Raw genomic sequence first — 56107 nt, 5'->3', positions numbered from 1 at the left:
GCGCTGCGCAAGCGGTTTTGCCGCACCTTCAACTTCGAACTGCAAGCCGCCGCCAGCGAGGATGCGATCGTGTTGTCGCTGTCCACCAGTCACAGCTTTGAGCTGGATGAGGTGTGGCGCTACCTGAACAGCAATACCGCCGAGCACATCCTGATCCAGGCGGTGCTGGATGCGCCGCTGTTCGGCGTGCGCTGGCGCTGGAATGCCGGGGTGGCCCTGGCGCTGCCGCGTTACACAGGCGGGCGCAAGGTGGCGCCGCAGATCCAGCGCATGAAGAGTGAAGACCTGATCGCCAGCGTGTTCCCGGACCAGATCGCCTGCCTGGAAAACCTCGCCGGCGAGCGGGAAGTGCCTGAGCATCCGCTGGTGGAGCAAACCCTCGATGATTGCCTGCACGAAGCCATGGACAGCGAAGGCTGGCTGGCCCTGCTGCGGCGCATGGAGCGCGGTGAGATCCGCCTGATCAGCCGCGACCTGCCGGCGCCGTCCCCCTTGGCAGCGGAGATTCTCAGCGCCCGCCCCTACACCTTTCTCGATGACGCACCGCTGGAAGAGCGTCGTACCCAGGCCGTGCTCAACCGCCGCTGGAGCGACCCGCAAAGCACCGACGACCTCGGCGCGCTGGACGCCGAGGCCATTGCCGGTGTGTGCGAGGAGGCCTGGCCTGCGCCTAATGGCCTGGATGAAATGCATGAAGCGTTGATGAGTCTGGCGTGCATCGCCGAATCCGAGGTCACGCCGCAGTGGGCCGAATGGCTGCGAACCCTGGCCGACGGCGGGCGCGCCAACCGCTTGCAGACGGGTACCGACCAAGCCGTTTGGGTCGCCTTGGAGCGCTTGAGTTGCTTAAAGGCGATCTATCCAAATGACCTGCCACTACTGCCCGGCTTCGATGAGCCCTGGACCTTCGATGAAGCTTTGGTGGAAGTGCTGCGGGCGCGCCTGAGCGGTTTTGGCCCATTGACGCTGATCGAGATCGCCGCGCCCCTGGCCTTGCCGGTGGCCGACGTGTCACAGGCACTCGCACGGCTGGAAGGCGAAGGCTACGTACTGCGCGGCCGTTTCAGCCCCGGCGCCAGCGACGAACAATGGTGCGAACGCCACCTGCTGGCGCGCATTCACCGCTATACGGTCAAGCGTCTGCGCCGGGAAATCGAGCCAGTGGCGTTGCAGGATTTCATGCGGTTTCTGTTCGACTGGCAGCACCTGTCGGACGGCACCCGGGGCCAGGGCAGCGCCGTGTTGCCGCAGATCGTCGCGCAGTTCGAAGGGTACGCCGCAGCCACATCAGCCTGGGACAGCGATTTGCTCAGCGCCCGAATCAAGGATTACGCGCCCCACTGGCTGGACGATTTGTGCCGCAGCGGCAAGGTGGTGTGGACACGCCTGAGCAACAAGGCTGGCGCGACGGCCTTGCGTAGCACGCCGGTGGTGCTGTTGCCCCGCAGCCAGGTGCCTTTGTGGAGCGGATTGACCGACGCGCCCGACAGCGCCCAGCTGTCGCCCAAGGCACAGAAAGTCCATCAGGCACTGCGGGAAAACGGCGCGCTGTTTTTCGATGAATTGATCCACGAAGCCCATCTGCTGCGCAGCGAACTGGAAACCGCCTTGCAGGAATTGGTGGGCGCGGGGCTGGCGAACGCCGACAGCTTCGCCGGCTTGCGCGCCCTGACCACGCCCGCGAGCAAACGCCAGGCCCGCAGCAGTCGGCGCGGGCGTGGCGCGTTTGTCGGCGGGATGGACGATGCCGGACGTTGGGCCCTGGTACGGCGCGCGCCGGTGGCGGACGGCACACGTCCGGCTGCGCACTCGGCCGAGACACTGGAGCATGTGGCGATGACCTTGCTGCGGCGATACGGCGTGGTGTTCTGGCGCCTGCTGGAGCGCGAGGCGGACTGGCTGCCCAGTTGGCGGGAATTGCTGCGCACCTTCCATCGGCTGGAAGCCCGGGGCGAGATTCGTGGGGGGCGGTTTGTGAGTGGTTTGGCGGGGGAACAGTTTGCGTTGCCGGAAGCGATTCCCTTGCTGCGGGAAGTTCGGCGGCGGCCTCACGATGGCAGCTTGATTGCCGTGTGTGGCGCGGACCCGCTGAACCTGGTGGGCACGATGCTGCCGGGTAGCAAGGTGCCGGCGTTGAGCGGTAATCGGCTGGTGTATCGGGATGGATTGCCGGCGGCGGTGGAGATTGCTGGCAAACAGCAGGTGTTGCTGGAGTTGGATGCGCAGGCGGCAGGGTTGGTGCGGGAGAAGCTAATCAGGCGCTGACTGGTGTAGCGCCCGTCATGACGCCTTCGCGAGCAAGCCCGCTCCCACATTCGATCCGGTTCCACCCTTGGAATGCGGTCGAATGTGGGAGCGGGCTTGCTCGCGAAGAGGCCGGTAGCCCCACCCCAAAACTATTGGGTTCTCGGCTGCTCAGTCAGCACCACTGGCGAAGGCACTTCTTCTCCCGGCTCATCCACCTGCTGCCCAATCCGCTGCGGCACCATCACCTGCTGTGGATAAGTTTGCGCGAAGTGAACAAAGGCGCAGTTATCCACAAGCTTTTTCAACCGCTGGTTAAACGCGCGGCTCACCGCATATTGCCCACCCGACACCGTGCGAAACTGCGCCGTCAGCACCACACCGTTGAGGTCCATCTTGTCGACGCCAAATATCTCCAGCGGCCCTTGCAGGTTGTACTTGAGGAACACGTCGTCGCGGATCGACTGCCCCGCCTCGCGGATCAACTCCACGGCCTTGTCGACGTCGGTGTCGTAGGTGAACTGCACCGAGAAGAACGCGTAGGCGAATTGCCGCGACTGGTTGGTGACGGCCTTGATCTGCCCGAACGGCACCGAATGCACAAACCCCTTGCCGTCCCGCAGGCGCAGGGTGCGGATGGTCAGGCCCTCGACGGTACCGGCGTGGCCGGAGTCGAGCACCACCCAGTCGCCGATCGACAGCGTGTCTTCGATGATGATGAACAACCCGGTGATCACATCCTGAACCAGTTGCTGGGAGCCAAAACCAATGGCCAAACCCACCACCCCGGCACCCGCCAGCAGCGGTGCGACATTGATCCCCAGGTTCGCCATGGTGGTGATCGCGCAGATCACCACCAGGATGATTTTCACCGCGTTGCGCAGCAGCGGCAGGATGGTTTTCACCCGTGTGCTGGGCTGGCGGCTGGAGCGTTTGTTGACCGGTGGTTTCAGCGCTTCCTGGATTGCGGTGTCGAGCACCACCCAGAACAGCCAGGTCACCAGCAGGATCAACCCGATGCTGCTCAGGGAATCACTGATGGCCCGGCCCACGGAATTGCGCTGGGCAAATTCAAACAGCGAAACGCCCCAGATACGCCCGAGGATTTCGATAAAGGCGATGGCCATCACGATGCGCAACAGCGCGTGCAGCAGGCTGAGGAAACGCTCCTTGTAGGCACTGCTGCGCTGGACCGCCACCGTGCTGCGGGACTGGAACAGGTGCTGCAACACCGTGCTGAGGAACACCGTGCCGATCAGCAGGATCGTGGTGAACAGTGCGCAGCGCAGGGCTTTCTGGCTGTCGTCGCCGGCGCCGATCAGGTTGATCGCCGACACCAGCACCATCAACAGAATCGGCCAATACCACAGGCCGGAAAACACTCGCAGGGTTTGCTGCACCGCCGGGTGTTTCAAGCGCTGGGCCAAGGGCCGGTTGCGGATCAAATGCGCCACCGGACGACGCAGGCGAATCACCAGCATGCCGAAAATCACCGAGGCAAACAGCCCGGTGAAAATCGCCACGCTGGCGGTGATATTGCCCCCCAATTGGCGGGCGATCTGCGGGCTGGTCAGCGCATCGCTAAGGGCCGCAAGGAAGCCGATCAGGAACAGCGGCTTGGGGCAGTAGTCACGAATAATCTGCACCGCCGGGCGCTTGTGTCCGACGTTGAACATGACGATCACGCACAGCAAGATCGAGGTGGAAAAAATACCGCTGCTGGTGGCGTAGGCAAAACACAGCGCCAGCGCACGGCCCACGGAAGTGGGCAGGAAGTGGCTGACGTATAGCGTTAACGGCAGGCAGATCAACGCCGGGACCGTATAGGGAATCAGGTATCCCAACAACGCCTGGAGGCGCTGGCGCGGTGCGATATGTCGCTGCAGGCTCAGGCGCTTGACGATAACCCGCCCGAGCAGGGTCAGCACGGCGAAGGCGCCGATCCACACCCCGGACAACAACAGGAAATCCCCGGCCACGCTCCATGAGGAGCGCTCGGACGGCTGGTTGACCAGCTTGTCCACTTCATCCGCCGCCCGATCGGCCCGCAGGCGCCAGGCGTCGACCAGGTTCTGGTTGAGGTCGAGTTTGTCCTGCACATTATCGATGCTGGAGCTGATGGCGCCGAGCAGGCCACCTTCCACCAACAGTTCTGGCGTGGCCGGGGCGGCAGGCGCTGGAGCCGCGGGGGCGGTGGCCGCTTGCAGCGCGCCACTGCCGCAAAACAGCAGCGTGCCGAGCAGTAGCACAGTCTTGAAATTCAACAAAACACCGGGCTCCTTCAGAGGGGTCTGTAAGGAACTGACGGGTTTGGGGCCGGATCGTTCCCCCAGCACGTCGATCCGTGCGTTCCAGGCAAATATCAAATGCCAATACCTGTCTTTTTCCGCACAAGCCAAAACCCGAGACTGCGCTCCTGATTGAAACCCACCGGAGTTGCAGCCATGCCCATTGCCTTGCTCGCGCTGACCCTCAGCGCTTTTGCCATCGGGACGACCGAGTTCGTCATCGTTGGCCTGTTACCCACCATCGGCGCCGACCTTGGCGTCAGCCTGCCGTCCGCCGGCCTGCTGGTCAGCCTCTACGCCCTGGGCGTGGCCATCGGCGCGCCGGTGCTCACCGCCCTGACCGGCAAAGTGCCGCGCAAATTGCTGCTGTTGTCGCTGATGGTGCTGTTCACCCTCGGCAACTTGCTGGCCTGGCAAGCGCCGAGCTATGAATCCCTGGTACTGGCGCGGATCGTCACCGGCCTGGCCCACGGGGTGTTCTTCTCGATTGGCTCGACCATCGCCACCAGCCTGGTGCCCAAGGAAAAAGCCGCCAGTGCGATTGCCATCATGTTTACCGGCCTGACCGTCGCGTTGGTGACCGGTGTACCGCTGGGGACATTTATCGGCCAGCACTTCGGCTGGCGTGAAACCTTCCTCGCCGTCTCGGCCCTGGGTCTGATCGCGTTTATCGGCAGCCTGCTCTACGTGCCGAAAAACATCGCCCACAGCAAACCCGCGTCGCTGTTGCAGCAACTGCAAGTGTTGAAACAACCACGGCTGCTGCTGGTGTACGCCATGACGGCGGTGGGTTACGGCGGCTCGTTCATCGCGTTCACCTACCTGGCGCCGATCCTTCAGGACATCTCCGGCTTCAGCGCCGGTACCGTCAGCCTGGTGCTGCTGGTGTACGGTATCTCGGTGGCCGTCGGTAACATATGGGGCGGCAAACTGGCGGACAAACGCGGCCCGATCAGCGCCCTGAAAATCATCTTTGCCCTGCTCGCTGCTGTGTTGTTTGTATTGACCATGACCGCAAGCAACCCATGGCTGGCCCTGGCCACTGTGCTGGTGTGGGGCGCGGTGGCTTTCGGCAACGTGCCGGGCTTGCAGGTGTATGTGGTGCGCCAGGCGGAACATCACACGCCAAACGCGGTGGACGTGGCTTCCGGGCTGAACATAGCGGCGTTCAACCTGGGGATTGCCGGTGGTGCGTGGGCCGGTGGTTTGATCGTTGCCCACATGGGCTTGATCCACACCGCGTGGATTGGTGGTTCGGTGGTATTGGTGGCTTTGGCGCTGACCGCCGGGAGCGGTCGCCTTGACCGGTTGGGGCCGGTGTATGCCGAGAGTTCGACCCGGGTGGTTGGCGGGCACTGATCCCGCAGCGATAAAGAACCCAATGTGGGAGCGGGCTTGCTCGCGAAAGCGGTGTGTCAGTCAACAGAGATATCGACTGACCCACCGTCTTCGCGAGGGCAAGCCCGCTCCCACATTTTGATAAGTGCCGTCTGTAGGACCGTCGAAACTTTCTCCCGATCATCACAGTCACCCTAAAACGGAGGTCACCACAGTTAACCCACGGGAGTCATCATGGCCGCGATTCATATCGGCATTTCCGGCTGGCGCTACACGCCCTGGCGGGGGGATTTCTACCCCGAGGGCCTGACCCAGAAGCGCGAGCTGCAGTTTGCCTCACGGGCGGTCAACAGCATCGAGATCAACGGCTCGTTCTACGCGCTGCAAACCCCCAAGCGCTATGCCGAGTGGTATGGCGACACGCCTGAAGGCTTCATGTTCAGCGTCAAGGCGCCGCGCTACATCACGCATATCCTGCGGTTGCGGGAGGTACACAAGCCGATGGCGAATTTCTTCGCCTCCGGTGTACTGGAACTCAAGGAAAAACTCGGGCCGATCCTCTGGCAGTTCCCACCCAGTTTCAAATTCGACCCGCCATTGTTTGAAGCCTTCCTCGCCGAATTACCCGCCACTACCCAGCAGGCCGCCGCCCTCGCCCGCGAGCATGAGCCGCGTTTGAACGGCAAGGCTAGCATGCAGGCCCACGGTAAAAAGCCGCTGCGCCATGCAGTGGAGATTCGCCATAAGAGTTTTGCCGTGCCGGAGTTTGTCGAAATGCTCGACAAGTATGGCGTGGCTCTGGTGGTGGCGGACACGGCCGGCAAGTGGCCCTATCTTGAGGACGTCACGGCGAACTTCGTCTACCTGCGCCTGCATGGGGACAAAGAGTTGTATGCCAGCGGCTATACACCCGAAGCGCTCAAGCGCTGGGGAGATCGCATCGAACGCTGGAGCCACGGCAAACAGCCCACCGATGCACAGTTGATCGACCCGAAACACAAAACCCGCGCCCGCAAACAGCGCGAAGTGTTTTGCTATTTCGATAACGACATCAAGGTGCGCGCGCCCTTCGACGCGCGCCAACTGCTCCAGCGTTTTGGCCTGGACCAGGCATTGGCCACCGAACCCGGCACGTTGCCGGACGCGGGAGTGTTGCCATGACCCATCCGGAGCTGATGCCGACCACGCCCACCGAAACCATCACCCGCTTCAGGGTGCTGACGGTCAATACCCACAAGGGCTTCACCGCGCTCAACCGGCGCTTCATCTTGCCCGAGCTGCGGGAGGCGATTCGCAGTGTGGCCGCCGACGTGGTGTTCCTCCAGGAAATCCACGGCACCCACGAGCGCCACCCCCAGCGCTACAGCAACTGGCCGAGCATGCCGCAGTACGAGTTCCTCGCCGACAGCATCTGGCCGCAATATGCCTACGGTCGCAATGCGGTGTATCCCCATGGCGACCACGGCAACGCGTTGCTGTCGAAATTCCAGATCATCCGCTACGACAACCTCGACATTTCCCAGAGCGGCCACGAAAGCCGCGGGCTGCTGCATTGCGTGCTGCGCTTGCCGGGTAACCTGCAGGAGGTGCATGCCATCTGCGTGCACCTTGGGTTGCGGGAAGTGCATCGCCAGCAGCAGCTGCGCCTGATCACGCAGCGGATCGCCGAGATTCCCGCCGACGCACCGGTGATTGTCGCCGGTGACTTCAATGATTGGCGCCAGCGGGCCGACCTTGCCCACTGCGGGCTGCGGGAAGTGTTTATCGAAACCCATGGCAAACCGGCCCGCACGTTCCCCGCGCGCCTACCGATGCTGCCGCTGGACCGCATCTATGTGCGCAACCTCAAGGTGCATCAGCCACAAGTCCTGACCAGCCGCCCGTGGTCGCATTTGTCGGACCATGCGCCGCTGTCGGTGGAGATCGAGTTATGAACAGCGCACCGCTGGAAAAGGTCGCGGTAGAACATATCGCGACCGACCAACCGCCGGACGATGCCGTCGCCCGGGACCTGGATTATGGCTGGCAAAGCGGCAACCAAATTGAATTGCTGGAGAACGGCGAGGCCTACTTTCCCAAGGTGTTCGAAGCGATGCGCCAGGCTCAGCGGGAGATCCTGCTGGAGACCTTTATTCTGTTTGAAGACAAGGTCGGCCACGAGCTGAAAGGCATTTTGATCGAGGCGGCGCAGCGTGGCGTAAAGGTCGTCGCGAGCCTTGATGGCTTCGGTTGCGGTGAGCTGAGCCCGGGGTTCCTCAGTGAACTGAGCCAGGCCGGCGTGACCGTGCAGATGTTCGACCCGGCGAGCAAGACCCTGGGCTTTCGCACCAACTGGTTTCGCCGTCTGCACCGCAAGATTGTGGTGGTGGACGCCAGCGTCGCGTTTATCGGCGGGATCAATTTTTCTGCCGATCACCTGGGGGATTTCGGCCCCGAGGCCAAGCAGGATTATGCGGTGCAGGTGAATGGCCCGGTAGTCGCCGACCTGCATCATTTCGCCCTCGCCCAAAGTGGCCGGCGCGTGCGCAAACGCCGTGGCTGGCGGCGTGAGCAACGGCCATCACCATGGGCCGCGGGTGGCGGCGATGGGTTGGTGCGGTTGATTTACCGGGACAACCTTCAACACCGTTCCGACATCGAAGAAGCCTACCTGCACGCCCTACGCCAGGCCGAACGGCGGGTGGTGATTGCCAACGCTTACTTCTTCCCCGGCTACCGCCTGCTGCGGGAAATCCGTAATGCCGCGCGGCGCGGTGTGCAGGTGCAATTGATCATGCAGGGCCAGCCGGATGTGCTGCTGGCCAAGCTGGCCGCGCGCATGCTCTATGACTATTTGCTCAAGGAAGGCGTGGTGATCCACGAGTACTGCCAGCGCCCGCTGCACGGCAAGGTGGCGTTGGTGGATGAGCAATGGAGCACGGTGGGTTCGAGCAATCTCGACCCGCTGAGCCTGTCGCTGAACCTTGAGGCCAATGTGCTGATTCGTGATCGTGGCTTCAATCAGCAACTGTTCGAGCGCCTGGAATATTTGAGTCAGAACCACTGCAAGACCATGCCGGAAAACCGCGCGCCGCGTGGCTGGTTCTGGCGGGTGACCGTGGGTTTTGTGGTGTTCCATGTACTGCGGCATTTTCCATCGTGGACCGGCTGGCTGCCGGCGCACAAGCCGAGGTTGAAACCCTTCGTCCATGAGGAGCGCCCGGATCATGACGCAAGTTCGCACCGCTGAAGAAAGCGCTCAACCCGGCTTTTTTAAACGCTGGAAAAAACCGCTGACGGTGGTGTTTTTCCTGGTGTTGATCGTGTTATTCACCCTGCTCGCCCGGCGTATCGACTGGAGCGAGGTGTTCGACACCTTGGGGAATTTCGAGCTGCGCACGCTGCTGATCGCAGGTGCGCTGACGGCGTGCAGTTTCCTGGTGTATTCCTGCTTCGATCTGATCGGCCGCACCTACATCCGCCAGCCTTTGCGCTGGAAGCAGATCCTGCCGGTGGGCATCATCAGCTATGCCTTCAACCTCAACCTGAGCGCCTGGGTCGGCGGCATCGCCATGCGCTATCGGTTGTATTCACGGCTGGGGGTGAGCAGCGGGAATATCGCAAAAATTCTCGGCTTGAGCCTGGCCACCAATTGGTTCGGCTACATGGCAATTGCCGGCGCGGTGTTCAGCAGCGGGCTGGTGACATTGCCGCCGGGGTGGAAGCTTAGCAGCGGCGCGCTGCAAGGCGTCGGTGTGTTGCTGGTACTGGTGAGCCTGGGTTATCTGCTGGCCTGTCGCTTGTCGAAAAAGCGCGCATGGTCGGTGCGCGGGATTGAAATCAGCCTGCCGTCGCTGCGCATGGCAGTGCTGCAGCTGGCACTCGGTGCGCTGAACTGGTCGCTGATGGCGGCGGTGATCTTCACGCTGCTGCCCAAGCAACTGGATTACCCGGTGGTGCTTGGGGTGTTGCTGATCAGCAGCATTGCCGGAGTGGTCACACACATCCCGGCGGGGCTTGGTGTGCTGGAGGCTGTCTTCATTGCCTTGCTGCAGCACGAAGCGTCCCGCGGCAGCCTGCTCGCGGGGTTGATCGCCTACCGCGCGATCTACTTCATCCTGCCGCTGCTGGTCGCCTTGGTGATGTACCTGGCGGTGGAAGCCAAGGCCAAGGCGCTGCGGGTGAAGAAGACGCCTACGACTGGATGATGCTCAAGCGTTCGCCCACCACCATCTCGGTGATCCAGTCCACCAGGATCGAGGTGTAGGCCTGCTGGGACACCGGGTCGCTCAGGGAGTGGTCCGCACCGTCGATAATCCGGTGGGTCAGCGAGTGCGTCTGCTGGCAGGCGGCGCGGTAGCTCATGATGGTGGCGTGGGGCACATGGTCATCCGTTTCGGATTCAACGATCAGCACATCACCGGTGAACGCCGCGCAGGCATGCAGCGCGCGATTGGTTTCGGCGTGCACAAAGGTCCCGCGATAATCCATCAAGTCGGCCTTGTCGAGGTCGCGCTTGGGCTTGAGCCATTCCTGGTCGCGGTACAACGCCGGCACCCGCAGCGCCAGCCAGCGCACGGGGCGCAGCGAGGTGAGGATGGCGGCCAGGTAGCCGCCGTAGCTGGTGCCGACCACCGCCACCGCCGAGGTGTCGATGGCCGGGTGTGACAGCAGGCGGTCATAGGCTGCGAGCAGATCCCGCAGGTTGTCTTCACGGGTGACGCGGGATAACGGAATGCCGTTGCCGGCGTGGCCGCGAAGGTCGAATGTGAGGCATACACAACCGAGTCCGGCGATGCCTTTGGCGCGTTCCAGATCACGCTCCTGGCTGCCGCCCCAGCCGTGGACAAACAACACCCCCGGGACTTTCGATTTGGGACTGAGGAAGGTCCCGCTCATCTGTTCGTCGTCGATATCAATGGCAATGGTTTCGCTTCTAGCCGTCATAAGATTTGACCGTTACGTACTTGAGAAGAAAGTCGCTGTTTTCTGCCGGGCCCCGGTACACCTCGATCGCGTCAGCGGGCAGTGGCTGGTCGACGTAGGTTTCTACCGACGAGACGTAAATTGCCCGCAGCCCGGGGTTGTTGACGAAGCTTTGCAGCGCCGCGACTTCCGCGCTGCTGGCCCCGCCCATGCGCCAGGATTGCTCGAGCACGCCACTGCGGCGCTGTCCGTCGCTGTCGAGGCCCTGGGCGATGTCGTAATTGCGCCGCGAGGCATAGAACCCGGGATACGCCTCGTCCGCCGCGTTATCGAAGGCTTGTGCCTGTTCGATAGCCAGGCGCACGTCATCAGGCAGGTCGAGCTTGAGCAGGTCTTCGTAGTAGCCCTGGACCACCAACAGGTTAGAACCACCATAAACCTCTTCGCCCTGCCCGTCCCGGGTCAGGTATTGATCACCGCAGTAGCTGATGACGTGATCGCCGATAAAGCTTTGGCCCACACTGTGGGTGACCACGTCACTCAGGTCCTGCTCCAGCACCACGCCTTCGCTGAACAATTGCGCCGCGTCGGGGCGCGCGAGAATGGCGTCGAATTCATCCAGACTGCGGATCACTTCCTGGCCGCGACCGGCGCAGGCATGAACGGGCTTGAGGCGGATCGGGCCGGTGTAGAGCAAATGGGTCGCTGCCGGTCGTGCATCTTCCAGGGAGTGAACACTCAAGCCATCCAGCACCACATTACGAATGCGCTCGGAGAACAGTGGCGACCAACCTTCAGGGGCAACCGCGTTTTTGTTCAACAAGCCGTGGCTGATGGCCTTGGTGCAGATGAAATCGTGATCGACATAGCCGCCCCACAGATCCTCAGGTCCTTTGACGCCCAATTGCCCCGCCTGCGCCGCGCCGACCAGCGTCTGGGTGGGTAATAGATAGAGGTCGCGCCCACTGTGCAGCTCAGGGTTATAGCTGCCGCCATATTTGAGCCCGAGGACGTGCGCCAGCCAACGGGCCAGGGCGCGGTTGGTTTCCACCTCGTGCAAGGGCGCTTGCGGACGGATTGAATGCGCCACCACGATTTTTTTGCGATTTGTCGGGGTCATGCGTCCCCCTTGGCTGTGCTGCCATGTGTGTAGGGAAACGGTAGCAGGGATCAAGCCAAGGCGGCGTTTGTTTAAACGCCCGGGGAATCAAACGGTTGCGGGAAAAGCGATAGCACTTGGCCTGCTTTATTCTGCACGAAGTGCTCAAGGTGTCGCGGCGTTCTGCACGATTTCAGGCTTGGGTCTTGGTGGGTGTCACGCCAAAACGGTTGCGGTAGTCGCTTGGCGCCAGTCCGGTGATTTTCTTGAAGATGGCGCGGAAGGCACCGGGGTCCTGGTAACCCACGGTCCAGGCAATGTGGTCAATGGTGCCGTTGGTAAATTCGAGCATCTGCCGTGCCTTGCCGACCCGCAAGTGTTGGCAGTATTCGGTGGGTTTCAAGCCGGTAGCGGCGCGAAACCGTCGCAAGAACGTGCGTTCCTCAAGGCCCGCCTCCTGCGCCATAGTGACCAACGAAACATCCACCGCACCGCTGGCCTGCAGCCAATGCTGCACCTTGAGAATCGCGCTGTCGCCATGAGCGAGGATCGGCGCAAAGTTACTCCCGCATTCACTGGCGCTGTCGCTGTGTTCGATCACCAGGAAACGCGCAGTGCTGGCAGCGATGCTCGGGCCGAGCAAACGGTCCACCAGGCGCAGGCCCAGTTCGGACCAGGCCATGAGGCCGGCGGTGGTGATCAGGTCGCCGTCGTCGACGATGGGTTTGTCGGCTTCCAGGCGAATCGCCGGATAACGGGCGGCGAAGGATTTGGCCGACGTCCAGTGCGTGGTGGCGCTGCGCCCGTCCAACAGGCCGCTTTCCGCCATCAGGATCGATCCCACGCACACCCCGCCCAGAATGGTCCCGGTGCGGTGTTGCTGGCGCAGCCAATCCAGCAATTCGGCGGACGCCTGGCCCTCGGAAAAGCCAGCAATGGAGGGTGGAATCAGCAAGGCTGTCAGCGCCTGACCGGAGCCGGGCTGGCTGTCGAATACACGGGTCGGCGCATGGCCTTTTTCGGCCTGCCAATGACTGATGCGCAGAGACGGCAGTTGCTCGGACTGATGCTCGGCCGCAATCCGGTTGGCGACCGCGAACAGGTCGGTCAAGCCATGCACGGCGGCCATTTGCGCACCGCTGTAGATCAGCACGCCGAGCTCGACGATCGCCATTGTCAGTTTTCCCTCTGTTATTGTCGGTGCGGCCAATCCCCAGGCGCCGCGCCAGCCAGGATACTGGACGCATCAACCCTCACAAGGAAACCAACATGGCCAAGCAAGCACTCATCCTAATCGATATCCAGAACGACTACTTCCCCCAGGGCAAGTGGCCGCTTGACGGAGTGGACGCAGCGGCGGACAAGGCACAACAAGTGCTCCAGGCGTTTCGCCAGGCCGGCGATGCGGTGATTCATGTACGTCACGAATTCACCTCCGACGATGCGCCCTTCTTCACCCCGGGTTCGGAAGGTGCGCATCTGCACCCCAAGGTATTGAACCAGGCCGATGAGCCGGTGGTGCTCAAGCATTTCGTCAATGCGTTCCGCGAAACCAACCTGCGGGCGCTGCTGGAACAACGCAGCATCACCGAACTGGTGGTGGTGGGCAGCATGAGCCATATGTGCATCGACGGCGTGGTGCGCGCCGCGTCGGACCTGGGCTACAGCGTGACCGTTATCCACGATGCCTGCGCGACGCGGGACCTGGAATTCAATGGCACCACTGTTCCGGCAGCCCAGGTGCATGCGGCGTTTATGTCGTCGTTAGGGTTTGCTTATGCGAGCGTGGTGTCGGCGGAACAGTTCTTGTCCGCCGATTGATCGCCCCCGCTCTTACCGGGTAGCAATGATGAACAAGCGCGGGAATGGCAGCAACACCGTGCCATCGGCCAACGCTGGATAAGCCTTGGTGATCCGCGCCAGGTATTCATCGAGGAAGGCGCTCTTTTCTGATTCAGTCAGGGGCGCCAGAAATGGGCGCAACGCCGACCCCTTGAACCACTCCACCACCGCAGCAGAACCGGCCAGCGGATGGTGGTAAGTGGTGCGCCATACATCTACCGTGGAGCAGTGTTTGCTCAACAGCTCAAAGTAGTAGCTCGCGGTATGGCGCTCGTTGTGTTTCACCGCGCCGATCTTTTCAGCCCATGGGCCGTCCGCCGCCACTTCCCGCGCCAGCTTGTGGGCCGGTTCATCGAGGTTGTCGGGCGTCTGCACCGCCAGGGTGCCGCCTGGCGTCAACTGGTTTACCAGGTGCGGATACAGCGTGGCATGGTCGGGCAGCCATTGCAGCGATGCATTGGCAAGGATGACGTCGAATGTCTGCGCCGGGTTCCAGGCGCCGATATCAGCCAATTCGAAGTTCAACCCAGGCAGGCGCTTACGGGCGTCGACCAGCATGTCATCGGAGCTGTCCATGCCGGTGACCAATGCCTGTGAAAAACGCTCGGCCAACACCTCAGTGGAATTGCCCGGGCCGCATCCCAGGTCGACGGCGCTGCGCACGTCACCCTCAGGGATGGCCGCTACCAGATCCCGGACGGGACGGGTGCGCTGCTGTTCGAACATCGAGTATTGCTTGGCTGACCAGGTCATTGCGGCGTTCCTTCTTCTGTGAGGAGTGACGACAGCCTAAATCTTGTGATCCATGAGAACAAATGCCAGGATTGAGCATCTCCCATACCTGAAAAGTATTCCTATGCTGGAGCTCAGGCAGCTCAAGGCCTTCGTCGCGATTGCCGAAGAAGGCTATATCACCCGTGCCGCAGAACGACTGGGCATGCAGCAACCGCCGTTGACGCGATTGCTGCAAAGCCTGGAAGCCGAGTTGGGCGTGGTGTTGATGGAGCGGCTGCCACGGGGCGTGCGCCCGACCACTGCGGGTTTGGCCTTGCTGGAAGAGGCGCGACATATCTTGGCCAGTGTCGATGGTGTGGCCGACATCGTGCGCCGCGCTGCCCGTGGTGAACGTGGACGCTTGGCCATTGGCTTCACCAGCTCTGCTGCCTTGCATCCATTTGTTCCCAGCGTGTTGCGCCTGTTTCGGGAAACCTTTGTCGGTGTTTCTGTTGTTTTGGAAGAAGCTGGCACTGGTGAACTGCTGGACGCGCTGCTCCATGAAAAACTCGACGCGGCATTTATCCGCTCGCCGCTAAGCGGGACGCAAGCGTTGCAGGATCAGCCGATTCTGGTGGAGCCGATGTTGCTGGCGCTGCCCACTGATCATCCGCTGGCTATCGATCCGTCGATGCCGCTGCCGTTGGCGGCATTGGCCACCGAGGCGTTTGTGTTGTATCGGCGCCGGGTGGGGCTTGGGCTGTATGACGCGATTCTGGTGGCGTGTCGCGAGGCGGGTTTCAGCCCGCAGGTTGTGCAAGAGGCGCCACGCATGACGGCAACGTTGAGCCTGGTGGCTGCGGGGCTTGGGGTTTCGATTGTGCCCGCGTCCATGCAGCGGTTGCGGGGTGACGGGATTGTTTATCGGGAGCTTTCGGAATGTCGGAGCCTGGTAGCGCCATTGCACCTGGCTACGCGGGTGGGCGATACGTCGTCGGTGCTGGAGCGGTTCCGGGAGTTGGTGGTGAGCGCCGCATCTACCGATGAGTAGCCGGTTGCCAGCCACGAAATGAAAAACCCCCGAGGCAAAGGCCATCGGGGGTTTTCAGGTGTTACGCGACAGTTCGGGTCTCAAGCGACCTTAGAACGGAATATCGTCATCAAAGCTGTCGAAGTCGGCTGCCGGCTGAGGAGCGGCCTGCTGTGGCGCTGGACGCGACTCACGCTGTGGCTGCTGGGTTGGCTGCGGACGCGACTGCTGCTGTGGACGCGGTGCCGAGTTGGACATGCCGCCCTGGCCCTGTTGGTCGCCCTGTGGACGGCCGCCCAGCAGCTGCATGGTGCCTTGCATGTCGACCACGATTTCAGTGGTGTAACGCTTGATACCGTCTTTTTCCCACTCGCGGGTTTGCAGTTTGCCTTCGATGTAGACCTGCGAACCTTTGCGCAGGTATTCACCGGCGATCTCTGCAACCTTGCCGAACATCGACACACGGTGCCATTCGGTTTTCTCGACCTTCTGGCCGGTTTGCTTGTCGGTCCACTGCTCGCTGGTCGCCAGACTCAGGTTGGTCACGGCGTTACCGTTCGGCAAGTAGCGAACTTCGGGATCCTGGCCGCATGTACCGACCAATATGACTTTGTTAACCCCACGGGCCATAACGTTCTCCTAGGCTGGGCGCGCTGTCGGCACTGGGTTGACCAGTTGCTCGAGCGTCGCGCGATCCAATAATTCGGTGTCCAATTTGATGTAAATGGCCGCCTCTTCAGCAACCACGACTGCATCTGTTACCCCAACGACGGCCTTCAGGCGCTCTACCAGACCAGCTTCACGAATCGCTTCGGGCGATAACGGCAGACGCAGGCTTGTGACGTATGGGGGTTCGCGCATGGTAACAGCAAAGGCCAGCCAAAGTGCAGCCAGCCCGGCGCATCCAAGGAACACAACCGACAAACCGCCATGCTGGAACATCCAGCCGCCCATGATCCCGCCCAGTGCAGAACCAAGGAACTGGCTGGTGGAATACACGCCCATCGCTGTGCCTTTGCCGCCGGCCGGTGAAACCTTACTGATCAGCGAAGGCAATGAAGCCTCCAGCAGGTTGAACGCGGTGAAGAACACCACCGTGCCGATCACCAGCGCCCGCAGGCTGTCGCCGAACTGCCAGAAGAATAGCTCAGTGAGCATCAAAGTCGCGACGGCGCCCAGCAGAACTCGTTTCATTTTGCGTTTCTTCTCGCCATAGATGATGAACGGGATCATGGCGAAGAACGAAATCAGCAGCGCGGTGAGGTAGACCCACCAGTGCTGCTCCTTGGGCAGCCCGGCTTTTTGCACCAGGGCCAGGGGCAAGGCGACGAAGCTGCACATCAGCATCGCGTGTAATACGAAGATACCCAAATCCAGGCGCAGCAGGTCCGGGTGCTTGAGGGTGGGCAACAGCGCTTGTTTCGCGACGCCCGACTCACGATGCTGCAGCGGCCCGGTGGAATGCGGCACCATAAAGGCAACGATCACAATGCCGAACAACGCCATGCCACCCGTCGCCAGAAACAGGCCGTGCAAGCCGAACGCGCGGGTCAGCAGCGGGCCGACCACCATCGCCACGGCGAACGAAAGACCAATGGTCATGCCGATCATGGCCATGGCCTTGGTGCGGTGTTGTTCGCGGGTCAGATCGGAGAGCAGCGCCATGACGGCGGCGGAAATCGCGCCCGCGCCCTGCAGGACACGTCCGGCGATCACGCCCCAGATCGAGTCGGCATTGGCCGCGAGCACACTGCCCAGGGCGAATACGATCAAGCCCAGGTAGATCACCGGCCGGCGGCCGATGCGGTCGGAAATGACGCCAAACGGAATCTGAAACAGCGCCTGGGTCAGGCCATAGGCGCCAATCGCCAGGCCGATCAGGGCCGGGGTCGCTCCTGCGAGATCCATTCCATAGGTCGCCAGCACCGGCAACACCATAAACATGCCAAGCATACGGAATGCGAACACCAGGGCCAGACCGCTTGCTGCGCGGGTCTCGCTGCCACTCATGCGTTCGCTGTGGGGATCGTGCATGGATAAACCTCGTGTGAACCGGCGGCGATTCTACCAGTCCCATCGATTGAGAGGGTATATGCGGCGCTTTGCCGCGCAGCTTTCATGTAAGGCTGCACCCGGCACTTTGACAGTGTATATTCATCCAGTCTTTAGCCGTATACTCCTGCATTATTTACGCCCGCCGTGCGAGGCCATCTTGGACAAGATCCTGATTCGTGGGGCTCGAACCCACAACCTGAAGAACATCGACCTGACCCTGCCACGGGACAAACTGATCGTCATCACCGGCTTGTCCGGGTCCGGCAAGTCGTCCCTGGCGTTTGACACGCTGTACGCCGAAGGCCAGCGCCGCTACGTGGAATCCCTGTCGGCCTATGCCCGCCAGTTCCTGTCGATGATGGAAAAGCCCGACGTTGACACCATTGAAGGCCTGTCGCCCGCGATTTCCATCGAACAGAAATCCACGTCCCATAACCCGCGTTCCACCGTGGGCACCATCACCGAAATCTACGACTACCTGCGTCTGCTGTATGCCCGCGTGGGTATTCCCCGTTGCCCGGACCACGACATTCCCCTGGAAGCCCAGACCGTCAGCCAGATGGTCGACTTGGTGCTGGCCCAGCCGGAAGGCGCCAAGTTGATGCTGCTGGCACCGGTGATTCGCGAGCGCAAGGGTGAACATCTTTCCGTCTTCGAAGAGCTGCGTGCGCAAGGTTTTGTCCGCGCCCGGATCAACGGCAAGCTCTATGAGCTGGACGAAGCGCCGAAGCTGGATAAGCAGAAGAAGCACTCGATTGATGTAGTGGTCGACCGCTTCAAGGTGCGTGCCGATTTGCAGCAGCGTCTGGCGGAATCCTTCGAGACCGCACTGAAGCTGGCGGACGGTATCGCCCTGGTAGCGCCAATGGACGACGAGCCAGGGGAAGAAATCATCTTCTCCGCGCGTTTCGCCTGCCCGATCTGCGGTCATGCCATCAGCGAGCTGGAGCCGAAGCTGTTTTCCTTCAACAATCCGGCTGGCGCCTGCCCGACCTGTGATGGCTTGGGGGTTAAGCAATTCTTCGACATCAAGCGCCTGGTCAATGGTGACCTAACACTGGCGGAAGGTGCGATACGCGGCTGGGACAGGCGTAACGTCTATTACTTCCAGATGCTGGGTTCGCTGGCCTCGCACTATAAGTTCAGCCTCGAAGTGCCCTTCAACGAGCTGACGGCCGAACATCAGAAATTCATCCTGCATGGCAGCGGTTCGCAGAACGTCGACTTCAAGTACTTGAACGACCGTGGCGATATCGTCAAACGCTCCCACCCGTTCGAAGGCATCGTGCCGAACCTGGAGCGGCGCTACCGCGAGACCGAATCCGCCAGCGTGCGCGAAGAACTGGCCAAGTTCCTCAGCACCCAGCCGTGCCCGGATTGCCGTGGCACGCGCCTGCGCCGTGAAGCGCGGCACGTATGGGTCGGCGAGAAGACACTGCCGGCGGTGACCAACCTGCCGATTGGCGATGCCTGCGAATACTTCGGCACACTGAAGCTGACGGGCCGCCGCGGGGAGATTGCCGACAAGATCCTCAAGGAGATTCGTGAGCGGCTGCAGTTCCTGGTTAACGTTGGGCTGGACTATCTGTCGCTGGACCGCAGTGCGGATACGCTCTCCGGTGGTGAAGCCCAGCGGATTCGCTTGGCCAGCCAGATTGGCGCCGGTCTGGTGGGTGTGTTGTACATCCTCGATGAGCCATCGATTGGTTTGCATCAACGGGACAACGATCGCCTGCTGGGTACGCTGAAGCACCTGCGGGACATCGGCAACACGGTGATCGTGGTTGAGCACGACGAAGATGCGATTCGCCTGGCCGACTATGTGGTCGACATCGGCCCGGGCGCGGGTGTGCACGGTGGGCATATTGTCGCCGAGGGCACGCCGGCAGAAGTGATGGCGCATCCTGACTCGCTGACCGGCAAATACTTGTCGGGCCGTGTGAAGATCGCCGTGCCGGCCAAGCGTACGCCGCGCAACAAGAAGATGGCACTGCACCTCAAAGGCGCCCGTGGCAACAACTTGCGCAATGTCGATCTGGAAATCCCGCTGGGACTGCTGACCTGCGTGACCGGTGTATCCGGTTCAGGCAAGTCGACACTGATCAACAACACGCTGTTTCCACTGAGCGCCACTGCACTGAACGGCGCGACGACTCTTGAAGCCGCCGCTCATGACAGCATCAAGGGTCTGGAGCACCTGGATAAGGTGGTCGATATCGACCAAAGCCCGATTGGCCGCACACCGCGTTCCAACCCGGCGACCTACACCGGGTTGTTCACACCGATTCGCGAGCTGTTCGCCGGTGTGCCGGAATCCCGCTCCCGCGGTTACGGGCCTGGCCGGTTCTCGTTCAACGTCAAGGGCGGGCGCTGTGAGGCGTGCCAGGGCGATGGCTTGATCAAGGTTGAGATGCACTTCCTGCCGGACATCTACGTGCCGTGCGACGTGTGCAAGAGCAAGCGCTACAACCGCGAAACCCTGGAGATCAAGTACAAGGGCAAGAGCATCCACGAAACCCTCGAGATGACGATCGAGGAAGCCCGGGTGTTCTTTGACGCGGTACCGGCTCTGGCGCGCAAGCTGCAGACGCTGATGGATGTCGGCCTGTCGTACATCAAGCTCGGGCAGTCGGCGACCACGCTGTCGGGTGGTGAAGCGCAGCGGGTCAAGCTGTCCCGCGAGCTGTCCAAGCGTGATACCGGCAAGACCCTGTATATCCTCGATGAGCCGACCACTGGTTTGCACTTCGCGGATATTCAGCAACTGCTGGATGTGCTGCATCGCTTGCGTGACCACGGCAATACGGTGGTGGTGATCGAGCACAACCTGGATGTGATCAAGACCGCCGACTGGCTGGTGGACCTGGGGCCGGAAGGCGGCTCCAAAGGTGGGCAGATCATTGCGGTCGGCACACCGGAGCAAGTGTCGGAGATGAAGCAGTCTCACACCGGCTTCTATCTCAAGCCGCTGCTGGCCCGCGACAAGGACTGATTGTTCAGGCCCACGAAAAAGCCCCTGTCACTTACACAGTGACAGGGGCTTTTTTGTAGCCGGAGAAATCAGAACTGCGATTGCAGATAGTTCTCCAGGCCAATCAACTTGATCAGGCCCAACTGCTTTTCCAGCCAGTAGGTGTGATCTTCTTCGGTGTCGTTCAACTGCACCCGCAGGATTTCCCGCGTGACGTAGTCGTTGTGCTGCTCGCAGAGCTCGATGCCCTTACAGAGCGCGGCACGGACCTTGTACTCAAGGCGCAGGTCGCTGGCGAGCATCTCTGGCACCGTGGTGCCGGTGTCCAGGTCGTCGGGACGCATACGCGGCGTGCCTTCGAGCATCAGGATACGGCGCATCAGCGCGTCGGCGTGCTGCGCCTCTTCTTCCATTTCATGGTTGATACGCTCGTAGAGCTCGGTAAAGCCCCAGTCTTCGTACATCCGCGAGTGAATGAAATATTGGTCACGAGCTGCCAGTTCGCCCGTCAGCAACGTGTTGAGGTAATCGATTACGTCGGGGTGACCTTGCATCGCCCTACATCTCCCTGCTTGAAAGTCTGTAGTTTGAACCATGATGACACGGAGGTCACGGGACCAACGGCAGAAAAGTGAAGATTTCCGGTGAAAAGTAGCTGAAATAACGCAAAAACCGCCCAAATGAGGGCGGTTCTGCTTATCGTTTAGAGTTAGTTAAGCGATACACCCAGTGCAGATGCGATCCCTTCTCCATAAGCCGGATCGGCCTTGAAGAAGTATTGCAACTGGCGCTGCACCACATCGCTGGAAACACCCGCCATGGCGCCGGCGATATTGTTGATCAGCAGGGCTTTCTGCTCATCATTCATCAGGCGGAACAGCGCACCGGCGTGGCTGTAGTAATCGGTGTCTTCGCGGTGATCGTAACGATCAGCCGCGCCGCTTAGGGCCAAAGACGGCTCCGCATATTGAGGGGCCTGCTTCGGTGCATCGGCATAGCTGTTTGGCTCGTAGTTAGGAGCCGCACCGCCATTGGCGCCGAATGCCATCGAACCGTCGCGCTGGTAGCTATTGACCGGGCTACGTGGCGCGTTCACCGGCAGGTGCTGGTGGTTGGTACCTACACGGTAGCGGTGGGCATCAGCGTAAGCGAACACACGGCCTTGCAGCATGCGGTCTGGGGACAAGCCAACACCCGGGACCATGTTGCTTGGACCGAAAGCCGCTTGCTCAACTTCAGCAAAGTAGTTCAGCGGGTTGCGGTTCAACTCCAGCTCGCCGACTTCGATCAGCGGGAACTCTTTCTGCGACCAGGTCTTGGTCACGTCGAACGGGTTCTCGTAGTGAGCGTTCGCCTGGGCTTCCGTCATGATCTGGATGCAGACGCGCCATTTCGGGAAATCACCGCGCTCGATAGCGCCGAACAGATCACGCTGGGCGTAATCAGGGTCGGTACCCGCCAGGCGTGCAGCCTCAGCCGGTGCCAGGTTCTTGATACCTTGCTTGGTCTTGTAGTGCCACTTCACCCAGTGACGCTCGCCATTGGCGTTGATCAGGCTGTAGGTGTGGCTGCCGAAGCCATGCATGTGACGGTAGCCATCAGGGATCCCACGGTCCGAAAACAGGATGGTGACCTGGTGCAGCGCCTCAGGGGAGTGCGACCAGAAGTCCCACATCATCTGCGCACTTTTCAGGTTGCTTTGCGGCAGGCGCTTTTGGGTGTGAATGAAGTCCGGGAATTTCAGCGGATCACGGATGAAGAACACCGGGGTGTTGTTGCCAACGATGTCCCAGTTGCCTTCTTCGGTGTAGAACTTCAAGGCGAAACCACGTGGGTCGCGCTCAGTATCAGCCGAACCGCGCTCGCCACCTACCGTGGAAAAGCGCAGGAAGGTCGGCGTTTGCTTACCCACAGACTCGAACAGCTTGGCGCTGGTGTACTGAGTGATGTCTTGGGTGACGGTGAAGGTACCGTAAGCACCCGAGCCTTTAGCGTGTACGCGACGCTCAGGGATATTTTCACGGTTGAAGTGCGCGAGCTTCTCGATCAGATGAAAATCGTCGAGCAGCAATGGGCCGCGTGGGCCGGCCGAACGGGAATTCTGGTTATCGGCAACGGGGGCGCCGCTGGCCGTAGTAAGGGTTTTATTCTGGCTCATGCTCAATCTTCCTCAGGTCAGTCTTGGAACTGCCGGCTAATCGGCTTGGGGGGAGTATTGACCAGGAAGATGACACCATCAAATTCATTAAATCATGAGCATCGATAGAAATTAACTAACGAACCATCCGAACGGATAGCTAAAACCGGATTCATGAGCCGAATGCGCATTCGCTCGGGGGTAATTCGAGTTTTCTAACGCGCACAAAAAACCGGGCACTAGGCCCGGTTCTTCGTTACAGACTGACGTCTTACTCAGCGGATACAGCTTCACCGCCAACTGGACGATCGATCAGCTCAACGTACGCCATAGGCGCGTTGTCACCAGCGCGGAAACCGCACTTGAGGATGCGCAGGTAGCCACCCTCACGGGTAGCGTAACGCTTGCCCAGGTCGTTGAAGAGCTTACCAACGATAGCTTTCGAACGAGTACGGTCGAAAGCCAAACGGCGGTTAGCCAGGCTGTCTGTCTTGGCCAAAGTAATCAGCGGCTCAGCAACGCGACGCAGTTCTTTAGCTTTCGGCAGTGTAGTTTTGATCAGCTCGTGCTCGAACAGCGACACCGCCATGTTCTGGAACATAGCCTTACGGTGCGAGCTGGTACGGCTCAGGTGACGACCACTTTTACGATGACGCATGGTTCATTCCTTACCAAACTCACGTTCGGTGATTACGACGATCAGGCAGTCGCCTTGTCGTCCTTCTTAAGACTTGCAGGCGGCCAGTTGTCGAGGCGCATGCCGAGGGACAGACCGCGGGAGGCCAGAACGTCCTTGATTTCAGTCAAGGATTTCTTGCCCAGGTTCGGAGTCTTCAACAGTTCTACTTCGGTGCGCTGAATCAGATCGCCGATGTAGTAAATGTTTTCCGCCTTAAGGCAGTTAGCCGAACGTACAGTCAGTTCCAGATCGTCAACCGGGCGAAGCAGGATCGGATCGATCTCGTCTTCCTGCTCGATTACCACTGGTTCGCTGTCACCTTTGAGGTCGACGAACGCAGCCAACTGCTGTTGCAGAATGGTTGCAGCGCGGCGGATAGCCTCTTCAGGATCCAGAGTACCGTTGGTTTCCAGATCAATAACCAGCTTGTCCAGGTTAGTACGCTGCTCGACACGGGCGTTTTCCACCACGTATGCGATACGGCGAACCGGGCTGAACGAAGAGTCGAGCTGCAAGCGACCAATGCTGCGGCTTTCGTCTTCATCGCTCTGACGCGAGTCGGCCGGTTCATAACCACGACCACGAGCTACGGTGAGCTTCATGTTCAGGGCGCCGTTAGACGCCAGGTTAGCGATTACGTGATCGGGATTAACGATCTCGACATCATGATCCAGCTGAATATCGGCAGCGGTAACCACCCCCGAACCCTTCTTCGACAAGGTCAGCGTAACTTCGTCACGGCCGTGCAGCTTGATAGCCAGACCTTTAAGGTTCAACAGGATTTCAATTACGTCTTCCTGTACACCTTCGATGGCGCTGTACTCGTGGAGCACACCGTCAATCTCGGCCTCGACTACTGCACAGCCGGGCATTGAGGACAACAGGATGCGGCGCAGCGCGTTGCCCAGGGTGTGGCCAAAACCACGCTCGAGAGGCTCGAGAGTGATCTTGGCGCGGGTTGGACTGACAACCTGCACATCAATGTGACGGGGTGTCAGGAACTCATTTACCGAAATCTGCATGGATGCACCTATTTTCTAGCCCTTACTTGGAGTAGAGCTCGACAATCAGGCTTTCGTTGATGTCGGCGGACAGATCACTGCGAGCAGGAACGTTCTTGAAAACGCCCGACTTCTTCTCAGTGTCTACTTCTACCCATTCTACGCGGCCACGTTGGGCACACAGATCGAGAGCTTGGACAATGCGAAGTTGATTTTTTGCTTTCTCGCGAATCGCGACCACGTCACCAGCACGAACCTGGTACGACGGGACGTTAACGGTTTGGCCGTTTACGCTGACGGATTTGTGCGATACCAGCTGACGGGATTCGGCACGAGTCGAACCAAAGCCCATACGGTATACAACGTTGTCCAGACGGCATTCGAGCAGTTGCAGCAGGTTTTCACCGGTTGCACCTTTCTTGCCAGCAGCTTCTTTGTAGTAGCCGCTGAACTGACGCTCGAGAACGCCGTAGATACGACGGACCTTCTGCTTTTCACGCAGTTGGGTGCCGTAATCGGACTGGCGACCGCGGCGTTGGCCGTGGATACCAGGTGCTGCTTCAATGTTGCACTTCGATTCGATCGCGCGCACGCCGCTCTTCAGAAAGAGATCGGTGCCTTCACGACGAGCGAGTTTGCATTTTGGACCAATGTAACGAGCCATTCTTTACAATCTCCTGGATTACACGCGGCGCTTCTTCGGCGGACGGCACCCGTTGTGCGGGATTGGCGTCACGTCGGTGATGCTGGCGATCTTATAGCCACAGCCGTTCAATGCACGGACAGCAGACTCACGACCTGGACCTGGACCTTTGACGTTGACGTCGAGGTTTTTCAGGCCATATTCCAGCGCAGCTTGACCAGCACGTTCAGCAGCTACTTGAGCAGCAAACGGGGTGGACTTGCGGGAACCGCGGAAACCCGAACCACCGGAGGTAGCCCAAGAAAGCGCGTTACCTTGACGGTCGGTGATGGTCACGATTGTGTTGTTAAAAGATGCATGGATGTGGGCGATGCCATCAACCACTGTCTTTTTAACTTTTTTACGAGGACGAGCAGCAGGTTTTGCCATGATTAATTTCCTGTCGATTCGCGTGGGCGATTACTTGCGGATCGGCTTACGCGGACCTTTACGGGTACGCGCGTTAGTCTTGGTACGCTGACCGCGTACTGGAAGACCACGACGATGACGCAGACCACGGTAGCAACCGAGGTCCATCAAACGCTTGATTTTCATGTTGATTTCGCGACGCAGGTCACCTTCAGTGGTGAACTTCGCCACTTCGCCACGCAACAGCTCAATCTGCTCGTCGCTCAGATCTTTGATCTTTGCGGCTGGGTTTACCCCAGTGTCTGCGCAAATTTTCTGCGCAGTAGTGCGACCAACACCATAGATGTAGGTCAGCGAGATAACAGTGTGCTTGTTATCTGGAATGTTAACGCCTGCAATACGGGCCATTCAGTGGGACTCCAATTGACAGCTACCTACGCCCCGGAAGCCAAGAAATAGGGCGCGAGATAATATCGCTGTAATAACAAATAATCAACCCGGCAGCGCACTAGCTGCCGGGCTTCAAGCGGATCACACTCAGCCTTGGCGCTGTTTGTGACGCGGTTCCGCGCTGCAAATTACTCGAACAACACCTTCGCGGCGAATAATTTTGCAGTTACGGCACAGCTTTTTCACCGATGCACGAACTTTCATCACCAACTCCTCGAACCTTATGGGTACTCAGCGCAACATGCCGCTGCCGTAACCCTTCAGGTTGGCTTTCTTCATCAGGGATTCGTACTGGTGCGAAACGAGGTGCGATTGTACTTGGGACATGAAGTCCATCACAACCACGACGACGATCAGCAACGAGGTCCCGCCAAGGTAGAACGGAACGTTTGCTGCAACCACCAGGAACTGGGGCAACAAGCACACGGCCGTCATATATAGAGCACCGAACATGGTCAAGCGAGTCAGAACGCCATCAATGTAGCGCGCAGACTGCTCACCTGGACGAATACCCGGAATAAAGGCACCGGACTTCTTCAGGTTTTCCGCTACGTCTTTCGGATTGAACATCAACGCCGTATAGAAGAAGCAGAAGAAAATAATCCCTGCACTAAACAGCAGAATATTCAACGGCTGACCAGGAGCGATCGACTGCGAGATGTCCTGCAACCAGCCCATACCTTCAGACTGACCGAACCAGGCACCCAACGAAGCCGGAAACAGCAAAATGCTGCTCGCGAAAATGGCGGGAATAACCCCGGCCATGTTCACTTTCAGCGGCAAGTGGCTGGTCTGCGCGGCAAAGACCTTGCGGCCCTGCTGACGCTTGGCGTAGTGAACAGCAATACGACGCTGGCCACGCTCAATGAACACCACAAAACCGATAATCGCTACTGCCAACAAACCGATGGCAACCAGGGCGAAGATATTGATATCACCCTGACGTGCAGACTCGAAAGACTGCCCAATCGCTCTCGGAAGACCGGCAACGATACCTGCGAAAATCAACATCGAGATACCGTTACCAACACCACGCTCAGTAATCTGCTCACCCAGCCACATCATGAACATCGCACCAGCCACAAAAGTGGATACCGCGACGAAATGGAAGCCAAAGTCACCAGTGAACGCAACACCCTGCCCGGCCAAGCCAACGGACATGCCGATAGCTTGGACCAGGGCGAGGATGACAGTGCCGTAGCGGGTGTACTGGCTTATCTTGCGACGGCCAGCTTCACCTTCCTTCTTCAACTGCTCCAGCTGCGGGCTAACGGCGGTCATCAGCTGCATGATGATCGATGCCGAGATGTACGGCATGATCCCCAGTGCAAAGATGCTCATCCGTTCCAGCGCGCCGCCGGAAAACATGTTGAACAAGCTAAGAATGGTCCCCTCATTCTGTCGAAACAGGTCTGCGAGTCGGTCCGGGTTGATACCTGGAACCGGGATGTGTGCGCCTATTCGGTAGACGATAATCGCCAGGAACAGAAAACGCAGACGAGCCCAAAGTTCAGACATACCGCCTTTGCCGAGCGCTGAGAGAGCACCTTGCTTAGCCATTTATTCCTCGAACTTGCCGCCAGCTGCTTCGATAGCCGAACGCGCACCTTTGGTGGCGCCGATTCCCTTGCCGATAGTGACAGCGCGAGTCACTTCACCGGACAGCATGATTTTCACACGCTGTACGTTGACGTTGATCACGTTGGCATCTTTCAGGGTCTGCACGGTAACGATGTCGCCTTCCACTTTGGCCAGCTCGGACAAACGCACTTCTGCGCGATCCATGGCTTTCAGGGAAACGAAACCGAACTTCGGCAGGCGACGATGCAGCGGCTGTTGACCGCCTTCAAAGCCTGGAGCGATGGTGCCACCGGAGCGGGAGGACTGACCTTTGTGGCCACGGCCACCGGTCTTGCCCAAACCACTACCGATACCACGGCCCGGACGATGCTTTTCGCGACGGGAACCCGGCGCTGGACTCAGATCATTGAGTTTCATCGAATTAACCCTCGACACGCAGCATGTAGTAAGCCTTGTTGATCATCCCGCGATTCTCGGGAGTATCAAGTACTTCTACAGTGTGACCGATGCGACGCAGACCCAAACCCTTAACGCACAATTTGTGGTTAGGGATGCGGCCGGTCATGCTTTTGATCAGCGTTACTTTAACGGTAGCCATGATCAGAAGATCTCCTTGACGCTTTTGCCACGCTTGGCGGCAATGGATTCAGGAGACTGCATAGCCTTCAAACCTTTGAAAGTGGCGTGAACCACGTTTACCGGGTTAGTCGAGCCGTAGCACTTGGCCAGAACGTTCTGAACGCCAGCAACTTCGAGGACAGCACGCATAGCGCCGCCAGCGATGATACCGGTACCTTCAGAAGCAGGCTGCATGTACACCTTCGAAGCGCCGTGAGCGGACTTCATTGCGTACTGCAGCGTGGTGCCGTTCAGATCAACTTGGATCATGTTGCGACGAGCAGCTTCCATTGCCTTCTGGATCGCAGCAGGCACTTCACGTGACTTGCCACGGCCGAAGCCAACGCGCCCTTTACCATCACCAACCACGGTCAACGCGGTGAAAGTGAAGATACGGCCGCCTTTAACGGTTTTGGCTACGCGGTTAACTTGAACCAGCTTCTCAATGTAGCCTTCGTCGCGCTTTTGGTCGTTATTTGACATAACTTAGAACTCCAGCCCAGCTTCACGAGCAGCATCAGCCAGCGCTTTCACGCGGCCGTGGTACTTGAAGCCAGAGCGGTCGAAAGCCACTTGCGAGACGCCAGCGGCCTTAGCACGCGTAGCGACCAGCTGGCCAACCTTAGTGGCCGCGTCGATGTTGCCAGTGGCACCATCACGCAGTTCTTTATCCAAAGTCGAGGCGCTTGCCAGGACTTTGTTGCCGTCGGCCGAGATGACCTGGGCGTAGATGTGCTGCGACGAGCGGAACACGCAGAGACGCACGACTTCGAGTTCGTGCATTTTCAGGCGTGCTTTGCGAGCGCGACGCAGTCGAGTAACTTTTTTGTCGGTCATTTGCTATGCCCTACTTCTTCTTGGCTTCTTTACGACGGACGACTTCGTCCGCGTAGCGCACACCTTTGCCTTTGTACGGCTCTGGTGGACGGAAGTCGCGGATCTCAGCGGCCACCTGACCTACCAGCTGCTTATCAATACCCTTGATCAGGATATCGGTTTGGCTTGGGGTCTCAGCGGTGATGCCTTCCGGCAGTTCGTAATCCACTGGGTGCGAGAAGCCAAGGGCCAGGTTCAAAACCGTGCCTTTTGCTTGCGCTTTGTAACCAACACCGACCAGCTGGAGCTTACGCTCGAAGCCTTGGCTTACGCCTTGGACCATGTTGTTTACCAACGCACGAGTGGTACCGGCCATTGCGCGAGTTTGTTGATCGCCATTGCGAGCAGCGAAACGCAGCTCACCAGCTTCTTCAACGATCTCAACGGACGAATGGATGTTCAGTTCCAGAGTGCCCTTGGCACCCTTCACCGAAAGCTGTTGGCCTGCGAATTTTACTTCGACACCGGCTGGCAGCTTAACGGGGTTCTTAGCGACGCGTGACATGCTTATCCCCCCTTAGAACACAGTGCAAAGAACTTCGCCGCCGACACCGGCAGCGCGCGCAGCACGATCCGTCATCACACCTTTGTTGGTGGAGACGATAGACACACCGAGACCGCCACGAACTTTTGGCAGATCATCGACGGACTTGTACTGACGCAGGCCTGGACGGCTAACGCGCTTCACTTCTTCGATGACCGGACGGCCTTCGAAGTACTTCAGCTCGATGGACAGCAGTGGTTTGATTTCGCTGCTGATCTGATAACCCGCAATGTAGCCTTCGTCTTTCAGGACTTTGGCAACAGCAACCTTCAACGTGGAAGATGGCATGCTTACGACGGACTTTTCAGCCATCTGGGCATTACGGATACGAGTTAGCATGTCCGCTAACGGGTCCTGCATACTCATGGCTAGACGCTCCTAATACAAAAAAATTAGCCTTGCGGCCATTACGTGTCGCCGAGAATCTCCGAGCACAAAACACACGGGCTCAGGCGAGCCGCGTATTTTAGACACACTCCGGAAATGAAACAAGCCCCAAAAGGGGCTTGTTCCAGATTCTAGGCCACCGGCGGTCAGTATCTTGCGATCCTGACCGCCGAGACTTCGAAAGTACTTACCAGCTGGCTTTAACCAGACCTGGTACGTCACCACGCATTGCCGCTTCACGCAGTTTGTTACGGCCGAGGCCGAACTTGCGGTAAACGCCGTGTGGACGACCGGTCAGGCGGCAGCGGTTACGCATGCGCGAAGCGCTTGCGTCACGTGGCTGCTTCTGCAGAGCAACTGTAGCTTCCCAACGTGCTTCTGGACTTGCGTTCAGATCAACGATGATTGCTTTCAGTGCTGCACGCTTCTTGGCGTACTTGGCAACCGTGAGCTGACGTTTCAGCTCGCGGTTTTTCATGCTCATCTTGGCCATGGTCCTACTCCAATCAGTTGCGGAACGGGAATTTGAACGCACGCAGTAGAGCGCGGCCTTCATCATCGTTCTTGGCAGTGGTGGTCAGGGTGATGTCCAGACCGCGGAGAGCATCGATCTTGTCGTAGTCGATTTCCGGGAAGATGATCTGCTCTTTAACGCCCATGCTGTAGTTACCACGACCATCGAAGGACTTGGCATTCAGGCCGCGGAAGTCGCGGACCCGAGGCAGGGAGATCGACAGCAGACGATCCAGGAATTCGTACATACGCTCACGGCGCAGAGTCACTTTGACGCCGATCGGCCAACCTTCACGGACTTTAAAGCCAGCGATGGATTTCCGAGCGTAAGTCACAACGACTTTTTGACCGGTGATCTTTTCCAGGTCGGCAACAGCATGCTCGATGACTTTTTTGTCACCGACCGCTTCGCCCAGACCCATGTTCAGGGTGATTTTTGTAACGCGTGGAACTTCCATCACGTTCGAAAGCTTAAGTTCTTCCTTAAGCTTCGGTGCGATTTCCTTCCAGTAAATCTCTTTTAGTCGTGCCATGGTCTTCTACCTAGCAGTGTTCAAGCATCAACCGCTTTTTGGGTCGACTTGAAGACACGAATTTTCTTGCCGTCTTCTACTTTGAAACCAACGCGATCAGCCTTGTTGGTTTCGCCGTTGAAAATGGCGACGTTAGAAGCGTCCAGTGGAGCTTCTTTTTCGACGATACCGCCTTGTACGCCCGACATCGGGTTAGGCTTGGTATGACGCTTGACCAGGTTCAGACCACCGATAACCAGACGGTTATTGGCGAGAACCTTAAGCACCTTACCGCGCTTACCTTTGTCTTTGCCGGCGATCACGATGATCTCGTCGTCACGACGAATCTTTTGCATGTCGGATCTCCTTACAGCACTTCTGGGGCGAGCGAGACGATCTTCATGAACTTCTCAGTACGAAGTTCACGGGTCACTGGCCCAAAGATACGGGTGCCGATCGGCTCTTGCTTGTTGTTCAGAAGAACAGCAGCGTTGCCATCAAAGCGGATAATAGAGCCATCAGCACGACGTACGCCGTGACGAGTGCGGACTACAACAGCAGTCATCACTTGGCCTTTTTTCACTTTACCGCGAGGAATTGCTTCCTTCACGGTAACTTTGATGATGTCACCGATACCAGCGTAACGACGATGGGAGCCACCCAGCACCTTGATGCACATAACGCGGCGTGCGCCGCTGTTATCGGCCACATCGAGCATGGATTGAGTCTGAATCATATAATTTCTCCGACCCCTAGTCCTTAGACTTCCACAGCGCGTTCGAGAACATCAACCAGTGCCCAAGACTTAGTCTTGGCCAGCGGACGAGTTTCACGAATAGTGACTTTGTCGCCGATGTGGCACTGATTGGTTTCGTCGTGCGCGTGCAGCTTAGTCGAACGCTTAACGTATTTACCGTAGATCGGGTGCTTTACGCGACGCTCGATCAGAACGGTGATGGTCTTGTCCATTTTGTCGCTGACAACACGGCCAGTCAGCGTACGGACGGTTTTTTCGGCTTCAGCCATGATTACTTACCTGCCTGCTGTTTGAGCACAGTCTTCACGCGAGCGATGTCACGCTTAACTTGCCGGAGCAGGTGAGACTGCCCCAACTGGCCAGTTGCTTTCTGCATACGCAGATTGAACTGGTCGCGCAGCAGGCCGAGCAGTTGCTCGTTAAGCTGCGGCGCGTCTTTTTCACGAAGTTCATTCGCTTTCATCACATCACCGTCCGTTTAACAAAGGCGGTGGCGAGCGGCAGCTTTGCAGCAGCCAGGGCAAAAGCCTCACGCGCCAGCTCTTCAGTTACACCCTCGATTTCATACAGGACTTTACCTGGCTGAATCTGGGCAACCCAGTACTCCACACTACCCTTACCTTTACCCATACGAACTTCGAGGGGCTTTTTGGAAATAGGCTTGTCCGGGAATACACGGATCCAGATCTTGCCGCCACGTTTAACGTGACGGGTCAGTGCACGACGCGCTGACTCGATCTGACGAGCGGTGAGACGACCACGAGCTACAGACTTCAGCGCATATTCGCCGAAGCTGACTTTGCTACCGCGCTGAGCCAGACCACGGTTGTGGCCTGTCATCTGCTTGCGGAACTTCGTACGCTTTGGTTGCAACATTTGGCGTACCCCTTACTTAGCAGCTTTTTTACGAGGCGCTGGTGCTTGTGGTTTCAGTTCTTCTTGGCGACCACCAATTACTTCGCCTTTGAAGATCCAAACCTTTACACCGATCACACCGTAAGTGGTGTGAGCTTCGTAGTTGGCATAGTCGATGTCGGCACGCAGGGTGTGCAGTGGCACACGACCTTCGCGATACCATTCAGTACGTGCGATTTCAGCACCGCCGAGACGACCGCTCACTTGGATTTTGATGCCTTTGGCACCAATGCGCATGGCGTTCTGTACAGCGCGCTTCATAGCGCGACGGAACATTACGCGACGCTCCAGCTGCTGAGCTACGCTCTGCGCAACCAGCATACCGTCGAGCTCCGGCTTGCGGATCTCTTCGATATTGATGTGCACAGGCACACCCATTTGCTTGGTCAGGTCCTGACGCAGTTTCTCAACATCTTCACCTTTCTTCCCGATAACGATACCTGGACGAGCGGTGTGGATGGTGATACGTGCAGTTTGAGCAGGACGATGGATATCGATACGGCTCACGGACGCGCTTTTTAGTTTGTCTTGGAGATACTCACGCACCTTCAGATCAGCGAACAAATAGTCCGCATAAGTCCGACCGTCTGCGTACCAGACGGAGGTGTGCTCCTTGACGATTCCCAGGCGAATGCCAATGGGATGTACTTTCTGACCCATCTCTTCGACTCCGTTACTTGTCAGCAACCTTGACAGTGATATGGCAAGACCGCTTGACGATGCGATCAGCTCGGCCTTTGGCACGAGGCATGATGCGCTTCAGCGAACGCCCTTCGTTGACGAAAACGGTGCTGACCTTAAGGTCATCAACGTCTGCGCCTTCGTTGTGCTCGGCGTTGGCTACGGCCGACTCCAGCACTTTCTTGATGATCTCGGCGGCTTTCTTACTGCTGAAAGCCAACAGGTTGAGCGCTTCGCCCACCTTCTTCCCGCGGATCTGGTCGGCGACCAAGCGGGCTTTCTGGGCGGAGATTCGAGCGCCCGACAACTTAGCGGCTACTTCCATCATTCCTTACCCCTTAACGCTTGGCTTTCTTGTCTGCCACGTGCCCACGATATGTGCGGGTACCGGCAAACTCGCCTAGTTTGTGGCCGACCATGTCTTCGTTCACGAGAACTGGAACATGTAGGCGACCGTTATGCACTGCAATGGTCAAACCGACCATTTGTGGCAGGATCATCGAACGACGCGACCAGGTTTTCACCGGTTTGCGATCGTTCTTTTCCGCCGCCACTTCGATCTTCTTCAGTAGGTGAAGATCAATAAAAGGACCTTTTTTCAGAGAACGTGGCACTGTCGTATCCCTCTATTTACTTGCGACGACGGACGATCATTTTGTCGGTACGCTTATTACCACGAGTCTTCGCGCCCTTAGTCGGGAAGCCCCATGGCGATACCGGATGACGACCACCAGAGGTACGACCTTCACCACCACCGTGTGGGTGGTCAACCGGGTTCATGGCAACACCACGAACGGTTGGGCGAACGCCACGCCAGCGTTTGGCACCAGCTTTACCCAACGAACGCAGGCTGTGCTCGGAGTTCGAGACTTCGCCCAGGGTCGCACGGCACTCAGCCAGTACTTTACGCATTTCACCAGAGCGCAGACGCAGGGTCACGTAGACACCTTCACGAGCGATCAGCTGAGCCGAAGCACCAGCGGAACGAGCGATTTGCGCGCCTTTACCCGGCTTCAATTCGATGCCGTGTACGGTGCTACCAACTGGAATGTTGCGCAGTTGCAGAGCGTTGCCCGGCTTGATCGGCGCCAAAGCACCTGCGATCAGCTGGTCACCAGCACTCACGCCTTTAGGGGCGATGATGTAGCGACGCTCGCCATCTGCGTACAGCAGCAGAGCGATGTGAGCAGTACGGTTTGGATCGTATTCGATACGCTCGACAGTGGCAGTGATGCCATCTTTGTCGTTGCGACGGAAGTCGACCAGACGATAATGCTGCTTATGGCCACCACCGATGTGACGAGTGGTAATGCGACCATTGTTGTTACGACCACCAGTCTTCGATTTCTTCTCGAGCAGCGGTGCGTGAGGAGCGCCTTTATGCAGCTCCTGGTTGACCACCTTGACCACAAAACGGCGGCCAGGGGAAGTCGGTTTGCATTTAACGATTGCCATGATGCACCCCTTCCTTACTCAGCACTGCTGCTGAAATCGAGATCTTGGCCTGGCTGAAGGGAGATAACTGCCTTCTTCCAGTCATTACGCTTGCCCAGACCGCGAGCAGTGCGCTTGCTCTTACCCAGAACATTCAGGGTAGTAACACGCTCTACTTTCACGCTGAACAGGCTTTCGACGGCCTTCTTGATTTCCAGCTTGGTTGCGTCAGTTGCAACCTTGAAAACGAACTGGCCTTTCTTGTCAGCCAGAACCGTAGCCTTTTCGGAAACGTGCGGGCCAAGCAGAACTTTAAATACGCGTTCCTGGTTCATCCCAGCAGCTCCTCGAATTTCTTCACGGCCGACACGGTGATCAACACCTTGTCGTATGCGATCAGACTAACTGGATCGGAACCTTGCACGTCACGTACATCAACGTGTGGCAGGTTGCGAGCAGCCAGGTACAGGTTCTGATCAACAGCTTCAGACACGATCAGGACGTCAGTCAGGCCCATGCCGTTCAGCTTGTTCAGCAGATCTTTGGTTTTCGGCGCTTCAACAGCGAAGTCCTGAACCACGACCAGACGATCAGTACGCACGAGTTCAGCAAGGATGGAGCGCAGTGCTGCGCGATACATCTTCTTGTTGAGCTTCTGGGTGTGATCCTGTGGACGTGCTGCGAAAGTGGTACCGCCGCCACGCCAAATTGGGCTACGGATAGTACCGGCACGAGCGCGGCCAGTACCTTTCTGACGCCAAGGGCGCTTACCGCCACCACGAACGTCGGAACGGGTCTTTTGCTGCTTGCTACCTTGACGGCCGCCGGCCATGTAGGCCACGACTGCTTGGTGAACCAGCGTCTCGTTGAATTCGCCGCCAAATGTCAGTTCGGAAACTTCGATCGCTTGAGCGTCATTTACATTTAATTGCATGTCAGCTTCCCCTTAACCGCGAGCCTTGGCCGCTGGACGTACAACCAGGTTGCCGCCAGTAGCGCCAGGAACAGCACCCTTGACCAACAACAGATTGCGTTCAGCGTCGACGCGCACTACTTCGAGGGACTGCACGGTCACGCGCTCAGCGCCCATATGACCGGACATTTTTTTGCCCTTGAATACACGACCAGGAGTCTGGCACTGGCCAATAGAGCCCGGGACGCGGTGGGAAACGGAGTTACCGTGAGTGTTGTCTTGGCCACGGAAATTCCAACGCTTGATCGTACCCTGGAAGCCTTTACCCTTGGACTGACCGGTTACATCAACCAGTTGACCAGCGGCGAAGATCTCAGCGTTGATCAGATCGCCAGCCTGGTAGTCGCCGTCTTCAAGACGGAACTCCATAACAGTACGACCAGCTGCAACGTTTGCTTTAGCGAAGTGACCTGCTTGAGCAGCAGTCACACGCGAAGCACGACGCTCGCCGACAGTGACTTGCACTGCACGATAGCCATCGGTTTCTTCAGTTTTAAACTGGGTGACGCGATTCGGTTCGATCTCAATGACCGTAACCGGAATGGAGACACCTTCTTCGGTGAAAATACGGGTCATACCGCATTTACGACCGACTACACCAATAGTCATGTTGTAAACCTCATGAGTGTACGGGGCTTTCACCCGCTATGGCCGCCCATTTCAGAGCGTTACACGACTAAGACCCAAGTCTTAGCCGAGGCTGATCTGTACTTCCACACCGGCCGCCAGATCAAGCTTCATAAGTGCATCAACGGTTTTATCCGTTGGCAGGACGATGTCCAGCACGCGCTTATGAGTACGGATCTCGTACTGGTCACGCGCGTCTTTGTTGACGTGCGGGGAGACCAGAACGGTGAACCGCTCTTTACGGGTAGGCAGTGGAATTGGACCACGCACTTGAGCACCAGTACGTTTCGCGGTTTCCACGATTTCCTGGGTGGATTGGTCGATCAGTTTGTGGTCAAAAGCCTTCAACCTGATACGAATTTGCTGATTTGCCATTGGATTTCAGACTCCGGCTGCTATTCCCAGCGAGCGCAACACGCCCGTTAAAAGGAGGCGCAATTCTATAGACGCCCCATATGGGTGTCAACTCAATAAAAAAGCCCCCGCTAAGCGGGGGCTTTTTCAAGTCATCACTTATTAAGCGATGATTTTGGCTACGACGCCAGCGCCGACGGTACGACCGCCTTCACGGATAGCGAAACGCAGACCATCTTCCATTGCGATGGTTTTGATCAGGGTGACAACCATTTTGATGTTGTCGCCTGGCATTACCATTTCAACGCCTTCCGGCAGTTCGCAGTTACCGGTCACGTCTGTGGTCCGGAAGTAGAACTGTGGACGGTAGCCTTTGAAGAACGGAGTGTGACGACCGCCTTCTTCTTTGCTCAACACGTAAACTTCAGCTTCGAAGGTAGTGTGCGGCTTAACCGAGCCTGGCTTAACCAGAACCTGGCCACGCTCAACGTCGTCACGCTTGGTACCACGCAGCAGAACGCCGCAGTTCTCGCCTGCACGACCTTCGTCGAGCAGTTTACGGAACATTTCAACACCGGTGCAGGTGGTGACGGTAGTGTCACGCAGACCAACGATTTCCAGTGGATCTTGAACCTTAACGATACCGCGCTCGATACGACCAGTCACAACAGTACCGCGACCCGAGATCGAGAATACGTCTTCGATTGGCATCAGGAACGGCTTGTCGATAACACGTACTGGGTCTGGGATGTAGCTGTCCAGAGTCTCAACCAGTTTCCGTACGGAAGTGGTGCCCATTTCGTTGTCGTCTTTGCCTTCCAGAGCCATACGAGCAGAACCGATGATGATCGGAGTGTCGTCGCCTGGGAAGTCGTAAGTGCTCAGCAGATCGCGCACTTCCATCTCAACCAGTTCCAGCAGCTCAGCGTCGTCTACCAGGTCAGCCTTGTTCAGGTAAACCACGATGTACGGAACGCCAACCTGACGGGACAGCAGGATGTGCTCACGGGTTTGCGGCATCGGGCCATCAGCGGCCGAACAAACCAGGATCGCGCCGTCCATTTGGGCAGCACCGGTGATCATGTTCTTCACATAGTCAGCGTGACCTGGGCAGTCAACGTGAGCGTAGTGACGGATCAGCGAGTTGTATTCAACGTGAGCAGTGTTGATGGTGATACCACGAGCTTTTTCTTCTGGCGCGCTGTCGATCTTGTCGAAGTCAACGATAGCCGAACCGAAAATTTCGGAGCAAACACGAGTCAGAGCAGCAGTCAGCGTAGTTTTACCGTGGTCAACGTGACCGATGGTGCCAACGTTGACGTGCGGTAGGGAACGATCAAATTTTTCTTTAGCCACGACAATTAACTCCTTGCCTAAAGGACTGAATCAGCCTTGTTTTTTGGATACAGTTTCAGCGATGTGCGCCGGAGCTGTGTTGTATTTTTTGAATTCCATAGAGTAGCTTGCGCGACCCTGAGACATGGAACGAACGTCGGTCGCATAACCGAACATCTCGCCCAACGGAACCTCGGCACGAATCACTTTGCCGGAAACCGTATCTTCCATACCCAAGATCATGCCGCGACGACGGTTAAGGTCGCCCATCACGTCACCCATGTAGTCTTCAGGCGTAACGACTTCTACTGCCATGATTGGCTCAAGCAACTCACCACCGCCCTTCTGGGCCAGTTGCTTGGTAGCCATGGAAGCAGCCACCTTAAACGCCATCTCGTTGGAGTCGACGTCGTGGTAAGAACCGTCAAAAACGGTCGCCTTCAGGCCGATGAGCGGATAGCCGGCAACAACACCGTTCTTCATCTGCTCTTCGATACCCTTCTGGATAGCCGGGATGTATTCCTTAGGAACAACACCGCCCACTACTTCGTTCACGAATTGCAGACCTTCCTGACCTTCATCAGCAGGAGCAAAACGGATCCAGCAATGGCCGAACTGGCCACGACCGCCGGATTGACGAACGAATTTGCCTTCGATTTCACAGTTCTTCGTGATGCGCTCACGATAGGAAACCTGAGGCTTACCGATGTTGGCTTCGACGTTGAACTCACGGCGCATCCGGTCAACCAGGATGTCCAGGTGAAGCTCGCCCATGCCGGAGATGATCGTTTGACCAGTCTCTTCATCAGTCTTGACGCGGAAAGATGGATCCTCCTGAGCGAGCTTGCCCAGAGCGATACCCATTTTTTCCTGGTCATCCTTGGTCTTAGGCTCAACGGCAACCGAAATAACCGGCTCCGGGAAGTCCATGCGAACCAGGATGATTGGCTTGTCAGCGTTGCACAAGGTTTCACCAGTGGTGACGTCCTTCATGCCGATCAAGGCCGCGATGTCACCAGCGCGTACTTCCTTGATCTCTTCGCGGGCGTTTGCGTGCATTTGCACCATACGACCCACGCGCTCTTTCTTGCCTTTAACCGAGTTGATCACGCCGTCGCCGGAGTTCAACACGCCCGAGTAAACGCGGACGAAGGTCAAGGTACCCACGAATGGGTCAGTGGCAATTTTAAATGCCAGAGCGGAGAACGGTTCTGCGTCGTCTGCATGACGCTCCAGCTCGATAGTCTCGTCATCCGGGTCAGTACCCTTGATGGCAGGAATATCCACTGGGGCCGGCAGGTAGTCGATCACAGCATCGAGAACCAGGGGAACGCCCTTGTTCTTGAACGAGGAACCGCAAACAGCCAAGACGATCTCACCAGCGATAGTACGCTGACGCAGAGCGGCCTTGATTTCCGCGTTGGTGAGTTCTTCACCTTCGAGGTACTTGTTCATCAGTTCTTCGTTGGCTTCGGCCGCAGCTTCAACCATGTTGTTGCGCCACTCGTCAGCCAATTCCTGCAGTTCAGCAGGGATAGGCTTGCGAACAGGAACCATACCTTTGTCGGCGTCGTTCCAGTAAACAGCTTCCATGGTCACCAGATCGATCTGGCCCTGGAAGTTGTCTTCGGAACCGATAGCCAACTGGATTGGTACCGGGGTGTGACCCAGACGCTGCTTGATCTGACCGATCACGCGCAGGAAGTTCGCACCAGCACGGTCCATCTTGTTTACGTAAACAAGACGTGGAACGCCGTATTTGTTGGCTTGACGCCATACGGTTTCCGACTGAGGCTCAACACCCGAGGTGCCGCAGAACACAACGACAGCGCCGTCGAGTACGCGCAGGGAACGTTCAACTTCAATGGTGAAGTCTACGTGGCCCGGGGTATCGATTACGTTGAAGCGGTGCTCATCTTTGTACTGCTTCTCGGAACCTTTCCAGAAGGCGGTAATAGCAGCAGAAGTAATGGTAATACCACGCTCCTGCTCCTGAACCATCCAGTCTGTGGTCGCGGCGCCGTCATGCACCTCGCCCATCTTGTGACTTTTGCCGGTGTAAAAAAGGACGCGCTCGGTGGTGGTGGTTTTACCAGCATCCACGTGAGCGACGATACCGATGTTACGGTAGCGACTAATCGGAGTAGTACGAGCCATAAAGCCCTCGCAAAATTAGTGAAGCTAGAATTAGAAGCGGTAGTGCGAGAAAGCTTTGTTGGCTTCAGCCATACGGTGCACGTCTTCACGCTTCTTAACAGCAGCACCTTTACCTTCAGCAGCGTCCAACAGTTCGCCAGCCAAACGCAGGGCCATAGACTTCTCGCCGCGCTTACGGGCGAAGTCTACCAACCAGCGCATTGCCAAAGCGTTACGACGGGACGGGCGAACTTCAACCGGAACCTGGTAAGTAGCACCGCCTACACGGCGCGACTTCACTTCGACCAGCGGAGCGATGGCGTCGAGAGCTTTCTCGAAGATTTCCAGGGGGTCGCTGTTCTTGCGTTCTTTAACCTTTTCCAGCGCGCCATAAACGATACGCTCGGCAACGGCTTTCTTGCCGCTTTCCATCACGTGGTTCATGAACTTGGCCAGAATTTGGCTTCCGTATTTTGGATCGTCAAGCACTTCGCGCTTGGCTGCTACGCGTCTTCTTGGCATGGATAAGCCCTCAAACGGTCTTCAGGTTCGCTCGGAATTAGTGCCCTTTCGGGACGCCTCCGACCTTACTCTTATCGACTCAGAAAATAAGATGATTCAGTTTTACAAAAAGCCGCTACTACTTAGGCTTCTTGGTACCGTACTTCGAACGACCCTGGTTACGACCTTTAACGCCGGAAGTATCCAAGGAGCCGCGTACGGTGTGGTAACGAACACCTGGCAAGTCTTTTACACGACCGCCGCGGATCAGTACCACGCTGTGCTCTTGCAGGTTGTGGCCTTCACCACCGATGTACGAGGAAACCTCGAAACCGTTGGTCAGACGCACACGGCATACTTTACGCAGTGCCGAGTTAGGTTTTTTCGGCGTAGTGGTATACACGCGAGTGCATACGCCACGACGTTGCGGGCAGTTCTGCAGCGCAGGCACGTCGGATTTCTCGACGATACGCTTACGCGGCTGACGTACCAGCTGGTTGATAGTTGCCATCTACTAGCTCCACTGTTGTCTTGCGACGCTATTGTCTTGCAAGAAAAGCAAAATGGCAGGAACGAATTCCCGCCAAATTTAGGGGTACAAGAGTCTAAAGAGGATCTTGCCCCCAGTCAAGGCAAGGCCCCGACCTCCCCCTCCATCGAACCGGGACAATTCTGTCTCGATCCGACGAACGGGGCTGCCAGGGCCCGGTCTTATTTACTGCAGAACTCAGTTACCGCTTGAGTTCAGCGCTTCGGTCAGTGCAGCTTCCACTTCACTGGCGCTTACGCGCAGCGGCTTGTCGAGTTCACGGCGGCGCTTACGCTCGCTGTGGTAGGCCAAGCCGGTACCGGCCGGGATCAGTCGACCCACAACCACGTTTTCTTTCAGGCCGCGCAGGTAGTCGCGCTTGCCGGTTACCGCTGCTTCGGTCAGTACACGAGTGGTCTCCTGGAAGGAGGCCGCCGAGATGAACGACTCAGTGGACAACGACGCCTTGGTGATACCCAGCAACACACGAGTGAACTTGGAAACGAATTTCTCGTCGCCAGCCAGACGCTCGTTCTCTACCAGTACGTGAGTCAGTTCCATCTGGTCGCCCTTGATGAAACTCGAATCGCCGGATTCAGCGATTTCAACTTTACGCAGCATCTGACGCAGGATGGTCTCGATGTGCTTATCGTTGATCTTCACGCCTTGCAGACGATAAACGTCCTGGATCTCGTTAACGATGTACTTGGCCAGCGCACTCACACCCAGCAGACGCAGGATGTCGTGTGGATCGCTCGGGCCGTCGGAGATAACTTCGCCGCGGTTTACCTGTTCGCCTTCGAAGACGTTCAGGTGACGCCACTTCGGAATCAGCTCTTCGTACGGATCGCTACCGTCGTTCGGGGTAATGACCAGACGGCGCTTGCCCTTGGTCTCTTTACCGAACGCGATGGTGCCGCTGACTTCAGCCAGAATCGACGCTTCTTTCGGACGACGAGCTTCGAACAAGTCGGCAACACGCGGCAGACCACCGGTGATGTCACGGGTCTTCGAAGTTTCTTGCGGGATACGAGCGATAACATCACCGATCGCGATCTTCGCACCATCCGCAACACCGACCAAGGCGTTGGCTGGCAGGAAGTACTGAGCGATAACGTCAGTGCCTGGCAGCAACAGATCCTTGCCGTTGTCATCAACCATCTTCACAGCAGGACGGATATCTTTGCCTGCAGCTGGACGGTCTTTGGCGTCGAGTACTTCAATGTTGGTCATACCGGTCAATTCGTCAGTCTGACGCTTGATCGTGATGCCTTCTTCCATGCCCACGTAGGTCACGGTACCTTTCATTTCGGTAACGATTGGGTGAGTGTGCGGATCCCACTTGGCCACGATTGCGCCAGCGTCGACCTTGTCACCTTCTTTAACCGAAATCACAGCACCGTACGGCAGCTTGTAACGCTCGCGCTCACGACCGTAGTCATCAGCGATTGCCAGCTCACCGGAACGGGACACAGCAACCAGGTGGCCATCCACTCGCTCAACGTGCTTCAGGTTGTGCAGACGGACGGTACCGCCATTCTTCACCTGAACGCTATCAGCTGCGGAGGTCCGGCTTGCCGCACCACCGATGTGGAACGTACGCATGGTCAGCTGGGTACCCGGCTCACCGATGGACTGGGCAGCGATAACGCCGACCGCTTCACCGATGTTCACCTGGTGACCACGAGCCAAGTCACGGCCGTAGCACTTGGCGCAAATGCCGTAGCGGGTTTCGCAGCTGATCGGCGAGCGAACAATCACTTCGTCGATGCTGTTGAGTTCGATGAACTCGACCCACTTCTCATCTACCAGAGTGCCGGCAGGAACGATGATTTCCTCGGTACCAGGCTTGAATACGTCACGGGCGATTACTCGACCCAGTACGCGCTCACCCAACGGCTCTACAACGTCGCCGCCTTCGATGTGCGGAGTCATCAGCAGACCGTGTTCGGTACCGCAGTCAACTTCAGTCACAACCAAGTCTTGCGCAACGTCTACCAGACGACGAGTCAGGTAACCGGAGTTAGCGGTTTTCAACGCGGTATCCGCCAGACCTTTACGAGCACCGTGAGTGGAGATGAAGTACTGAAGTACGCTCAAACCTTCACGGAAGTTCGCAGTAATTGGCGTTTCGATGATGGAACCGTCCGGCTTGGCCATCAGGCCACGCATACCGGCGAGCTGACGGATCTGCGCAGCAGAACCCCGTGCGCCCGAGTCGGCCATCATGTACATCGAGTTGAAGGACTCTTGATCGACTTCTACGCCATGACGGTCGATAACGCGCTCTTTCGAGAGGTTCGACATCATCGCCTTCGACACTTCGTCGTTGGCCTTGGACCAAAGGTCGATCACTTTGTTGTACTTCTCGCCCTGGGTTACCAGGCCGGAGGCGTACTGGCTTTCGATCTCTTTCACTTCATCGGTAGCAGCACCGATGATGGCGGCTTTCTCGTCCGGGATAACGAAGTCGTTAACACCGATGGAAACGCCGGAAATGGTCGAATAAGCAAAACCGGTGTACATCAACTGGTCAGCGAAGATAACGGTCTCTTTCAAACCAACCACGCGGTAGCACTGGTTGATCAGCTTGGAGATCGCCTTTTTCTTCATTGGCTGGTTGACCACGTCGTATGACAGGCCAGGTGGAACAACCTGGAACAACAGCGCACGGCCGACAGTGGTGTCGACGATACGGGTGTTCTTGACGCTGCCACCGTCACGATCGTTGATCGTTTCGTGGATGCGGACTTTAACCTTGGCATGCAGTGCGGCTTCGCCGGCACGGAACACACGGTCAACTTCCTGCAGATCCGCGAACACACGACCTTCGCCCTTGGCGTTGATCGCTTCACGAGTCATGTAGTACAGACCCAATACAACGTCCTGCGACGGAACGATGATTGGCTCACCGTTGGCTGGCGACAGAATGTTGTTGGTCGACATCATCAACGCACGCGCTTCCAACTGGGCTTCCAGCGTCAGCGGTACGTGCACGGCCATTTGGTCGCCGTCGAAGTCGGCGTTGTACGCAGCACAGACCAGAGGGTGCAGCTGGATAGCCTTACCTTCGATCAGTACCGGTTCAAACGCCTGGATACCCAGACGGTGAAGGGTCGGTGCACGGTTGAGGAGAACCGGGTGTTCACGGATCACTTCAGCAAGAACGTCCCAAACCTCTGGCAGTTCGCGCTCGACCATTTTCTTGGCGGCTTTGATGGTGGTCGCGAGACCACGCATTTCCAGCTTGCCGAAAATGAACGGTTTGAACAGCTCGAGAGCCATCTTCTTCGGCAGACCGCACTGGTGCAGACGCAGGGTCGGGCCTACGGTAATTACCGAACGACCGGAGTAGTCAACACGCTTACCGAGCAAGTTCTGACGGAAACGACCTTGCTTACCCTTGATCATGTCAGCCAAGGATTTCAGAGGACGCTTGTTCGAACCGGTGATAGCGCGGCCACGACGACCGTTGTCGAGCAAGGCATCGACAGCTTCTTGCAACATACGCTTTTCGTTGCGCACGATGATGTCCGGAGCGGACAGATCGAGCAGACGCTTCAAGCGGTTGTTACGGTTGATCACGCGACGGTACAGATCGTTGAGGTCGGAAGTCGCGAAGCGACCGCCATCCAACGGTACCAGCGGACGCAGGTCTGGCGGCAGAACCGGCAGAACGGTCAGCACCATCCACTCTGGCAAGTTGCCGGAACCCTGGAAGGCTTCCATCAACTTCAGACGCTTGGACAGTTTCTTGATCTTGGTTTCGGAGTTGGTTTGCGGAATCTCTTCACGCAGACGGCCAATCTCGTGTTCCAGGTCGATAGCGTGCAGCAGTTCGCGGACGGCTTCGGCACCCATGCGAGCATCGAAATCGTCGCCGAACTCTTCCAGCGCTTCGAAGTACTGCTCGTCATTCAGCAACTGACCCTTTTCAAGGGTGGTCATGCCTGGATCGATAACGACGTAGCTCTCGAAGTAGAGAACGCGTTCGATATCACGCAGGGTCATGTCCATCAGCAAGCCGATACGGGACGGCAGCGATTTCAGGAACCAGATATGGGCAACCGGCGAAGCCAGTTCGATGTGCGCCATGCGCTCACGACGAACCTTGGCCAGTGCAACTTCAACGCCGCACTTCTCGCAGATCACACCACGGTGCTTCAAGCGCTTGTACTTACCGCACAGGCACTCGTAATCCTTTACCGGGCCAAAGATCTTGGCGCAGAACAGGCCGTCACGTTCTGGTTTGAACGTACGGTAGTTAATGGTTTCCGGCTTTTTAACTTCACCGAACGACCACGAACGGATCATCTCAGGCGATGCCAATCCAATACGGATGGCGTCGAACTCTTCGACTTGACCCTGGTTTTTCAGCAAATTCAGTAGGTCTTTCAAGGCCTTTCCTCCTGGCGGAGCAGAGAGCGGGCTAAGCAGCCCCGCTCTCGATTCGCGTCACGTGTTATTCGGTTTCCAGATCGATATCGATGCCGAGGGAACGAATTTCTTTGATCAACACGTTGAAAGACTCGGGCATGCCCGGCTCCATACGGTGATCGCCGTCCACGATGTTTTTGTACATCTTGGTCCGACCGTTCACATCGTCCGACTTCACTGTGAGCATTTCTTGCAGAGTGTAAGCAGCACCGTATGCTTCCAGTGCCCAGACCTCCATCTCCCCGAAACGCTGACCACCGAACTGAGCCTTACCACCCAGCGGCTGCTGGGTAACCAGGCTGTACGAACCGGTAGAACGAGCGTGCATCTTGTCGTCTACCAAGTGGTTCAGCTTCAGCATGTACATGTAGCCAACAGTAACCGGGCGCTCAAACTTGTTGCCGGTACGGCCGTCGAACAGCTGCATCTGGCCGCTTTCTGGCAGGTCTGCCAGTTTCAGCATGGCCTTGATTTCGCTTTCCTTGGCACCGTCGAACACCGGAGTAGCCATTGGAACGCCACCACGCAGGTTCTTCGCCAGATCCAGGATTTCCTGGTCGGTGAAGGTGTCCAGCTCTTCGTTACGACCGCCGATCTCGTTGTAGATCTCGTGCAGGAACTTACGCAGGTCAGCAACCTTGCGCTGCTCTTCGATCATACGGTTGATCTTCTCGCCCAGACCTTTGGCCGCGAGGCCCAGGTGGGTTTCAAGGATCTGACCAACGTTCATACGCGAAGGTACGCCCAACGGGTTGAGGACGACGTCGACCGGGGTGCCATTGGCATCGTGCGGCATGTCTTCAACCGGCATGATCACAGAGACCACACCTTTGTTACCGTGACGACCGGCCATCTTGTCGCCCGGCTGGATGCGGCGACGGATTGCCAGGTAAACCTTGACGATTTTCAGCACGCCTGGAGCCAGGTCATCGCCCTGCTGCAGTTTGCGCTTCTTGTCTTCGAACTTGTCGTCCAGCAGACGGCGGCGATCAACGATGTAGGCCTGAGCCTTCTCGAGCTGCTCGTTCAGAGCATCTTCAGCCATGCGCAGTTTGAACCACTGGCCGTGCTCAAGACCGTCGAGAACTTCGTCGGTGATGTCCTGACCTTTCTTCAGACCTGCGCCGCCTTCAGCCTTGTGGCCTACCAGGGCGGAACGCAGACGTTCGAAAGTCGCGCCTTCAACGATACGGAACTCTTCGTTCAGGTCCTTGCGGATCTCGTCGAGTTGGGTCTTCTCGATGGACAGTGCACGAGCATCACGCTCAACGCCGTCACGGGTGAAGACCTGTACGTCGATGACAGTGCCCTTGGTACCGGTAGGTACGCGCAGGGAAGTGTCTTTAACGTCGCTGGCTTTTTCACCGAAGATGGCACGCAACAGTTTCTCTTCCGGAGTCAGTTGGGTCTCGCCTTTCGGAGTGACCTTACCTACCAGGATGTCGCCTGCGCCAACTTCAGCACCTACGTAAACGATACCGGCTTCGTCCAGCTTGTTCAGTGCAGCTTCACCCACGTTCGGGATGTCTGCAGTGATTTCCTCTGGCCCAAGCTTGGTGTCACGTGCCACACAGGTCAGTTCCTGAATGTGGATCGTGGTGAAGCGATCTTCCTGAACCACACGCTCGGACAGGCAGATGGAGTCTTCGAAGTTGTAACCGTTCCAGGCCATGAACGCGATGCGCATGTTCTGACCCAGTGCCAGCTCACCCATATCGGTGGACGGACCGTCTGCCATGATGTCGCTGCGCTGAACCCGATCACCCTTGCTTACCAGCGGACGCTGGTTGATGCAGGTGTTCTGGTTGGAGCGGGTGTATTTGGTCAGGTTGTAGATGTCGACACCGGCTTCGCCAGTTTCAACTTCGTCATCGGCAACACGAACCACGATACGGCTGGCATCAACGGAGTCGATCACGCCGCCACGACGAGCCACGACGCAAACTCCGGAGTCACGGGCTACGTTACGCTCCATGCCGGTACCTACCAGCGGCTTGTCAGCACGCAGGGTGGGTACAGCTTGACGCTGCATGTTGGAACCCATCAACGCACGGTTGGCGTCATCGTGTTCCAGGAACGGGATCAGCGACGCTGCAACCGAAACTACCTGCTTCGGCGAAACGTCCATCAAGGTGACGTCTTCCGGCGCCTTGACGGTGAACTCGTTCAAGTGACGAACAGCTACCAGCTCGTCGATCAGCATTTTCTTGTCGTTCATCGTGGCCGAAGCCTGAGCGATCACGTGATCAGCTTCTTCGATGGCGGACAGGAACACGATCTCGTCGGTGACCAGTGCGTCTTTCACCACACGGTACGGGCTCTCAAGGAAGCCGTACTGGTTGGTGCGCGCATAAGCAGCCAGGGAGTTGATCAGGCCGATGTTCGGACCTTCCGGCGTTTCAATCGGGCATACACGACCATAGTGAGTCGGGTGTACGTCACGAACTTCAAAGCCTGCACGCTCACGAGTCAGACCGCCCGGGCCCAGTGCGGAAACACGGCGCTTGTGGGTGATCTCGGAGAGCGGGTTGTTCTGGTCCATGAACTGCGAGAGCTGGCTGGAACCGAAGAACTCTTTCACCGCCGCAGCCACTGGCTTGGCGTTGATCAGGTCTTGCGGCATCAGGCCTTCGCTTTCTGCCATCGACAGACGCTCTTTGACCGCACGCTCAACACGTACCAGGCCAACGCGGAACTGGTTCTCAGCCATTTCGCCTACGCAGCGAACACGACGGTTACCCAGGTGGTCGATGTCATCGACGATGCCTTTACCGTTACGGATGTCGACCAGGGTCTTCAGTACCGCGACGATGTCTTCCTTGCACAACACGCCCGAACCTTCGATCTCGGTACGACCGATACGACGGTTGAACTTCATCCGGCCGACCGCAGACAGGTCATAGCGCTCAGGGCTGAAGAACAGGTTGTTGAACAGGGTCTCGGCAGCGTCTTTGGTTGGTGGCTCGCCAGGACGCATCATGCGATAGATCTCGACCAGCGCTTCCAATTGGTTGCTGGTGGAGTCGATCTTCAGGGTGTCAGAGACGAACGGACCGCAGTCGATGTCGTTGGTGTACAGGGTCTCGATGCGAACAACCTGAGACTTGGCGATCTTGCCCAGGATCTCGGTGTTCAGCTCGGTGTTGCATTCAGCCAGGATTTCGCCGGTGGCCGGGTGCACGATGACCTTGGCGGTGGTGCGACCCAGGACGTAGTCCAGAGGCACTTCCAGCGTCTTGATACCGGCTTTTTCGATCTGGTTGATGTGGCGCGCGGTAATACGGCGGCCAGCTTCAACGATGACCTTGCCTTTTTCGTCCTGGATGTCCAGAACGGCAATCTCACCACGCAGGCGCTGAGGCACCAGTTCCAGGCTGAGGGTTTCACCGCTCACATGGAATACGTTAGTGGTATAGAAGGCATCCAGCACTTGCTCAGTGGTATAGCCGAGCGCGCGCAGCAGTACCGAGGCCGGCAGCTTGCGACGACGGTCGATACGCACGAACACGCAGTCTTTCGGGTCGAACTCGAAGTCCAACCACGAACCACGGTACGGAATGATCCGCGCGGAGTACAGGAGCTTGCCGGAGCTGTGCGTCTTGCCGCGGTCGTGGTCGAAGAACACGCCCGGGGAACGGTGCAGCTGGGAAACGATAACACGCTCGGTACCGTTGATAACGAAGGTACCGTTCTCAGTCATCAGGGGGATTTCACCCATGTAGACTTCTTGCTCTTTGATGTCCTTGATCGCTTTGTTCGACGACTCTTTGTCGAAGATGATCAGACGGACTTTTACCCGCAAAGGTACGGCGTACGTAACACCGCGCAACACGCATTCTTTGACATCAAATGCCGGTTCGCCCAGGCGATAACCGACGTACTCCAGCGCAGCATTGCCGGAGTAGCTGATGATCGGGAAAACGGATTTGAAGGCCGCATGCAGGCCCACGTCGCGGAACTGATCTTTGGTCGCTCCCGCCTGCAAGAATTCACGATACGAATCCAGCTGGATAGCCAGAAGGTACGGGACATCCATGACGTCCGGCAACTTGCTAAAGTCCTTGCGGATACGTTTTTTCTCAGTATATGAGTAAGCCATCAGCGTTCCCCAGCTTGGTCACCTGCTTGTTTGGCCCCTCCCGACGGGAGCAGCCAGAAAATCTTGCAAACCCCATGGTTTGCGCCACCGCATCGGGTGGTTACAGCGCGTTAGAGGCGACGACCGAGTCGATTGCCAATAACGGAAAAAGGCCGGTGGCAAGAGCCACCAGCCATCAGCCTTCAGCTTAACGCTTGGGCTGGAGACGCAAGGTCGATGCTTACTTCAGCTCGACTTTAGCGCCTGCTTCTTCCAGCGCTGCTTTAGCTTTGTCAGCTGCGTCTTTCGACACTGCTTCCAGAACCTGGGCAGGGGCGCCGTCAACTACTGCCTTGGCTTCTTTCAGGCCCAGACCGGTCAGTTCACGTACTGCCTTGATCACGTTTACTTTCTTCTCGCCAGCTTCCAGCAGCATGACGTTGAATTCGGTTTGCTCTTCAGCAACAACTGCAGCAGCAGCTGGGCCAGCGGAAGCAGCGGCAGCGGAAACACCGAATTTTTCTTCGAAAGCTTTGATCAGCTCAACAACCTGCAGAACCGACATTTCAGCTACGGCGTTGAGGATATCGTCTTGGGAGATAGACATTGCTGTAATTCCTGAATTGGGGGACGGCCTACGCGGCCATCGAAATAAACAAAAATACGCGAGAGGAGTTGCTCAGCCTTAGGCTGCGGCAGCTTCTTTTTGCTCGCGAACTGCGGCCAGAGTACGAGCCAACTTGCTGGTAGCGCCTTGAATCACGCTCATCAGCTGAGAAATAGCTTCGTTACGGGTCGGCAGTGTTGCCAGTACGTCGATTTGGTTAGCTGCGAGGAACTTGCCCTCGAACGCAGCTGCCTTGATCTCGAACTTGTCCTGACCCTTGGCGAATTCCTTGAACAAACGGGCAGCAGCGCCTGGATGATCTGTGGAGAACGCAATCAGGGTCGGGCCGGTGAACACGTCGTTGAGGACACTGTATTCAGTGCCAGCAACAGCGCGCTTGAGCAGGGTGTTACGTACAACACGTACGTATACGCCAGCTTCACGAGCCTCTTTACGGAGTCCGGTCATAGCGCTTACTGTCACACCACGGGCATCAGCCACGACAGCGGACAGAGCAGCTTTGGCAGCCTCGTTGACTTCAGCGACGATGGCCTTCTTGTCTTCGAGATTAATTGCCACGGGTTTAACTCCTGCTTGTTACCGTTTCATCTGGCCTAGGCCGGATGTCGTTTTGGTGTCTGATTCGGTAAGGAACCGGGAGCACCATCTGCGTAGGCTTGTGGTTTAAGACTTGCGTCGCCTACGGTCTTGGATAGCCCCCGCCAGGCAGGGACCCCAATCTTTCAATTGGCGCAATTACTTGCGCCAATTTGTGTCTTATACGTCCAGCGAGCCTTGGTCGATGACCAGACCTGGGCCCATAGTGGTGCTCAGGGTAACGCGCTTGACGTAGATACCTTTCGAGGAAGCTGGCTTGATACGCTTCAGATCAGCGATCAGAGCTTCAACGTTTTCCTTCAGCTTGACGGCATCAAAGCCGACTTTGCCAACGGAGGTGTGAATGATGCCGTTTTTGTCGGTGCGATAACGAACCTGACCAGCCTTGGCGTTTTTAACCGCGGTAGCTACGTCTGGAGTTACGGTGCCGACTTTAGGGTTAGGCATCAGACCACGTGGACCGAGGATCTGACCCAACTGACCTACAACGCGCATTGCATCCGGGGAAGCAATTACGACGTCATAGTTCAGGTCGCCGCCTTTCATTTCGGCAGCCAGGTCGTCCATGCCAACGCGATCGGCGCCGGCGGCCAGAGCAGCTTCAGCTGCTGGGCCTTGGGTGAAGACAGCAACACGTACAGTCTTGCCAGTACCGTGTGGCAGCACAGTAGCGCTACGAACGACCTGGTCGGATTTACGTGGGTCAACGCCCAGGTTTACAGCAACGTCAACAGACTCGCTGAACTTGACAGTCGACAGCTCGGTCAGCAGAGCAGCAGCGTCTACAAAGTTGTAGGACTTGCCCGCTTCGATTTTGCCGGCGATAGCCTTTTGGCGCTTGGTCAGCTTAGCCATTACACACCCTCCACGTTAAGGCCCATGCTACGAGCAGAACCGGCGATGGTACGCACGGCTGCATCCATATCAGCTGCAGTCAGATCCGCGTTTTTGGTTTTCGCGATTTCTTCCAGCTGAGCACGGGTCACGGTGCCAACCTTAACGGTGTTAGGACGAGCGGAACCGCTAGTCAGACCAGCAGCCTTCTTCAACAGAACCGAAGCCGGGGTCGACTTGGTTTCGAAGGTGAAGCTACGGTCGCTGTATACAGTGATGATCACTGGAGTCGGCAGACCTGGCTCAATACCCTGAGTACGGGCGTTGAAGGCCTTGCAGAATTCCATGATGTTCACGCCGTGCTGACCCAAAGCTGGACCAACAGGTGGGCTCGGGTTGGCCTGAGCGGCCTTCACTTGCAGCTTGATGTAAGCGGTAATCTTCTTGGCCATGAGGCACTCCAATTACGGGTTCGAACGCCTCGAAAGGCTCCCCGGTTACTTGCGCGTTTATCCCAGTGACGACAAAACCCCACAGCCTAAGGCTGCGGGGTTGGGATGCTTGCTCAGCTAGACTTTTTCGACCTGACTGAACTCTAGCTCTACCGGAGTAGAGCGACCGAAAATGAGCACTGCCACTTGGATCCGGCTCTTTTCGTAGTTAACTTCTTCGACAGTACCGTTAAAATCTGCAAACGGACCATCTGTGACACGAACAACCTCACCCGGCTCGAACAACGTCTTCGGCTTGGGCTTGTCGCTACCATCAGCAACACGACGCAGAATTGCTTCCGCCTCTTTGTCGGTGATCGGAGCAGGCTTATCAGCAGTACCGCCGATGAAACCCATGACGCGAGGAGTGTCCTTGACCAAGTGCCAAGTACCCTCATTCATGTCCATTTGAACCAGCACGTAGCCAGGGAAGAACTTGCGCTCGCTTTTGCGTTTCTGGCCATTACGCATTTCAACCACTTCTTCAGTGGGAACCAGAATTTCGCCGAAGCCATCTTCCATGCCTGCCAGCTTTACGCGCTCTAGCAAAGAGCGCATGACATGCTTCTCGTAACCCGAGTAAGCATGCACAACGTACCAACGCTTAGCCACGGGACACCCTTAGCCAACAATCAAGGAAACAAGCCAGCCGAGCAGGGAATCAAGCCCCCACAACAGCAACGCCATAACCAGAACAACAGCTACCACAATCAACGTGGTCTGCGTGGTTTCTTGGCGAGTCGGCCAAACGACTTTACGGATCTCGGTACGAGCTTCCTTTACCAGGACCGCAAACGACTTGCCTTTTGCAGTCTGCAGGCCAACAAAGGCAGCGACAGCAGCAAGGGCGAGCAATGCGAGTACACGGTACAGGATCGGCGACGCAGAGTAGTACTGGTTGCCAACAACGCCTACCACCACAACAGCGACTACTACAAGCCACTTGAGCAGATCGAAGCGAGAGCCTTGAGCTTCAGCCTTAGGAGTCATCTATGAAGATCCTGTGAAAAGAAAGCCAGACACACCAAGTGAATCTGGCAGGTCAGGAGGGAATCGAACCCCCAACCTACGGTTTTGGAGACCGTCGCTCTGCCAATTGAGCTACTGACCTAAAACAAAATCAGGCCGACAATTATGCCGATCTGAAAAAGACTTTACAACAACAAACCCCTGCGAACCTGGAACCTACCCAAACAAAATCACGAGAGAGCGCAGAATCAATCAGAGGTAGCTGTTAAAACAAAGGCAGATATTTTCATATCTGCCTTGTTATATGGAGCTCTTGAGCGGATTTGAACCGCTGACCTCACCCTTACCAAGGGTGTGCTCTACCAACTGAGCTACAAGAGCGAAACAACTTGCACAACCTGCAAACTTGGAGCGGGTAGCGGGAATCGAACCCGCATCATCAGCTTGGAAGGCTGAGGTTCTACCACTAAACTATACCCGCGGAGCTTGCAGCTCACGCTAAAATGGTGGAGGGGGAAGGATTCGAACCTTCGAAGTCGTAGACGTCAGATTTACAGTCTGATCCCTTTGGCCGCTCGGGAACCCCTCCTAAGCGAGCCGGCATTCTACATCATGCCAGCCTTCTGTCAACCACTTTCTCATTAAAAAATATGAGGTTAGCTGCGTTGACCTTCGCTTCACCTTGTCGACCAAGAGGTCTTCACTGCGAAGCGGGCGCCATTCTATGCAAACTATTCGAAGGTTGCAATGCCTTCGCACGGCATTATTTTATGTTTTAACTCATTGAATTCATTAGCAAGGTTTTCAAAGGGCAGATCATCGGCCAAGCGCCTGCTTTCAGGGGCTACTCGCAGCCAGTACCCCGGAGCATCAGGCAAGTTCAGAGATTGCAGTTTGACCTTGATATCCAGGCTTGTGAGGCGCTGCTCGACGGACTGGACCTCTTTCAGATCGGCCAGGCCGCCGATGTACAGGCATGCAGGCTGCGCGTCAGGCGCTTTTACCCTGTCTCGCCGCACCATCGCATCGGCTGACTCGCTTAACAACCGGATATCTTGCTGAGAGCCGCGATAGAGCGCCAAAGGCGTGACATCTTTAGCCCGTAGAGGCGCTTCCTGCTGATGCCAGATGTAATAGAAGACATTGAGGACCAGCAAAAGCAGAAACAGCCAACGCATAAAAACCTCAGGACAAAGGGCACGCCATCGCCAAGCCAACAAAAACCAGATCAGGAACAAGTCTCCCGTGAGGCACGGCGTCAGCCACCAATTCAGCATCACCCCCGGTAAGGAAGACGGTGAAATCGGCGCCCCAATAGCTTCGAGCCAATTCCAACTGCGTGAGCACAAAACCTCTCAGCATGAGCGTACAGCCGCGCTCTACTGCCTCTACGGTTGTACGCCCAGGGGACAAGGCCTCAAGGGCGCGCTCAGCGGCAATATCGTCGTAGCGTATTTTGCGGGTATGCGTTCGCAACTGGTTACGCATCAGCGGCATACCGGGACAAATAAAGCCTCCGAGATGCTCACCGTCCGCAGCAATGAAGTCAGCTGTTGCCGCGGTGCCAAAATCGAGCACCAGGCACGCGCCCGAGGCCAACTGAAAACCACCCAGCATGGCGAGCCAGCGGTCCAACCCAAGGCGTTCGAAGTCTTCGTATCCGTTCCGGACCCCGCCCATCTGCCTTGCCGAAGCAGCACAGAGGACTTTCACGCCAAACGCCTCCACCAAGGTAGCCACCAACTGATTCGTCTCATCCAGGGCGCGGACACTCACCAGCCGACAATCCCTTAGCGCGAGCCCCGTGAGAGCGAGCAGACTGTCGATCAACGAGGCATCTGAACCAACGACGCCCTCTGCAAAGATCCGAGCCTTATCCGACTCAAGCACACGCCATTTGATAAAGCTATTCCCACAGTCGAGCTCAAGAATCATCACGCAACCTCAGGCTTAGCTCACCGCCGCTATATACTTTTTCGACACCGTCCACGCTCAACCGTAATGCACCTTGCCCGTCGATTCCCAATACCACTCCATCAATCTTATTCACACCCGCGATGAGCGAGACCGGCCGACCCTGCCATAAATGGTTCTGCTCCCACTCACCCTGGATCGCGGAAAAGCCGGACGCCTGATGGCGATCAAGATAAGCCTGCAGTTGCACGCCAAGACGCGCTACCAGGTAGTTACGATCAACAGCACTGCCGGCCTCCAACTGCATGGAGGTCCATTGCTGATCGACCTCATCCGCTTTCTGCATATTCACATTAATGCCGATACCGAGGACGACATGACAAACGTCGGCGGGATCCCCGATCAGCTCCAGGAGAATCCCGGCGATCTTTTTCTGGCCCACCAAAACGTCATTTGGCCACTTCAACCCAGCATTGCGAACACCCGCATCCCGTAGGGCCTGCATAACTGCCAGCCCGACTACCAGGCTTAGGCCCTCCAACTGACGCATGCCGCCATCGATCCGCAACACGAGGCTGTAATACACGTTTTGAGCGAAAGGACTTACCCACTTTCGCCCTCGCCGTCCCCTGCCGGCAGTTTGCTGCTCTGAAAGCACGAGAAACGGCGCAGTGCGCCCAGCCTCGATAAGACGCAACGCTTCGGCATTAGTAGAGTCAATGGAGTCTGATATATGAACAGGCCATGCGGGAACCGGCACATGCCGAGCAATTTCATCAGCACTCAACAAAACCAGGGGCGTCGCCAATTGATATCCCCTACCGCGAACTTTATGGATAGGTAGATTCAATTCCGCCTCGAGATGTTGAAGCTGCTTCCATACAGCGCTGCGACTGACGCCCAAGGCAGCACCAAGCGCTTCCCCGGAGTGGAATCGACCATCTTTTAGAAGTTTCAACAACGTCAGCATGCAAGTCCCGCCTCACAATGAGGCACGCATGATAGCCATGCATAGGCCCATTGCATAGAAATGGCCGGACTTTAGCATTGATGACGCTTGAAGGGCGCTCGTCATACTTTCC

General features: G+C 57.4%; 61 protein-coding genes and 4 tRNA genes (1 of these 65 cut by a window edge). 9 read left to right on the top strand and 56 right to left on the bottom strand.

Translation table 11 applies throughout. The features are described from left to right. Positions 1-2265: the 3' portion of a DEAD/DEAH box helicase gene (locus SNL23_RS17880; RefSeq protein WP_318302984.1), read on the top strand. Its footprint begins 2016 nt before the window's first position; 2265 of the gene's 4281 nt are visible here — the last part of the coding sequence; its start codon lies off the left edge, out of view; it ends in the stop codon at positions 2263-2265. 131 nt (positions 2266-2396) lie between these two features. On the opposite strand, the gene SNL23_RS17875 is transcribed toward SNL23_RS17880, so the two are convergent. Beyond that, positions 2397-4511: a mechanosensitive ion channel family protein gene (locus SNL23_RS17875; protein WP_318302983.1), complete on the bottom strand. Its 2115-nt coding sequence runs from the start codon at positions 4509-4511 to the stop codon at positions 2397-2399. A 177-nt stretch (positions 4512-4688) separates the two neighbouring features. Here SNL23_RS17875 and SNL23_RS17870 point away from each other — a divergent pair, with 177 nt between their 5' ends. The 5 genes from SNL23_RS17870 (at position 4689) to SNL23_RS17850 (ending at position 10057) form a co-directional block, all read left to right on the top strand. Continuing rightward, positions 4689-5891, top strand: coding sequence for an MFS transporter (locus tag SNL23_RS17870; protein WP_318302981.1), 1203 nt, complete (start codon positions 4689-4691; stop codon positions 5889-5891). A 213-nt stretch (positions 5892-6104) separates the two neighbouring features. Further along, entirely contained in the window at positions 6105-7031 is a 927-nt protein-coding gene (locus SNL23_RS17865) for a DUF72 domain-containing protein (protein WP_318302980.1), read from the top strand. Beyond that, complete coding sequence (locus tag SNL23_RS17860; protein ID WP_318302978.1) at positions 7028-7804, top strand: endonuclease/exonuclease/phosphatase family protein; 777 nt, start codon at positions 7028-7030, stop codon at positions 7802-7804. Before SNL23_RS17865 ends, SNL23_RS17860 begins: the two co-directional genes overlap by 4 nt. Then, positions 7801-9099 carry a cardiolipin synthase ClsB gene (gene clsB / locus SNL23_RS17855; RefSeq protein WP_318302976.1) on the top strand — a complete coding sequence of 433 codons (1299 nt, stop codon included), beginning with the start codon at positions 7801-7803 and terminating at the stop codon, positions 9097-9099. The genes SNL23_RS17860 and clsB overlap by 4 nt, the downstream gene beginning before the upstream one ends. Next, positions 9077-10057 (top strand): lysylphosphatidylglycerol synthase domain-containing protein, encoded by a 981-nt coding sequence (locus tag SNL23_RS17850; protein WP_318302975.1) that lies wholly within the window; start codon positions 9077-9079, stop codon positions 10055-10057. Before clsB ends, SNL23_RS17850 begins: the two co-directional genes overlap by 23 nt. Here the strand turns inward: SNL23_RS17850 and SNL23_RS17845 are convergent. From SNL23_RS17845 to SNL23_RS17835, 3 genes are all read right to left on the bottom strand, one after another. Continuing rightward, positions 10044-10796 carry an alpha/beta hydrolase family protein gene (locus tag SNL23_RS17845; protein WP_003210032.1) on the bottom strand — a complete coding sequence of 251 codons (753 nt, stop codon included), beginning with the start codon at positions 10794-10796 and terminating at the stop codon, positions 10044-10046. The genes SNL23_RS17850 and SNL23_RS17845 overlap by 14 nt on opposite strands. Further along, entirely contained in the window at positions 10786-11895 is a 1110-nt protein-coding gene (locus SNL23_RS17840; RefSeq protein WP_318302973.1) for a DUF3182 family protein, read from the bottom strand. Before SNL23_RS17840 ends, SNL23_RS17845 begins: the two co-directional genes overlap by 11 nt. A 172-nt stretch (positions 11896-12067) precedes the next feature. Continuing rightward, positions 12068-13048, bottom strand: a complete 981-nt coding sequence (locus SNL23_RS17835; protein ID WP_318302972.1) for a GlxA family transcriptional regulator — start codon at positions 13046-13048, stop codon at positions 12068-12070. Positions 13049-13143: 95 nt separating this feature from the next. Between SNL23_RS17835 and SNL23_RS17830 the strand changes: the two genes are divergently transcribed. Next, a complete protein-coding gene (locus SNL23_RS17830) occupies positions 13144-13695 on the top strand; it encodes a cysteine hydrolase family protein (protein ID WP_076016462.1) in 552 nt (183 codons plus the stop codon). A gap of 12 nt (positions 13696-13707) precedes the next feature. Here SNL23_RS17830 and tam read toward each other — a convergent pair whose 3' ends face one another. Further along, on the bottom strand, positions 13708-14469 hold the full coding sequence (gene tam, locus SNL23_RS17825) for a trans-aconitate 2-methyltransferase (protein WP_318302971.1): 762 nt from the start codon (positions 14467-14469) through the stop codon (positions 13708-13710). Positions 14470-14572: 103 nt separating this feature from the next. Between tam and SNL23_RS17820 the strand changes: the two genes are divergently transcribed. Then, positions 14573-15481 (top strand): LysR family transcriptional regulator, encoded by a 909-nt coding sequence (locus SNL23_RS17820; protein ID WP_318302969.1) that lies wholly within the window; start codon positions 14573-14575, stop codon positions 15479-15481. 90 nt (positions 15482-15571) lie between these two features. Here SNL23_RS17820 and SNL23_RS17815 read toward each other — a convergent pair whose 3' ends face one another. Beyond that, the gene (locus SNL23_RS17815) at positions 15572-16090 is read right to left on the bottom strand and encodes a single-stranded DNA-binding protein (protein WP_003210042.1); all 519 of its coding nucleotides are present in this window, start codon (positions 16088-16090) and stop codon (positions 15572-15574) included. A gap of 9 nt (positions 16091-16099) precedes the next feature. Further along, a complete protein-coding gene (locus tag SNL23_RS17810) occupies positions 16100-17494 on the bottom strand; it encodes an MFS transporter (RefSeq protein WP_008436436.1) in 1395 nt (464 codons plus the stop codon). Between the two features lie 178 nt (positions 17495-17672). On the opposite strand from SNL23_RS17810, the gene uvrA reads away from it, so the two are divergent. Next, entirely contained in the window at positions 17673-20507 is a 2835-nt protein-coding gene (uvrA, locus tag SNL23_RS17805) for an excinuclease ABC subunit UvrA (RefSeq protein ID WP_010174605.1), read from the top strand. Positions 20508-20575: 68 nt separating this feature from the next. Here uvrA and bfr read toward each other — a convergent pair whose 3' ends face one another. The 49 genes from bfr to birA form a co-directional block, all read right to left on the bottom strand. Next, the gene (gene bfr / locus SNL23_RS17800) at positions 20576-21040 is read right to left on the bottom strand and encodes a bacterioferritin (protein ID WP_003210048.1); all 465 of its coding nucleotides are present in this window, start codon (positions 21038-21040) and stop codon (positions 20576-20578) included. 155 nt (positions 21041-21195) lie between these two features. Beyond that, entirely contained in the window at positions 21196-22644 is a 1449-nt protein-coding gene (locus SNL23_RS17795; protein WP_167665679.1) for a catalase, read from the bottom strand. 250 nt (positions 22645-22894) lie between these two features. Further along, entirely contained in the window at positions 22895-23281 is a 387-nt protein-coding gene (rplQ, locus tag SNL23_RS17790; RefSeq protein WP_003210053.1) for a 50S ribosomal protein L17, read from the bottom strand. Between the two features lie 41 nt (positions 23282-23322). After that, complete coding sequence (locus tag SNL23_RS17785) at positions 23323-24324, bottom strand: DNA-directed RNA polymerase subunit alpha (RefSeq protein WP_003176403.1); 1002 nt, start codon at positions 24322-24324, stop codon at positions 23323-23325. A gap of 22 nt (positions 24325-24346) precedes the next feature. Beyond that, positions 24347-24967, bottom strand: coding sequence for a 30S ribosomal protein S4 (gene rpsD, locus SNL23_RS17780; RefSeq protein WP_003210056.1), 621 nt, complete (start codon positions 24965-24967; stop codon positions 24347-24349). 18 nt (positions 24968-24985) lie between these two features. After that, positions 24986-25375, bottom strand: coding sequence for a 30S ribosomal protein S11 (rpsK, locus tag SNL23_RS17775; protein WP_002555466.1), 390 nt, complete (start codon positions 25373-25375; stop codon positions 24986-24988). Between the two features lie 30 nt (positions 25376-25405). Beyond that, complete coding sequence (gene rpsM, locus SNL23_RS17770; RefSeq protein WP_003210063.1) at positions 25406-25762, bottom strand: 30S ribosomal protein S13; 357 nt, start codon at positions 25760-25762, stop codon at positions 25406-25408. Positions 25763-25891: 129 nt separating this feature from the next. Further along, positions 25892-26008 (bottom strand): 50S ribosomal protein L36, encoded by a 117-nt coding sequence (gene rpmJ, locus SNL23_RS17765; protein ID WP_002555468.1) that lies wholly within the window; start codon positions 26006-26008, stop codon positions 25892-25894. Between the two features lie 27 nt (positions 26009-26035). Then, positions 26036-27364: a preprotein translocase subunit SecY gene (gene secY / locus SNL23_RS17760; protein WP_003210064.1), complete on the bottom strand. Its 1329-nt coding sequence runs from the start codon at positions 27362-27364 to the stop codon at positions 26036-26038. Next, entirely contained in the window at positions 27365-27802 is a 438-nt protein-coding gene (gene rplO / locus SNL23_RS17755) for a 50S ribosomal protein L15 (protein WP_003210066.1), read from the bottom strand. A gap of 4 nt (positions 27803-27806) precedes the next feature. Further along, the gene (rpmD, locus tag SNL23_RS17750; protein WP_003186033.1) at positions 27807-27983 is read right to left on the bottom strand and encodes a 50S ribosomal protein L30; all 177 of its coding nucleotides are present in this window, start codon (positions 27981-27983) and stop codon (positions 27807-27809) included. Between the two features lie 2 nt (positions 27984-27985). Then, positions 27986-28486, bottom strand: coding sequence for a 30S ribosomal protein S5 (gene rpsE, locus SNL23_RS17745; RefSeq protein ID WP_003186035.1), 501 nt, complete (start codon positions 28484-28486; stop codon positions 27986-27988). Between the two features lie 3 nt (positions 28487-28489). Then, the gene (gene rplR, locus SNL23_RS17740) at positions 28490-28840 is read right to left on the bottom strand and encodes a 50S ribosomal protein L18 (protein WP_003186037.1); all 351 of its coding nucleotides are present in this window, start codon (positions 28838-28840) and stop codon (positions 28490-28492) included. A gap of 10 nt (positions 28841-28850) precedes the next feature. Then, positions 28851-29384, bottom strand: coding sequence for a 50S ribosomal protein L6 (gene rplF / locus SNL23_RS17735; protein ID WP_003176412.1), 534 nt, complete (start codon positions 29382-29384; stop codon positions 28851-28853). 12 nt (positions 29385-29396) lie between these two features. Further along, positions 29397-29789 (bottom strand): 30S ribosomal protein S8, encoded by a 393-nt coding sequence (rpsH, locus tag SNL23_RS17730; protein WP_003186040.1) that lies wholly within the window; start codon positions 29787-29789, stop codon positions 29397-29399. 208 nt (positions 29790-29997) lie between these two features. Further along, positions 29998-30303: a 30S ribosomal protein S14 gene (rpsN, locus tag SNL23_RS17725; protein ID WP_003176414.1), complete on the bottom strand. Its 306-nt coding sequence runs from the start codon at positions 30301-30303 to the stop codon at positions 29998-30000. Positions 30304-30316: 13 nt separating this feature from the next. Then, positions 30317-30856 carry a 50S ribosomal protein L5 gene (gene rplE, locus SNL23_RS17720; protein ID WP_003176415.1) on the bottom strand — a complete coding sequence of 180 codons (540 nt, stop codon included), beginning with the start codon at positions 30854-30856 and terminating at the stop codon, positions 30317-30319. A 20-nt stretch (positions 30857-30876) separates the two neighbouring features. Further along, positions 30877-31191 carry a 50S ribosomal protein L24 gene (gene rplX, locus SNL23_RS17715; protein WP_003176416.1) on the bottom strand — a complete coding sequence of 105 codons (315 nt, stop codon included), beginning with the start codon at positions 31189-31191 and terminating at the stop codon, positions 30877-30879. Between the two features lie 11 nt (positions 31192-31202). Next, positions 31203-31571: a 50S ribosomal protein L14 gene (rplN, locus tag SNL23_RS17710; protein ID WP_002555479.1), complete on the bottom strand. Its 369-nt coding sequence runs from the start codon at positions 31569-31571 to the stop codon at positions 31203-31205. A gap of 23 nt (positions 31572-31594) precedes the next feature. After that, positions 31595-31861, bottom strand: coding sequence for a 30S ribosomal protein S17 (gene rpsQ, locus SNL23_RS17705; RefSeq protein WP_003176419.1), 267 nt, complete (start codon positions 31859-31861; stop codon positions 31595-31597). A 2-nt stretch (positions 31862-31863) separates the two neighbouring features. Next, positions 31864-32055 carry a 50S ribosomal protein L29 gene (rpmC, locus tag SNL23_RS17700; RefSeq protein WP_008030901.1) on the bottom strand — a complete coding sequence of 64 codons (192 nt, stop codon included), beginning with the start codon at positions 32053-32055 and terminating at the stop codon, positions 31864-31866. Next, the gene (gene rplP, locus SNL23_RS17695) at positions 32055-32468 is read right to left on the bottom strand and encodes a 50S ribosomal protein L16 (protein ID WP_045057467.1); all 414 of its coding nucleotides are present in this window, start codon (positions 32466-32468) and stop codon (positions 32055-32057) included. The genes rpmC and rplP overlap by 1 nt, the downstream gene beginning before the upstream one ends. Before the next feature lie 12 nt (positions 32469-32480). Beyond that, a complete protein-coding gene (gene rpsC / locus SNL23_RS17690; protein ID WP_003176422.1) occupies positions 32481-33167 on the bottom strand; it encodes a 30S ribosomal protein S3 in 687 nt (228 codons plus the stop codon). 13 nt (positions 33168-33180) lie between these two features. Next, a complete protein-coding gene (gene rplV, locus SNL23_RS17685; RefSeq protein WP_003210077.1) occupies positions 33181-33513 on the bottom strand; it encodes a 50S ribosomal protein L22 in 333 nt (110 codons plus the stop codon). Between the two features lie 13 nt (positions 33514-33526). After that, entirely contained in the window at positions 33527-33802 is a 276-nt protein-coding gene (gene rpsS / locus SNL23_RS17680; protein WP_003232420.1) for a 30S ribosomal protein S19, read from the bottom strand. Positions 33803-33818: 16 nt separating this feature from the next. Then, positions 33819-34643 carry a 50S ribosomal protein L2 gene (gene rplB, locus SNL23_RS17675; protein ID WP_032884535.1) on the bottom strand — a complete coding sequence of 275 codons (825 nt, stop codon included), beginning with the start codon at positions 34641-34643 and terminating at the stop codon, positions 33819-33821. A gap of 14 nt (positions 34644-34657) precedes the next feature. Next, positions 34658-34957: a 50S ribosomal protein L23 gene (gene rplW / locus SNL23_RS17670; RefSeq protein ID WP_002555488.1), complete on the bottom strand. Its 300-nt coding sequence runs from the start codon at positions 34955-34957 to the stop codon at positions 34658-34660. Next, on the bottom strand, positions 34954-35556 hold the full coding sequence (rplD, locus tag SNL23_RS17665; RefSeq protein WP_003210082.1) for a 50S ribosomal protein L4: 603 nt from the start codon (positions 35554-35556) through the stop codon (positions 34954-34956). The genes rplW and rplD overlap by 4 nt, the downstream gene beginning before the upstream one ends. 12 nt (positions 35557-35568) lie before the next feature. Further along, complete coding sequence (gene rplC / locus SNL23_RS17660; protein WP_003194649.1) at positions 35569-36204, bottom strand: 50S ribosomal protein L3; 636 nt, start codon at positions 36202-36204, stop codon at positions 35569-35571. Between the two features lie 81 nt (positions 36205-36285). Further along, the gene (rpsJ, locus tag SNL23_RS17655; RefSeq protein ID WP_003210084.1) at positions 36286-36597 is read right to left on the bottom strand and encodes a 30S ribosomal protein S10; all 312 of its coding nucleotides are present in this window, start codon (positions 36595-36597) and stop codon (positions 36286-36288) included. 141 nt (positions 36598-36738) lie between these two features. Continuing rightward, on the bottom strand, positions 36739-37932 hold the full coding sequence (gene tuf, locus SNL23_RS17650) for an elongation factor Tu (RefSeq protein WP_048724879.1): 1194 nt from the start codon (positions 37930-37932) through the stop codon (positions 36739-36741). A 30-nt stretch (positions 37933-37962) separates the two neighbouring features. Then, positions 37963-40068, bottom strand: coding sequence for an elongation factor G (gene fusA / locus SNL23_RS17645; protein WP_076016466.1), 2106 nt, complete (start codon positions 40066-40068; stop codon positions 37963-37965). 30 nt (positions 40069-40098) lie between these two features. Beyond that, positions 40099-40569 carry a 30S ribosomal protein S7 gene (gene rpsG, locus SNL23_RS17640; RefSeq protein WP_002555493.1) on the bottom strand — a complete coding sequence of 157 codons (471 nt, stop codon included), beginning with the start codon at positions 40567-40569 and terminating at the stop codon, positions 40099-40101. 118 nt (positions 40570-40687) lie between these two features. Further along, positions 40688-41059, bottom strand: coding sequence for a 30S ribosomal protein S12 (gene rpsL, locus SNL23_RS17635; RefSeq protein ID WP_002555494.1), 372 nt, complete (start codon positions 41057-41059; stop codon positions 40688-40690). A gap of 216 nt (positions 41060-41275) precedes the next feature. Beyond that, positions 41276-45475: a DNA-directed RNA polymerase subunit beta' gene (gene rpoC / locus SNL23_RS17630; RefSeq protein WP_076016467.1), complete on the bottom strand. Its 4200-nt coding sequence runs from the start codon at positions 45473-45475 to the stop codon at positions 41276-41278. 64 nt (positions 45476-45539) lie between these two features. Next, entirely contained in the window at positions 45540-49613 is a 4074-nt protein-coding gene (rpoB, locus tag SNL23_RS17625) for a DNA-directed RNA polymerase subunit beta (RefSeq protein WP_076016468.1), read from the bottom strand. Positions 49614-49833: 220 nt separating this feature from the next. Beyond that, complete coding sequence (gene rplL, locus SNL23_RS17620; RefSeq protein WP_318302964.1) at positions 49834-50199, bottom strand: 50S ribosomal protein L7/L12; 366 nt, start codon at positions 50197-50199, stop codon at positions 49834-49836. Positions 50200-50277: 78 nt separating this feature from the next. Next, complete coding sequence (gene rplJ / locus SNL23_RS17615) at positions 50278-50778, bottom strand: 50S ribosomal protein L10 (RefSeq protein ID WP_076016470.1); 501 nt, start codon at positions 50776-50778, stop codon at positions 50278-50280. A 198-nt stretch (positions 50779-50976) separates the two neighbouring features. After that, complete coding sequence (gene rplA, locus SNL23_RS17610; RefSeq protein ID WP_003176434.1) at positions 50977-51672, bottom strand: 50S ribosomal protein L1; 696 nt, start codon at positions 51670-51672, stop codon at positions 50977-50979. Beyond that, positions 51672-52103, bottom strand: coding sequence for a 50S ribosomal protein L11 (gene rplK, locus SNL23_RS17605; RefSeq protein WP_003210097.1), 432 nt, complete (start codon positions 52101-52103; stop codon positions 51672-51674). The genes rplA and rplK overlap by 1 nt, the downstream gene beginning before the upstream one ends. Positions 52104-52220: 117 nt before the next feature. After that, positions 52221-52754, bottom strand: coding sequence for a transcription termination/antitermination protein NusG (gene nusG, locus SNL23_RS17600; RefSeq protein ID WP_003176436.1), 534 nt, complete (start codon positions 52752-52754; stop codon positions 52221-52223). A 9-nt stretch (positions 52755-52763) separates the two neighbouring features. After that, positions 52764-53132, bottom strand: a complete 369-nt coding sequence (gene secE / locus SNL23_RS17595; protein ID WP_076016471.1) for a preprotein translocase subunit SecE — start codon at positions 53130-53132, stop codon at positions 52764-52766. A 45-nt stretch (positions 53133-53177) separates the two neighbouring features. Beyond that, a tRNA-Trp gene (locus tag SNL23_RS17590) sits at positions 53178-53253 on the bottom strand. Positions 53254-53416: 163 nt separating this feature from the next. Further along, a tRNA-Thr gene (locus SNL23_RS17585) sits at positions 53417-53492 on the bottom strand. A gap of 26 nt (positions 53493-53518) precedes the next feature. Continuing rightward, a tRNA-Gly gene (locus SNL23_RS17580) sits at positions 53519-53592 on the bottom strand. A gap of 23 nt (positions 53593-53615) precedes the next feature. Beyond that, positions 53616-53700: transfer RNA gene (locus SNL23_RS17575), tRNA-Tyr, on the bottom strand. A 142-nt stretch (positions 53701-53842) separates the two neighbouring features. Further along, on the bottom strand, positions 53843-54289 hold the full coding sequence (locus SNL23_RS17570; RefSeq protein WP_318302963.1) for a hypothetical protein: 447 nt from the start codon (positions 54287-54289) through the stop codon (positions 53843-53845). Positions 54290-54296: 7 nt separating this feature from the next. Continuing rightward, positions 54297-55046: a pantothenate kinase gene (locus tag SNL23_RS17565; RefSeq protein WP_318302962.1), complete on the bottom strand. Its 750-nt coding sequence runs from the start codon at positions 55044-55046 to the stop codon at positions 54297-54299. Beyond that, the gene (gene birA / locus SNL23_RS17560; RefSeq protein WP_318302960.1) at positions 55036-55995 is read right to left on the bottom strand and encodes a bifunctional biotin--[acetyl-CoA-carboxylase] ligase/biotin operon repressor BirA; all 960 of its coding nucleotides are present in this window, start codon (positions 55993-55995) and stop codon (positions 55036-55038) included. The genes SNL23_RS17565 and birA overlap by 11 nt, the downstream gene beginning before the upstream one ends. Positions 55996-56107 lie beyond the last annotated feature (112 nt).

Origin of the sequence: Pseudomonas sp. SED1, assembly GCF_034044025.1 — a bacterium.
Classification (GTDB): domain Bacteria; phylum Pseudomonadota; class Gammaproteobacteria; order Pseudomonadales; family Pseudomonadaceae; genus Aquipseudomonas.
The sequence above is the reverse complement of the archived record's forward strand: the minus strand, read 5'-3'. Positions and strand labels throughout refer to the sequence as shown.

Bases quoted from the DNA above. Each gene is read 5' to 3' on its own strand.
- SNL23_RS17870 (WP_318302981.1), top strand. From the start codon at position 4,689: ATGCCCATTGCCTTGCTCGCGCTGACCCTCAGCGCTTTTGCCATCGGG.
- SNL23_RS17865 (WP_318302980.1), top strand. From the start codon at position 6,105: ATGGCCGCGATTCATATCGGCATTTCCGGCTGGCGCTACACGCCCTGG.
- SNL23_RS17860 (WP_318302978.1), top strand. From the start codon at position 7,028: ATGACCCATCCGGAGCTGATGCCGACCACGCCCACCGAAACCATCACC.
- clsB (WP_318302976.1), top strand. From the start codon at position 7,801: ATGAACAGCGCACCGCTGGAAAAGGTCGCGGTAGAACATATCGCGACC.
- SNL23_RS17850 (WP_318302975.1), top strand. From the start codon at position 9,077: ATGACGCAAGTTCGCACCGCTGAAGAAAGCGCTCAACCCGGCTTTTTT.
- SNL23_RS17845 (WP_003210032.1), bottom strand. From the start codon at position 10,796: ATGACGGCTAGAAGCGAAACCATTGCCATTGATATCGACGACGAACAG.
- SNL23_RS17840 (WP_318302973.1), bottom strand. From the start codon at position 11,895: ATGACCCCGACAAATCGCAAAAAAATCGTGGTGGCGCATTCAATCCGT.
- SNL23_RS17835 (WP_318302972.1), bottom strand. From the start codon at position 13,048: ATGGCGATCGTCGAGCTCGGCGTGCTGATCTACAGCGGTGCGCAAATG.
- SNL23_RS17830 (WP_076016462.1), top strand. From the start codon at position 13,144: ATGGCCAAGCAAGCACTCATCCTAATCGATATCCAGAACGACTACTTC.
- tam (WP_318302971.1), bottom strand. From the start codon at position 14,469: ATGACCTGGTCAGCCAAGCAATACTCGATGTTCGAACAGCAGCGCACC.
- SNL23_RS17820 (WP_318302969.1), top strand. From the start codon at position 14,573: ATGCTGGAGCTCAGGCAGCTCAAGGCCTTCGTCGCGATTGCCGAAGAA.
- SNL23_RS17815 (WP_003210042.1), bottom strand. From the start codon at position 16,090: ATGGCCCGTGGGGTTAACAAAGTCATATTGGTCGGTACATGCGGCCAG.
- SNL23_RS17810 (WP_008436436.1), bottom strand. From the start codon at position 17,494: ATGCACGATCCCCACAGCGAACGCATGAGTGGCAGCGAGACCCGCGCA.
- bfr (WP_003210048.1), bottom strand. From the start codon at position 21,040: ATGCAAGGTCACCCCGACGTAATCGATTACCTCAACACGTTGCTGACG.
- SNL23_RS17795 (WP_167665679.1), bottom strand. From the start codon at position 22,644: ATGAGCCAGAATAAAACCCTTACTACGGCCAGCGGCGCCCCCGTTGCC.
- rplQ (WP_003210053.1), bottom strand. From the start codon at position 23,281: ATGCGTCATCGTAAAAGTGGTCGTCACCTGAGCCGTACCAGCTCGCAC.
- SNL23_RS17785 (WP_003176403.1), bottom strand. From the start codon at position 24,324: ATGCAGATTTCGGTAAATGAGTTCCTGACACCCCGTCACATTGATGTG.
- rpsD (WP_003210056.1), bottom strand. From the start codon at position 24,967: ATGGCTCGTTACATTGGTCCAAAATGCAAACTCGCTCGTCGTGAAGGC.
- rpsK (WP_002555466.1), bottom strand. From the start codon at position 25,375: ATGGCAAAACCTGCTGCTCGTCCTCGTAAAAAAGTTAAAAAGACAGTG.
- rpsM (WP_003210063.1), bottom strand. From the start codon at position 25,762: ATGGCCCGTATTGCAGGCGTTAACATTCCAGATAACAAGCACACTGTT.
- rpmJ (WP_002555468.1), bottom strand. From the start codon at position 26,008: ATGAAAGTTCGTGCATCGGTGAAAAAGCTGTGCCGTAACTGCAAAATT.
- secY (WP_003210064.1), bottom strand. From the start codon at position 27,364: ATGGCTAAGCAAGGTGCTCTCTCAGCGCTCGGCAAAGGCGGTATGTCT.
- rplO (WP_003210066.1), bottom strand. From the start codon at position 27,802: ATGAAACTCAATGATCTGAGTCCAGCGCCGGGTTCCCGTCGCGAAAAG.
- rpmD (WP_003186033.1), bottom strand. From the start codon at position 27,983: ATGGCTACCGTTAAAGTAACGCTGATCAAAAGCATGACCGGCCGCATC.
- rpsE (WP_003186035.1), bottom strand. From the start codon at position 28,486: ATGTCAAATAACGACCAAAAGCGCGACGAAGGCTACATTGAGAAGCTG.
- rplR (WP_003186037.1), bottom strand. From the start codon at position 28,840: ATGACCGACAAAAAAGTTACTCGACTGCGTCGCGCTCGCAAAGCACGC.
- rplF (WP_003176412.1), bottom strand. From the start codon at position 29,384: ATGTCACGCGTCGCTAAGAACCCCGTTAAGCTGCCAGCCGGTGTCGAA.
- rpsH (WP_003186040.1), bottom strand. From the start codon at position 29,789: ATGAGTATGCAGGACCCGTTAGCGGACATGCTAACTCGTATCCGTAAT.
- rpsN (WP_003176414.1), bottom strand. From the start codon at position 30,303: ATGGCCAAGATGAGCATGAAAAACCGCGAGCTGAAACGTCAGCTCACG.
- rplE (WP_003176415.1), bottom strand. From the start codon at position 30,856: ATGGCACGACTAAAAGAGATTTACTGGAAGGAAATCGCACCGAAGCTT.
- rplX (WP_003176416.1), bottom strand. From the start codon at position 31,191: ATGCAAAAGATTCGTCGTGACGACGAGATCATCGTGATCGCCGGCAAA.
- rplN (WP_002555479.1), bottom strand. From the start codon at position 31,571: ATGATTCAGACTCAATCCATGCTCGATGTGGCCGATAACAGCGGCGCA.
- rpsQ (WP_003176419.1), bottom strand. From the start codon at position 31,861: ATGGCTGAAGCCGAAAAAACCGTCCGTACGCTGACTGGCCGTGTTGTC.
- rpmC (WP_008030901.1), bottom strand. From the start codon at position 32,055: ATGAAAGCGAATGAACTTCGTGAAAAAGACGCGCCGCAGCTTAACGAG.
- rplP (WP_045057467.1), bottom strand. From the start codon at position 32,468: ATGTTGCAACCAAAGCGTACGAAGTTCCGCAAGCAGATGACAGGCCAC.
- rpsC (WP_003176422.1), bottom strand. From the start codon at position 33,167: ATGGGTCAGAAAGTACATCCCATTGGCATTCGCCTGGGAATCGTCAAG.
- rplV (WP_003210077.1), bottom strand. From the start codon at position 33,513: ATGGAAGTAGCCGCTAAGTTGTCGGGCGCTCGAATCTCCGCCCAGAAA.
- rplB (WP_032884535.1), bottom strand. From the start codon at position 34,643: ATGGCAATCGTTAAATGCAAACCGACTTCCCCTGGCCGCCGTTTTGTG.
- rplW (WP_002555488.1), bottom strand. From the start codon at position 34,957: ATGAACCAGGAACGCGTATTTAAAGTTCTGCTTGGCCCGCACGTTTCC.
- rplD (WP_003210082.1), bottom strand. From the start codon at position 35,556: ATGCAATTAAATGTAAATGACGCTCAAGCGATCGAAGTTTCCGAACTG.
- rplC (WP_003194649.1), bottom strand. From the start codon at position 36,204: ATGACTATTGGTGTAGTCGGTCGTAAATGCGGTATGACCCGTATTTTC.
- rpsJ (WP_003210084.1), bottom strand. From the start codon at position 36,597: ATGGCAAATCAGCAAATTCGTATCAGGTTGAAGGCTTTTGACCACAAA.
- fusA (WP_076016466.1), bottom strand. From the start codon at position 40,068: ATGGCTCGTACTACTCCGATTAGTCGCTACCGTAACATCGGTATCGTC.
- rpsG (WP_002555493.1), bottom strand. From the start codon at position 40,569: ATGCCAAGAAGACGCGTAGCAGCCAAGCGCGAAGTGCTTGACGATCCA.
- rpsL (WP_002555494.1), bottom strand. From the start codon at position 41,059: ATGGCAACTATCAACCAGCTGGTACGTCAGCCGCGTAAGCGTATCGTC.
- rpoB (WP_076016468.1), bottom strand. From the start codon at position 49,613: ATGGCTTACTCATATACTGAGAAAAAACGTATCCGCAAGGACTTTAGC.
- rplL (WP_318302964.1), bottom strand. From the start codon at position 50,199: ATGTCTATCTCCCAAGACGATATCCTCAACGCCGTAGCTGAAATGTCG.
- rplA (WP_003176434.1), bottom strand. From the start codon at position 51,672: ATGGCTAAGCTGACCAAGCGCCAAAAGGCTATCGCCGGCAAAATCGAA.
- rplK (WP_003210097.1), bottom strand. From the start codon at position 52,103: ATGGCCAAGAAGATTACCGCTTACATCAAGCTGCAAGTGAAGGCCGCT.
- secE (WP_076016471.1), bottom strand. From the start codon at position 53,132: ATGACTCCTAAGGCTGAAGCTCAAGGCTCTCGCTTCGATCTGCTCAAG.
- SNL23_RS17570 (WP_318302963.1), bottom strand. From the start codon at position 54,289: ATGCGTTGGCTGTTTCTGCTTTTGCTGGTCCTCAATGTCTTCTATTAC.
- SNL23_RS17565 (WP_318302962.1), bottom strand. From the start codon at position 55,046: ATGATTCTTGAGCTCGACTGTGGGAATAGCTTTATCAAATGGCGTGTG.
- birA (WP_318302960.1), bottom strand. From the start codon at position 55,995: ATGCTGACGTTGTTGAAACTTCTAAAAGATGGTCGATTCCACTCCGGG.